A 57,671-nucleotide genomic window follows, 5' to 3' on the forward strand; every position below is an offset into this window, starting at 1 on the left:
TGCTCTTTCTCCTTTTTATTAATATCTATCTAATATAAATACTTTAATCCATATCCTTTTGCAAACATAGGATGACAGAAGTCTCAAAAATTTGTGAATTCGTGGCAACTATTCCCTCATCAAAAAATCCTTTAAATCTTGATAAGATGAAGCTTTCATAGCCACTTTTTTATTGTTGATAATTTTTTGAATCTGTGCTGGAACCTCCACTTTTACTGGCAGTGTTCCTTCCACAACATCTAAAAATTTTACAGGATGCGCAGTTTCTAAAAACACACCAAATTCGTTTTCTTTTAAACCGTATTTTTCCAATCCTAGATAACCAACAGCACCATGCGGATCTGTAATATAGCCAGAATTTTTATAAATTGCTTTCATTTTTTCACGAGTTTCATCATCAGAAAAACTATACGAAGAAAAATGCTTTTTTAGAGTTTCAAAATCGTTGTTAAACAGTTCTTGAATTCTTATAAAATTACTCGGATTTCCAACGTCCATCGCATTTGAAATGGTTGCTTTTGATGGTTTTGGAGTGTATTTTCCATCAATTAGATAATTAGGAACGGTGTCATTCACATTTGTAGATGCTATAAAATGTTTAACTGGTAAGCCTAATTTTTGGGTCATAATTCCTGCGCAAATATTCCCAAAATTTCCACTAGGAACAGAAAAAACGAGTTCTTTATTTAATTTTTGTAATTCTTTATACGCAAAGAAAAAATAGAACATTTGTGGCAACCAACGTGCCACGTTTATAGAGTTCGCAGAGGTTAAAGTTTTTGTGATCTCTTCATCTAAAAAAGCAGTTTTTACCATTTCTTGACAATCGTCAAAAACACCAGATACTTCAAGAGCGGTAATATTTTTCCCTAAAGTGGTCAATTGCTTTTCTTGAATATCACTCACTTTTCCTGAAGGATATAAAATAACTACATTCACACCTTTTGCATCTAAAAACCCATTAGCAACTGCGCCACCAGTATCACCAGAGGTTGCTACTAAGACAGTAATTTCATCATCATTATCGCGATTGAAATATTCTAAACATTTCGCCATAAACTTCGCACCAACATCTTTAAAAGCCATTGTTGGGCCGTGAAACAACTCTAAAGAAGCTATATTTTCATCAATTTTTACCAATGGAAAATCAAAAGAAACCGTTTCTTTAATAATCTCTTTTAATTTTTCAGTCGGAATTTCATCACCCACAAATTGTTTAATTACTTCATAAGCAATCTCTTGATTTGAATAATTGGTAATATTTTCTATGAATTCTTTCGAAAGTGGTGTAATTGTTTCTGGAAAATAAATTCCTCTATCTTTTGCAAGCCCTTGTATAACAGCGTTTTTAAAAGTTGTTTTTGGTGATTTATGGTGTAAACTGTAGTAGTTCATTGTTTTGGTTTTTGGTTGATAGTTTTTAGTTGATGGGTGGTTTTAGACTTCAGACCAATAACCGTCAACTAAAAACCAACAACTATTCTAAAATTTTCATTCCTTCTTGATTCACTTTCGAAATAAACATTTCAAAATTAATCTGTGTATTTTTATATGTTTCTTCAATAGCCTTATATACTTTTTCTGCACTTTTATCTCCTTGACACAAAGCAAAAATGGTGGGCCCAGAACCACTAATTCCTGCACCTAAAGCACCTGCTTGTATGGCACTGTTTTTTACGTCATCAAAAAACGGAATTAAAGATTTACGGGCAGGTTCTACAATAACATCTACCAAAGAATTACTAATTAATTGATAATTATTGGTGAACAATCCACTTACCAAACCGCCCACATTTGCCCATTGTGTAATCGCATCTTTTAATGGAATATTAGTGGGTAAAACTTCTCTTGCATCTTTTGTTTTTATTGCTATTTGTGGATGAATTGCCACTACCCTTAATTGTTCTGGAACAGGCAATTTTACAATTTCTAAGGGGTCGTAACTTCTAACGAGTACAAAACCTCCGTAAATAGCTGCAGCAACATTGTCTGCAATTTCAGAACCGCAAGCAACTTCTTCACCAAACATGGCAAATTTTGTCAATTCTAAATCAGAATATTTACTATCTAAAAATTTATTTACCCCAAAAGCTGCACCTGCTGCACTGGCAGCCGAACTTCCTAAGCCACTTCCTGGGGAAAAACCTTTATGAATGGTAAGTTCGATACCAAAATCTGCTTTTGCTGCTTGTAATATTTTTTGAACAACGGCACTTGCCGCATTTTTATCAACATCATAGGTTAAATCTGCACCGGTGATACTTATTATTTTTACCCCTTTCTCTACCGTTTTTGTAAATGTCATTTCATCACCAATGGCATCTACTGCAAAACCCATAGAATCGAATCCGCAGGAAACATTGGCAACAGTTGCAGGAGAAAATATTTTTAAATAATTCATTTTTTTTAGTTTGCAGTCTACAGTTCGCAGTTTGCAGTCTTTAGTTTGCAGTCATTTCATTACTGAATACTGCCTACTGAGGACTGCTAACTGAGAACTGCCAACTTATTTACTCGTTCTAATAATATCCGCAAAAATACCAGAAGCAGTTACATCTGCTCCAGCTCCAGCTCCTTTTATAATTAAAGGGTTTTGAGGATATCTATCGGTGAAAAATAACACAATATTATCACTTCCCTCTAAATTATAAAAGGGATGGTCTGAAGGAATGTGTTGCAAACCAACATGTGCTTTTCCGTCTGCAAATTCGGCCACATATTTTAGTCGGCAATTTTTATCATTTGCTTCTTTAAAGATGTCTTGAAAGTGATTTTCATGTTTTGTTAAAGAAGCATAAAAATCATCATTATTAGAAGTATTTAAACTTTCTTCTGGTAAAAAGGCCTTTTTTTGAATGTCTTCTAATTCCAAATCGTACCCACTTTCTCTCGCGAGAATTAAAATTTTTCTAGCAACATCAACACCACTCAAATCAATTTTTGGATTTGGTTCTGTATAGCCTTCTTTTTGAGCTTGTGCTACCACATCATGAAATGTTGAATTTTCATTGAAATTATTAAATACAAAGTTTAAACTTCCAGACAAAACAGCCTGAATTTTATGCACTCTATCTCCTGAATTGATCAAGTTTTTTAAGGTGTCTATAATTGGCAATCCGGCACCCACATTTGTTTCAAACAAAAATGGCGCGTTGTATTTTCTTGAAACTTCTTTTAATGTTTTGTAATTCTCTAACAAAGAAGCGCACGCAATTTTATTACATGTAACTACGCCGATACTTTGTCTTAAATACTTTTCATAGACTTCAGAAACAGCTTGGTTTGCAGTATTGTCTACAAAAACACTGTTTCTTAAATTGGCTTCTTTTGTTTTATTAAAAAACTGCTCTAAACTTGTTGGTTCTCCGTTTTCTAATGCTACTTTCCAATTATTTAAATCTAAACCATGTGCATCAAAAACCATTTTCCTTGAATTTGACAATCCAATGACTCTTATCTTTAATTTAAGATGTTTTTTTAGGTATTTTTTCTGTTGTTCTAATTGCGATAAAAAACGTTCACCAACATTCCCGACTCCGGTTACAAATAAGTTGAGCTGTTTTATTTTCTCTTCAAAAAATTGTTCATGCAAGGTGTTTAAGGCTTTTTTTGCATCACTTTTATGAATGACTGCAGAAATATTTTTCTCTGTAGAACCTTGTGCAATGGCTCTAATATTTACGTTATTTTTTCCTAAGGAACTAAACATTTGTCCGCTTAAACCTTGATGATTTTTCATATTGTCACCTACCAAAGCAATGATGCATAAGTCTTGCTCTAGAGCTACAGGATTTACTTTTTGTTTTTCAATTTCAAATTCGAAAGTTTCATCAATAACTGTTTTTGCTTTCTGCGCATCTTCATCAGAAATACCAATACAAATAGACAATTCAGAAGAAGCCTGTGTAATTAAAACAATATTAATATTATGAAAAGAAAGCGCTTCAAACAAACGTTTCGAAAAGCCTGGAATGCCAACCATTCCACTTCCTTCTAAGGTAATTAAAGTAATATTTTCTATATGACTAATTCCTTTTACAGGTTTATTATTGCTTGTTTCTTGTGCAATTAAAGTGCCTGAATCTTCTGGAGAAAATGTGTTTTTTATCCAAATAGGAATTTCCTTTTTCAATACTGGCTGAATTGTTGGTGGATAAATAACTTTTGCGCCAAAATGAGATAATTCCATCGCTTCATGATACGAAATATGAGGAATTGGAAAGGCTTGCTTTACCACACTCGGATTTGCAGTAAACATGCCACTAACATCTGTCCAAATTTGTAGTTCGGTAGCATTTACTGCAGCAGCAATAATAGCAGCGGTATAATCGGATCCGCCACGACCTAGAGTAGTCGATTTACCTTCCTTTGTCCTTGCCACAAAACCTGGTAATAATGTTACATTTTTCTGATTTCCATCAAAATAAGTTTCAATATTTTTATTTGTTTCTATGAAATTCACAGATGCACTTAGGTAATTGTCTGAGGCTATAATTAAATCTCTACTATCTTTGTAGTCAGTTTCAAAAGAAGAGATTGCAGCTTTTGCGATAATGTAAGAAGATAACAATTCACCAAAACTAGAAATGGTAGCCAACGTTTTTGTTGTGAGTTCTTGTAATAAAAAACAACCTTCGTAAATAGTTTCTAAATGGTTGAAAAGTTCTTTTACATAGCGAATAATTTCATTTTGATGCTCTACAGGAATTAAATCTTTAATGACACCAAAATGATGATGTTCTAATTTCTGTAAAACCTCTTTATAGGCTTCATCTTTATGAGAAGCTAAATTTGCACCTTCAATTAATGCGTTTGTTGTTTTTCCGAATGCAGAAACCACAACTGCAATTTTTTGGTCTTTAGCTGTTGTCTCGACAATAGCTAATACTTTTTTTATGTTTTCTGAACTCGAGACAGACGAACCGCCAAATTTTAATACTTTCATTGGTAATGAATAGTTTGTGTAATTTATTTTTTATTGAGTTGATTTCGATATTTTTCGAAACACTGTATGACCTAAGTTGATATAATTATAGAAAACCCCTAAAGGGTAATAATTGTAGAAGTGCGCGTACTATTTCCCATAGAAATACCCACTATAGAAATAGTTGTAAAGGTTTTTATGTTTAGATTAGAAATATTCACAAAGCAAAAGTATTATTAATATTCAATTTGAAGTTGCTTCTTGTTGATTATTTTTCTTTTCCATCTGATTAATATGATTTTGATAAAATAAGTAGCTAATAAATCAATATAAAAAATTATTTAACGGTTAAATTTGCTTTTTCTTTAATTATTAAAGCAATGGGTTTGTTTACGATTTTGCTCTCTAACCAAGATAAAATATCTAAGTATAAAAAAGCTCTTTTCTCATAAGGATGGTTTTCGAATTTCTTCAATTTTGCATGAATTTTCTTAAATTCGTTTTTAATTTCATGTGGAAAAACATCACTTAAATCTCTAATAGAGGTTAAGAAAACCTTTTGAACCTCTTGTAAATTTTCCATTTTTAATAGAAATTTATAGGTATCTAAAAATTGTCTTTCTAAATCATAATCTAGACCACATTCATAATGTGCAATTAAATTTAAAATTCTAGCAAAACATTGTAAATCTTCTGCGGAACTTAAGTTTTTAGAACGAATTATTTTTTGCAAATAAGCAATACACAATCTGTTTTTACCCATTCCGAAGTACAAACAAGCCATTTTATAATACAATAAAACTACATAATGAGTATCTAATCTATTTTTATATTTTTCGATTTTTGTATTGATAATTGCGACTAAATATTCACCTTCTTCAAAAGAGCCTTCCAAAAAATGTAAATGCAATTTGTTAGAATACAGATATAAAAAAATTAAGAGTTCTGTATTTGTGTTTAATGGAATTTCGTTGTTTTCTATTTCAACTTCAAAAGCTGTTAATTCTCTTTTAAAAGTAGATACTTTTTTCACTAAAAAAGAAGCTTCTAACAAGTAATTTTTCGATTTTAGGTAAAAAACAGGATGTGAGTTTATTAGTTTTTGATTAACGAATAAGTCTACACACTTTTTAGCGTATTTGTAACTCAATAAAAAATCTTGAATTAAAAAACTATGCCATAAATGTGCTTTAAACAACCATAATTTTTCTCTAAATCCTAAAGTTTGATACTCATATTTTGGCATTCGATCACTAAAATATTGATCCACAAATTTTAATTCTTCTCTATTTTTCACATATCCATTTTGCAATAGATGGCTGTACAATTGTAGCGATAAATTAGAGAGTTTACTGGCAATGACATTTTGCTGGCTCAATTCTTTCGCTTGAATAGAAAGTTGATTTGCTCTATTACTCAAGCTTCTTGTAATGTATTGTGTTTCGATTACTTTTTCAAGTTCTACAATTTCATAAGCAATGTTTTTTTCTTCATGATCTAAAGCCATATTTTTGGCTTTTTCCAAGAGTTTTAAGCTTTGCTTGTACAATCCTTTTTGGTATAAAACCGTTGCAAAATCTAATTGTTCTCTAATTTGAATTCGAACATTTTTATGTGCGGGATTTAGTCTAAGACTAATTAGAATTTGTTTGTACAGGTGCGCTTTTAAATTAGAAAGTTGTTGTTTAGAAACAATGCCGCTTCCAATAATTACTTTTTCATCATATATTTTTAGTTTTTCTAAAAACTTAAATAAAGAGAAAAATTTTGCATCAATATTTCCACCCAATCTTCCTACATAAAGATTAAACTGCCTCTTTTCTGACTTTGTTAAAGACTTAATAAGTACAAAAAGCGCATCATTTTGCTGATTGGCGGATGTAATGATTTTACTCATAATATATTAGTAATCAGTTTTTTAATTAGCGATGATATGTTTTAGAAATCATGGTTTGCTATAAGTTAATACACGAATTGGAAAGGCAATATATATATTTGATTTATAATAAAGACAATCTTTATAGAAATTATGCAAGACAATCAAGTACAAATTTTCGATACTACCCTTAGAGATGGCGAGCAAGTTCCTGGATGTAAGTTAGATACAAAGCAGAAACTGGTAATAGCAGAGAGATTAGATGTATTAGGTGTAAATGTTATTGAAGCTGGTTTTCCTGTTTCTAGCCCTGGAGATTTTAACTCGGTTTCTGAAATCGCAAAAATAGTAAAACATGCCACAGTTTGTGGTTTAACCAGAGCTGTAGAGAATGACATAAAAGTGGCTGCAGAAGCTTTAAAATATGCAAAATATCCAAGAATTCATACCGGAATTGGTACGAGTGATTCTCATATAAAATTCAAATTTAATTCTACAAGAGAAAAAGTTATTGAACGTGCTATTAAGGCCGTTACCTATTCAAAATCTTTTGTAGAAGATGTGGAGTTTTATGCAGAAGATGCAGGTAGAACAGACAATGAGTTTTTGGCAAGAGTTTGTGAAGAAGTGATTAAAGCAGGCGCAACAGTTTTAAATATTCCAGATACAACAGGGTATTGTTTGCCAGAAGAATATGGCGCAAAAATTAAGTATTTACGTGAAAATGTAAAAGGAATAGAAAATGTAATTCTTTCTTGTCACTGTCATAACGATCTTGGAATGGCAACCGCCAATTCAATTGCAGGAGTTATCAATGGTGCACGTCAAATTGAATGTACCATAAACGGAATTGGTGAACGTGCTGGTAACACTGCTTTAGAAGAAGTGGTAATGGTACTCAAACAGCATCCTTATTTAAATTTAGAAACTTCTATCAATACAAAACTATTGTACGATACAAGTATTATGGTTCGTGAAAGTATGGGAATGCCGGTGCAACCTAACAAAGCAATTGTTGGGGCAAATGCATTTGCACACAGTTCTGGAATTCATCAAGATGGCGTCATAAAAAACAGAGAAACTTACGAAATTATGAATCCTGAAGATGTTGGTGTTACAGAAAGCGCTATTGTTTTAACGGCAAGAAGTGGTAGAGCAGCATTGGCGTATAGAGCAAAGAAAGTGGGTTACGAATTAACAAAAAAACAATTAGATGTTGCTTATGATGCTTTTTTAGATACAGCAGATAGGCAAAAAGAAGTAAAAGATGAAGATATTCATGCAATTATGAATACAATCAATAAAATATCAAAAGTAGCAATCGCTTAAATAATTTGTCTTCATTGGTAGCTGTAATATTCTTGAAAAAGATGTACTAATTACAGCTACCTTTGTTAACAATATTTATGAGTAAAAGGAAGTAAGATGAAATATACAATTGCTGTAATCCCTGGAGACGGAATTGGACCAGAAGTAACCAATCAAGCAAAGAAAGCATTAGATGCCGTAGCTGAAGTTTATGACCATATTTTTTTGTATAAAGAAGCTCAAATGGGCGCTTGTGCCATTGATGCGGTTGGTACGCCTTTGCCAGATGAAACAATAGCCATTTGTAAAAAAGCAGATGCTATTCTATTTGGAGCTATTGGAGATCCAAAATATGACAATGATCCTTCTGCAAAAGTAAGACCAGAACAAGGTTTGCTAAAAATAAGAAAAGAGCTAGGTTTGTTTTGTAATATAAGACCTGTAAAAGCTTTTGATGCTTTGATTAAAAACTCTCCATTAAAAAGAGAAATTATTAAAGGAACAGATATTGTTATTTTTAGAGAATTAACTGGTGGTATTTACTTTGGTAAAAAAGAAACTAGTAAAGACGGGCAATCTGCTTTTGACGGTTGTTCTTATACCGTTGAAGAAATTTCTAGAATAACCCACTTAGCATTTAAAGCTGCCCAGAGTAGAAAGAAAAAAGTAACGTTGGTAGACAAAGCAAATGTTTTAGAAACTTCTCGTTTGTGGAGGAAAACAGTTACTGAGATTGCAAAAGAGTACAAAGATATCACCTTAGAGTATTTGTTTGTAGACAATGCAGCGATGCAATTAATTCTGAATCCTAAACAGTTTGATGTAATTCTTACCGACAACTTATTTGGAGATATTATTTCAGATGAAGCAAGTGTTATTGGAGGTTCTATTGGTTTATTGGCATCTTCTTCTATAGGTAAAACAAGTGCTTTGTTTGAGCCCATTCATGGTTCATTTCCGCAAGCAAAAGGAAAAGATATTGCAAATCCGTTAGCTTCTATTTTGTCTGCAGCGATGATGTTAGAGCATTTAGGTTTAGATGAAGAAGCAGATGCTATTGAAAGAGCTGTAGAAAAATCTTTAACTTTAGGTATTACAACAGAAGACATTAAAGGAAAAAATAAATATTCAGCATCAACTTCTAAAGTAGGCGATTTTATTTCAGATTATATTTTGAATCAACACGATAGCAATTTGAATTTTAAAAATATTCACATGGGGCAAAGCACAATTATTTAGAAGCTATTTCCAGCTTTCATTACTCGCTTTTTATCTCAAAAAAAAAGATAAAAGAGTTCAAACAAACCATTCAATCTGGGCTAAACTAGTCTATTAGCTTAAGGTTTTAACTAATAAATAAAAAAGCTTGTATATCTAAATAAAAATTTACAATATTTGTAATTCAAATGAAAAACAAGATATTAAATATTATTTCTATTAGTGTTGTCATCGTAATTATTATGATATGATAGGGAAGTGATATGTATATTTTTATAAACAAACCTTCCTTTAAAATGGAAGGTTTTTTTATGGAGTTTTTTCTATAGTTGAACATCATATTAAGATATGTTTAAAGTTCTGAAAATCATAATTTTAAGTATTTATTTGAATGCCTGAATTTAAAGATTTATAATGAAGAATATTCAACAAAAACTCAAAAACACAGTAATTTAGTCAACAAGATGAAGAAAACAATCAATGGAATTAAATAAACATAGCAAAAGATTAACACAAGATGAATCTCAGCCAGCATCACAAGCCATGTTGTACGCTGTAGGTCTAACTGATGAAGATATGAGCAAAGCGCAAGTGGGTATTGCGAGTACAGGTTATGATGGAAATCCATGTAATATGCACTTGAATAATTTGGCGGCAGAAGTTAAAGTGGAATCTAAAATTGCAGGTTTGGTAGGTTTGGGGTTTCATACGATTGGTGTTTCAGACGGAATTTCAATGGGAACTTCTGGTATGAATTATTCGTTGGCTTCAAGAGATATTATTGCAGATTCTATAGAAACAGTCATGAATGCACAAAGTTATGATGCATTGATTTCTGTGGTGGGTTGTGATAAGAACATGCCTGGTGCGGTTATTGCGATGTTACGTTTAAATCGTCCATCAATTATGATGTATGGTGGAACCATTGCATCTGGAAATTACAAGGGAAGAAAATTAAATATTGTTTCTGCATTTGAAGCTTTAGGGCAAAAAGTTGCGGGCGAAATTGAAGAGGAAGAATATAGAGAAATCATCAAAAGAGCCATTCCAGGAGCTGGCGCTTGTGGAGGAATGTACACCGCAAATACAATGGCTTCGGCAATTGAATGTATGGGTTTTGCATTGCCTTACAATTCATCAATTCCTGCAGAGAATCCAAATAAATTATCGGAAGCAGAAAGAACCGCTTTGGCAATCAAAAATTTATTAGAGTTAGATTTAAAACCCTTAGATATTATTTCTAAAAAATCATTAGAAAACGCGATTGCAATTGTGAATGCTTTGGGGGGGTCTACAAATGCAGTATTGCACTTTTTAGCGATTGCACACGCAGCAGATATTGAATTTACATTAGCAGATTTTCAAAGAGTTTCAGATAGAACTCCGTTAATTGCAGATTTAAAACCTTCAGGAAAATACTTAATGGAAGATGTGCATGGCGTTGGTGGAACACCAGCAATTATGAAATATTTGTTAGATAATGGTTATTTACATGGCGATTGTTTAACCGTTACAGGAAAAACATTAGCTGAAAATTTAGCCAATGTTGAAGCGATGGAATTTGATGAGCAAGATGTCATTTATCCGAAAGATAACCCATTAAAATCCTCAGGAAATATTCAAATTATCTATGGAAATTTAGCGGAAGAAGGAGCCGTGGCAAAAATTTCAGGAAACGAAGGGCTACTATTTGAAGGAAAAGCGGTGGTGTATGACGGAGAGCAAGCAGCAAATACAGGAATTTCAAATGGAGAAGTAGAAAGAGGAGATGTTGTTGTTATTAGATATGTAGGGCCAAAAGGAGGTCCAGGAATGCCAGAAATGTTAAAGCCAACATCATTAATTATGGGAGCAGGTTTAGGAAAATCTGTCGCATTAATTACAGACGGACGATTTTCTGGAGGAACACACGGTTTTGTAGTTGGTCATATTACACCAGAAGCACAATCTGGTGGAACTATTGGCGTATTAAAAACTGGAGATAAAGTTAGAATTAGCGCAGAAGATAACTCCATAAATGTGTTACTTTCTGATGAAGAGATCGCAGCACGGAAATCAAAATGGGTAGCACCTGCATTAAAACATACAAAAGGAATTTTATATAAATACGCAAAAACAGTGGCATCTGCTTCAAAAGGATGTATTACTGATGGTGAATAAATCATCCTGCAAGGTTTCAAAAACCTTGTAGGTATAAACACAAAGAGAAGAAGAAAATAATAAAGAGCCTAGAAACTAGATAAAAGAGACAAAAATATAGACAGAATAAATAATATGTATGTCAGTATTTTTCCTGTTATAACGAATTAAATTAATGGAGAAGATATTAGTCTAATCTCTATTTTCTAAACTCTATAATCTCATAAAAAAATATGGAAACACAAACCATACAAAAGAAAGAAATAGCAACAAAAGTTACCGAGAGAATTTCTGGTAGCGAAGCAATTGTGAGGTGTTTAATCGCAGAAGATATACAAATAATTTACGGGTATCCTGGTGGTGCAATTATGCCAGTTTATGACGAATTGTATAAATATCAGGATAAAATTCATCATGTTTTAACACGTCACGAACAAGGAGCAACACATGCTGCACAGGGTTTTGCAAGAATTTCTGGTCAAGTAGGTGTCGCAATTGCAACTTCTGGTCCAGGAGCAACCAATTTAATTACGGGTATTGCAGACGCGCAAATAGACTCTACGCCAATGGTGTGTATTACGGGGCAAGTTGCATCTCATTTATTAGGAAGCGATGCGTTTCAAGAGACGGATATTGTTGGGATTTCTACACCAGTCACCAAGTGGAATTGTCAAATTACCAAGGCATCAGAAATTCCTGAAGCGTTGGCAAAAGCATTTTACATCGCAAAAAGTGGTAGACCAGGTCCTGTTTTAGTAGATATTACAAAAGACGCACAGTTTGAGGAGTTTGACTTTTCTTATGAAAAATGTATCAAGGTAAGAAGTTATGTGCCCGTTCCAAAAACAGTAGCAGGTACTTTGGAAGCTGCAGCTAAAATGATCAATGCCGCTAAAAAACCATTAATTATTTGGGGACAAGGTGTTATTTTAAGTGAAGCTGAAGAAGCCTTTAAAGCATTTGTGGAAAAGGCGGGAATTCCTGCAGCTTGGACAATTTTAGGAGCTTCTGCTTTAAAAACTTCTCATCCTTTGAACGTTGGAATGTTAGGAATGCATGGTAATTATGCGCCCAATAAATTAACAAACGAATGTGATGTCTTAATTGCCATTGGAATGCGTTTTGATGACCGAGTTACGGGAGATTTAAGTAATTATGCAAAGCAAGCCAAAGTAATTCATTTTGAGATTGACCCTGCAGAAGTAGATAAAAATGTAAAGACAGATGTAGCTGTTTTAGGTGACGCAAAAGCAAGTTTAAAGGCTATTTTACCACTAATTAATGCGAATTCTCATACAGAATGGCATCAGCAATTTAAAGATTTATATGCTATTGAGTATGAAAAAGTAATCAAGGGCGATCTTCATCCAACCAAAGAAGGATTAACAATGGGTGAAGTAATCAAAGAAATTAATATTCAAAGTAAAGGTGACGCAGCAATTGTTACAGATGTTGGTCAACATCAAATGATTGCTTGCAGATATGCAGATTTCAATAAAACAAAAAGTAACATTACTTCTGGTGGTTTAGGAACCATGGGCTTTGGCTTACCAGCAGCAATTGGCGCAAAAATGGCCGCACCAGAGCGCGAAGTAGTTTCCATTTCTGGTGATGGAGGTTACCAAATGACCATTCAAGAATTAGGAACCATTTTTCAGCAAAAAGCAGCGGTAAAAGTGGTGGTTTTAAATAACGATTTTTTAGGAATGGTGCGTCAATGGCAACAATTATTTTTTGACAAACGCTATGCATCTACAGAAATGGTAAATCCAAATTTTGTAAAAATAGCAGAAGGCTATTATATAAAAGCAAAAAAAGTAACCAAAAGAGAAGAATTAGCAGATGCTGTTAAAGAAATGATGGAGAGCAAAGAAGCCTACTTTTTAGAAGTTTGTGTAGAAAAAGAAGGAAATGTATTTCCAATGGTTCCTTCAGGAGCGAGTGTTTCTGATATTCGATTGGAGTAAAATTTATATTACGTTGTCTCCTCGAGCGAAGTCGAGAGGTTTATTAGGTCTCTTCCGAAGTTTAGGAACGATCGAGCTGACAAAGTTAAAAGTAGAAAAATGAGTCAAGAAAAACAACTATTTACCATATCAGTTTATACTGAAAATAATATAGGATTGTTGAATAGAATTTCGGCAATCTTCCAAAGAAGACACATTAATGTAGAGAGTTTAAATATTTCTCCGTCAGAAATTGAAGGTGTTGCTAAATTTACAATCGCTGTAAATATGTCCGAAGAAAATGTAAAGAAAATCATTGGTCAGATAGAAAAGCAAGTCGAGGTAATTAAAGCGTATTATCACGATGAAGAAAATACTATTTATCAAATCTCAGGTTTGTTTAAAATAAAATCTAAATTATTGTTTGAAGAACCTCAAATTCAGAATATTATTAAAGAAAGCAATGCAAGAATTGTTACTGTAAACAAAGCTTTTTTTGTGCTTGAAAAGTCTGGAAAAAAAGAAGAAGTAGTCGCATTATACAATAAGTTAAGTGTTTTCGAAATTATGCAATACACACGTTCAGGACGTGTGGCTGTTACCAAAGACGAAATGAAAATATCAACATTGTTAGAAACATACAACAACTAAAAATAAATAAAGAATAGAGAAACTAGAGCAAAGAATAAAGAGCAAAAAAGTTAAATGAATTTCTAAAATCTCTTTTCTATTTTCTTTTTTCTGATTTACATCAACAAACAAAAATAAAAAAATGTCAAATTATTTTAACACATTAACATTAAGAGAGAAATTAGAACAATTAGGAAAATGTCGTTTTATGGACGCTTCAGAATTTGAAGATGGTGTAAACGCATTAAAAGGGAAAAAAATTGTTATTGTGGGCTGTGGAGCACAAGGTTTAAATCAAGGTTTAAACATGAGAGATGCTGGTTTAGACATTTCTTATGCATTAAGGCAAGCAGCAATAGATCAAAAAAGAGATTCATTTAAAAATGCAACTTCCAACAATTTTACAGTGGGAACTTATGAAGAATTAATTCCGAATGCAGATTTAGTGTTGAACTTAACACCAGACAAACAACACACAAACGTGGTAAATACAGTAATGCCTTTAATGAAAAAAGGAGCAACATTAAGTTATTCTCACGGTTTTAATATTGTGGAAGAAGGTACTCAGATTCGTAAAGATTTAACGGTAATTATGGTGGCACCAAAATGTCCAGGTTCTGAAGTTCGTGAAGAATATAAAAGAGGATTTGGTGTACCCACTTTAATTGCAGTGCATCCAGAAAACGATCCAGAAGGAAAAGGTTGGGCGCAAGCAAAAGCGTATGCAGTTGCCACTGGCGGTCATAGAGCAGGCGTTCTAGAGTCTTCTTTTGTAGCAGAAGTAAAGAGTGATTTAATGGGAGAACAAACTATTTTATGTGGTTTGTTACAAACAGGTGCAATTTTATCTTTTGATAAAATGGTGGCAGAAGGAATTGATGCGGGTTATGCCGCAAAATTAATTCAATATGGTTGGGAAACAGTAACGGAAGCCTTAAAGCATGGCGGAATTACAAACATGATGGATCGTTTGTCGAATCCTGCAAAAGTGGAAGCTTTTAGAATTTCTGAAGAATTGAAAGAGATTATGCGTCCGTTATTCCAAAAACATATGGATGATATTATGACGGGTCATTTCTCTAAAACGATGATGGAAGACTGGGCAAATGATGACAAAAACTTATTAACGTGGAGAGCTGCCACAGGAGATACCGCTTTCGAAAAACAAAAAGTTACAGACCAAGAAATCTCTGAACAAGAATATTTTGATCATGGAACGTTATTAGTTGCTTTTGTAAGAGCTGGCGTAGAATTGGCATTTGAAGCAATGACAGAATCTGGAATCATAGAAGCTTCTGCATACTATGAATCGTTACATGAAACACCATTAATTGCAAACACCATAGCACGTAAAAAATTATACGAAATGAACCGTGTAATTTCTGATACTGCAGAATATGGTTGTTATTTATTTGACCACGCCTGTAAACCTTTATTAACTGACTTTATGAAAACAGTTTCTACAAATGTTATTGGGAAGAAATTTACAGATTCAAATGCTGTTGATAATCAAGAATTGATCCGAATTAATAGTATTATTAGAAATCATCCAGTAGAAATTGTAGGAGAAAAATTAAGAGCTTCTATGACTGCAATGAAAGTAATAAAATCTGAGGTTTAAGATATTTAATTATAACTAGTTACCTAGACCCTTCAGGTTTCAAAAACCTGAAGGGTCTTTTATATTTAAGAGAATGTACACAAAGACAGTTTATTTTCCGAGTTTAGAAAATATAAAGGCAGCTTCTAAAAATTTAGAAGGTGTTGCTTATAAAACTCCATTGAATCAAAACACTAATCTTTCCAAAGAATTTGATGCAACTATTTTATTTAAAAGGGAAGATCTACAAGTAGTTCGTTCCTATAAAATTAGAGGTGCTTACAATAAAATGTCTTCTTTAACTGATGATGAAAAACAACGTGGAATTGTTTGTGCAAGTGCAGGAAATCATGCGCAAGGTGTTGCGTTATCTTGCAAGTTGTTACAGATAAAAGGAACCATTTTTATGCCTTCACCAACTCCAAATCAGAAAATTAATCAAGTAAAAATGTTTGGGGAAGATTTTATTGAAGTGGTAATTGAAGGAGATACTTTTGATGATGCTTCTAACGCTGCAAAAATAGAATGTGATGCAAAAAATAAAACCTTTATTCATCCTTTTAATGATGAAAAAGTAATTGAAGGTCAGGCAACAGTTGGTTTAGAAATTTTAGAGCAAACTTCAGAAAAAATAGATTATGTTTTTGTCGCTATTGGTGGTGGAGGTTTATCATCTGGCTTGTCATCTGTTTTTAAATATTTATCTCCAAAGACTAAAATTATTGGCGTAGAGCCAGAAGGCGCGCCTTCTATGTGTATTTCACTCAAAAACAAAAAAAATACAACACTAGAAAAAATTGATTCTTTTGTAGATGGCGCAGCGGTTAAAAGAGTCGGCGATTTAAATTTTGCTATTTGCCAGCAAAATTTGTATGATGTAATTACAGTTCCTGAAGGAAAAATCTGTCAGACCATTTTAGATTTGTACAACAAAGACGCCATTGTCGTAGAACCTGCAGGTGCTTTAAGTATTGCAGCTTTAGATTTTTTTGCTGATGAAATTAAAGGTAAAAATGTAGTTTGTATTGTTAGTGGAAGTAATAATGATATTACAAGAACTGCAGAAATTAAAGAACGCGCATTGTTATATGCCAACTTAAAACATTATTTTATTGTAAAATTTCCACAAAGAGCAGGAGCTTTAAAAGAATTTGTGGCAGAAGTTCTAGGACCAAATGATGATATTACTCATTTTGAATATACGAAAAAGAGCAACAGAGCAAACGGTTCCGCAGTGGTGGGTTTAGAACTAAAATCAGCAGCAGATTTAGCACCGTTAATCAAAAGAATGAAAGAAGGAAATTTCTATGGAGACTACCTAAATGACAAGCCAGATTTGTTTCAGTTTTTGGTGTAAACAAAACAAGGGGTTTAAACCCCTTGTTGTCAAATGATAAAATGAATAAAAAAGTCTACCATATAACAACAGCAATCCACGATAGCCGAACTTCCTCTAGAATGATAAAATATCAAGTTAGAGAAAGAAGAGAAATGGGTACAAATCCGTATCCTAATATCTTTTATTTTACAGAGGATGAAGAGTTGTTAGTTACACAAATAATTTCGAAAATTGTAAAAGAAGATAATTTACAACTGCTTGCTTATAATATTTGTTCTGATCATATTCACTTATTGTTGTCTTGCGATATTGATGAGGTTTCTAAAATAATGCAGAAGATAAAAGGACGAACTTCATTTCTTTTAAACAAAGAAAAGGAAAATCAAAAACACAAGGGGTTTAAACCCCTTGTTGAAGATAAAAAGAAACAAAAGCAAAAACCAATTTGGCAACAAAAATATAGTGCTCCAAAAGAAATAACTTCGGTAAAACAATTAGAGAATACTATAAAATATATTCAAACAAATAGAAGTAAACATCAACTTCCCCCACATAAAGATAATTTACAAAATATTATTGACGGGATGTGTTGTTCAATAGATGGTATTTTCTGACAAGGGGTTTAAACCCCTTGTTTTAGTTTCCAGCACACTTAAATGCGAAATCCTTTTCGTCTTTTAGAATAGAAATAAGAAGTTTTACCGTTATTTTTTATTAATTTTGATAAGCGAGAATACTATGATAATTTACTAACTTTTAAGCAATGGAGCATGCTCTATTGTAAAATTCAATTTATGAAGAATACTTTTAAAGAAATTCCGAACGAATACAAGATTACTTCACTTTTAAACCAAAACACCTATTTGGTAGGGGGGGAGTTGAAAGAGTGGAAAGGTGAAAATGCGGAAGTTCATTCTACTATTTCATCTACAGAAAAATACAAACCAACTTTATTAGGAACGGTTCCAAATTTAACAGCAGATGAAGCTTTAGAAGCTTTAAATGCTGCTTCTAAAGCCTATAATAGAGGTCAAGGTTTATGGCCAACAATGAAAGTAGAAGGAAGAATTGCAGCTATGGAAAAGTTTGTAGTTCAAATGAAAACAAAAAGAGCAGCAATTGTAAAATTACTGATGTGGGAAATTGGTAAATCTTTACCAGATTCAGAAAAAGAATTCGATAGAACGGTAGAATACATTTACGATACTATTGAAGATTATAAACAAATGGACAGAGATTCTGCAAAGTTCGAAAAACATAGCGGAGTTCATGCACATATTAGAAGAGGGCCTTTAGGAGTAGTTTTATGTTTAGGACCTTATAATTATCCATTAAATGAAACTTTTGCCTTGTTGATTCCTGCTTTAATTATGGGGAATACAGCCATTTTTAAGCCCGCAAAACATGGGGTTTTATTATTATCACCATTATTAGAAGCATTTCAAAATAGTTTTCCTGCAGGAGTTGTAAATATCATTTATGGAAGAGGTAGAGTTTTAGCAACACCAATTATGAAAACAGGTAATGTAGATGTGTTGGCTTTAATAGGAAATAGTAAATCTGCGAATGCAATTCAGGCAAATCATCCACAGAAAAATAGACTGCGTTTGGTGTTAGGTTTAGAAGCTAAAAATCCAGCAATTGTATTGCCAGATGCAGATTTAGATTTGGCTATTAGCGAGTGTATTGCAGGTACAACTTCTTTTAACGGACAACGTTGTACTGCGTTAAAGATACTATACGTTCATGAGCATATTGTAGATGAATTTAACAAGCGTTTTGCTGCAAAAGTAGATGCACTTAAATTTGGCAATCCTTGGGAGAGTGGTGTGAAATTAACACCTTTACCAGAACCAGGGAAACCAGCATATATTCAAGAATTAATTGACGATGCTACAGAAAAGGGTGCAAAGGTAATTAACAAAAAAGGAGGAGAAACAACTGAAAATTATATTTTTCCAGCAGTTTTATACCCTGTTTCTAAAGATTCTAGAGTTTTTGATGAAGAACAATTTGGACCAGTTACACCAGTTGTTTCTTTTAAAAATATTCAGGAACCCTTAGATGATATGGCAGCTTCTAATTACGGACAACAAGTAAGTGTTTTTGGCAGCGAAGTAAAAACCTTAGCGCCATTAATTGATACTTTGGTTAACTTGGTTTGTAGAGTAAACCTAAACAGTTCTTGCCAACGTGGGCCAGATGTGTATCCATTTACTGGAAGAAAAGATTCTGCAGTTGCAACTTTAAGCGTGCACGATGCTTTGCGTTCTTTTTCTATAAGAACTTTTGTGGCTTCTAAAGACACAGCATATAACAATGCTATTTTGCAAGAATTATTAGACAAAAAAGTATCTAATTTTATAAGTACAGATTATATTTTATAAGCTTTTAATCGAATAGAATTTCTCGAGGCTCTGCCTCCTTTAGATTTCAAAATTTGATTTATTTAGACGTATTTAGATTTTTATGTAGCATCTAAATAAGTCTATTTTGTGAAGTATAATTTTTTTCACTGAAAAATACTGAACTATTCGTATTGCATATATGTGTATGTTTGATGAACCTAGTATATTTTGATTAGGGTTTTAGATTAAATACAATAGATTTTAAATTAAATTGATAGCAATGAGAATATTACATTATGCACTAGGAATCGTTTTTTCTTTTTTAATGTTGATTGGATGCGCAGGAAAAGCAGAAAAAAAGAAAGAAAATTTCACCTATAAAAAACAAACTAATACGCCACCAAAAGCGGAGGTAGATAAAAATAATGTTGTTATTACATCTAACGATGCCATGCAATTCAGCAAAAAAGAAATCAAAGTAAATGCAGGAAAAAAAGTAAAAATTACTTTAAAACATATTGGTAAAATGGATAAAAAGGTGATGGGGCATAATTTTGTTTTACTAAAGCAAGGTGTAAATCTAACTGCCTTTGGAAATAAAGCAGTTATAGCAAGTGCAAACGAATATATTCCAGAAGGAACACAAGATGTTATTGCACACACCAAACTAATTGGTGGTGGTGAAACTACTGTTATTGAATTTGATGCCCCTGAAGTTGGAATTTATGAATTTTTATGTAGTTTTCCAGGACATTATGCAATTATGAAAGGGAAGTTTATTGTAGAATAAATATTAATCTAAGTTAAGTATTTCGATATTTTTAAACTCAACAGGATGACTTTCGCTTTGCAATGAAATGAATCCACTTTTTAAAGGAAGACCTTCTTTCGATTTCCATACCTCTTGATTGTAATCTATTTTCCCTCCAATATGAGGTTTTGTATAACGTAGTACTTCTTCGCCATTTATAAAATGTTTTATAATAGAATCATTTCTAACTTCTATTTCAATATGAACCCACTGTTCGCCATGATAGGTTTTCGACGACGATTTTACAATATGCTGTGTTGTTAATGTATCATTATATTTTACATGAGTTCCTGGGGTGCATAAATTTCCGGTTGAACGTTCATCAATACCATTTCCTCCTAAAAGCTGTACTTCAATAGATACTGGAAAGCTTTGCGATATCCCCATATTTTTTGGATCTTCACAGTGAATCATAATGCCACTATTTCGGTTTGCCCATGTTGATCCGTCAGCAAGCTGTTTTCCAATAAATCTATAATCCATTCTAAATTTATAATTGCTAAATGGATTTTTATAAAAAACATGACCAAAAGCATTGTTAAATGTATCCTCATATTTATCATAATTCACCTTTAGTATCCCATCTTCAACCTGAAAAGTGTTCCTATAGTTTTCACCGACTTTTTGACCTTTAATCTTAACAATCCAATCTTTTAAATCGTTTCTAGTTAATAAATTTTTCCATTGTTCTTTTTTTTTACAATTGAATAGAAAAGAAATACAAAAAACAAGCGTACATATTTTGAATACTTTTATCATGATTTCCTAGTTTTACAAAGACCAAGCTCTTCCGTTAGGGACATCATCAATAGGTATACAGCCCATATAAACCCCAGGAATTGGGTCGTAGTTTAGAATTTCTTCACCAACTTTTTCTGAAGTAAAATAACCAAATAATGTATATCTTTTTACAGCTAATAAAAACTTGTATAATAAATAATTATCCATTTGTAATGTGGGTATTGTAGTGATAGGAAGTTTTTGTGATTTTAAAATTGCTTTCGTCTCATTTTTAGGAATTTTAAAATAAGAGGCTAATAATAATTCAAATTGTTTTGTATTCCCTTTTGTTACTTCAGAACCAAACTTAGATTTAAATTTTTCAGCAAATACCAAAGCACCTCTCTTAAAGAAATCTTGATTCGCTTTTTTTTCTATATCATGATACATTAAATCTAAAAATTGGGGTACATTAACATCCAATGCGCCAGGTGTGTCTGAAATAGGGATAATGATATCTGCTAAATGTGTTACGATGTATTTTTCATCTGAAGATAAAAACAGAGGCGACCAAGTATTGGCTTCAGCAGTGCATGAAGATAGCATGCTGAAAATAGTTGGAGCAGCTAAAGTATAGCCCAACCCGATACTTAAATTCTTTAAAGCAGTTCTTCTATTCATAACTTTAAGTGTTTTTATTTTTTTTAAATTCAGTAGCAGCGTAATTCGCCGCTCTTGCCGTTATTGCCATATAAGTTAATGAAGGGTTTTGGCAAGCAGATGAGGTCATACAAGCGCCATCTGTAACGTATACGTTTGGTACGGCATGTATTTGGTTGTATTTATTTAAAACTGAAGTTTTTGCATCATGTCCCATTCGTGCGGCACCCATTTCATGAATGGCAATCCCTGGTGTGCTCTTGCCATTAAAACCTTTCACATTTTTAAATCCAGCTGCCTTCAGCATGGCGATTGCTTGTTGTTCCATATCAGCCTTCATTTTTATTTCATTTTCTCTAAAAGTTACATGAAAATCTACAGTTGGCAATCCCCAATCATCTAATTTATCATAATTTAATGAGATTTTATTATCATGATACGGCAAACATTCTCCAAATCCTCCCATACCTATTCGCCAATGTCCAGGCTTCATTAATTCTTCTTTTAAGTCTTCGCCAAAACTAAGTTCACCGATTCCTCGTTTCCAATTTGTTCTGCTTGCGCCACCTTGATACCCATAGCCACGTATAAAGTCTTTGTGCTCAGTTTTTTTGTCTAAATTTCTGAAACGAGGAATATAAAAGCCATTGGGGCGTCGTCCTTTGTAATAAAAATTTTCAAAACCAGTTACATCTGCAGAAGCGCCAGATTTGGAAGTGTGGTCCATAATGTTATGTCCTAATTCTCCGCTATCATTTCCTAATCCATCTGGAAATCGCTTCGATTTAGACTGCATTAAAATACTTGCGCTACCTATTGTAGAGGCGCAACTAAAAATGATTGCTGCTTTAAAAAATATTTTTTCTTTAGTTTCTGCATCAATAACACGCACTCCAGAAGCAATTCCTTTTTTATCGTCATATACTATTTCGTAGGCAATAGAATTGTGCCGAAGATGCATATTTCCTGTACGTTCGGCTGCTGGTAAAGTTGATGAATTACTGCTAAAATATCCGCCAAATGGGCAGCCTCTAACACATCTGTTTCTAAATTGGCAATTAGAACGTCCTTCGTGCATGGCGTTTCCTGTTTTGTGAGCAGTTCTTCCAATGGTTAGTAAACGATCCTTAAAATTAGTCTTTATTTTTTCTTGTAGTTCTAATTCCACGCAATTCAATTCCATGGGTTCAGATAGTTTTCCGTCTGGTAATTGCGGTAGCCCTAAATTTTGCCCAGAAACACCAATAAATTCCTCTACTTTATCATACCAAGGCGATATATCTTTATATCGTATGGGCCAATCGATACCATGCCCATCTTTTTTATTAGCTTCAAAATCAATATCACTCCACCGGTAAGACTGTCTTGCCCACATGAGTGATCGTCCGCCAACATGATAACCTCTAATCCAGTCGAAAGGTTGTATTTCGTTGTAAGGATGTTTTAAATCATTTACAAACCAATGTTTGCTATATGGGCCTAATATATACGATTTGTTTTGTTTTTTTTGATTGGCCACATCTTCTGGGTTTTTACTTCCTCGGTGTTTTAAATCCCAAGGATCTAAATGCATTGTTGGATAATCTTCGATATGTTTTACCAAACGACCTCGATCTAGCACCAACGTTTTTAATCCGTTTTCACATAGCTCTTTAACTGCCCAACCGCCACTTATTCCTGTCCCAATAACAATAGCATCATAAGTAGTGGGGTATTCAGTTATTATGTCTTCACTCATTTATTCGTTTTTTTGTTTTTCGAATTATATTCTAAATAGGATATTGGGTTTTCTGTAAATTAATAATTAAAATGATAATCATCAAGAAATTAACAATTTAACTCTTAGTTATTCTAAAATTAACTAATTTGCATGGTATTAATGTTCAAATTATTTCAGTGAAAATAAACACACAAAAAATTCAACCCTATCAAGCAGATGGTGTTGTGTATCATGCAGACACATGTTTGCCTTTGATGGATGCATATAATAGGAAGAAATTGAAATTTAAGGCACTTGCGCGACACACCTATCCTGGAGATCGGTTAGATGAAAATACTATAGGGCTAAATAGTATTGGGTATTGGGATGCTAATGAACCACAAGATTGGGGGTTAGATTGGCATAGGAATGAAGGCATTGAATTTCATTTTTTAGAATCTGGTTCTATGCCTTATGCACAAGAGAATAAGGAAGTAGTGTTATTGCCAAATCATTTAACAATTACGCGTCCTTGGGAAGCTCATAAAGTAGGGAATCCACATATTGGGATGGGGAAGTTTTATTGGGTGATTATAGATTTAGGAGTCAGAAGGCCACATCAAGATTGGGTTTGGCCAGATTGGATTACATTAACGCCGAAAGATTTGGTTAGACTTACAACAATTTTAAGGCAAAATGAAAAGTCTATTTGGAAAACCGATCAGCGTGTTAGAGATTGTTTTCTTCGTATCGGTAAAGCAATAAATACAGATGAAAAAGGAAGTAATGCTTCTAGAATTCGTTTGTTAATCAATTACTTGCTGATTTTACTGCTAGATCTGATGAATACCAGAGACATTGTATTAAATGAATCACTAACAGACAGTTCAAGAAGTGTACAATACTTTTTAAATGAATTAGAAAAAAGTCTTTCTGAAAATTGGAGCATTGAACTTATGGCAAAATCTGCAGGTGTTGGGGTAACCCGATTTACACATTATTGCAAAAGATTAACAAACTTAACTCCAATGCGTTATTTAACTTTAAAGCGTTTGGAGTTGTCAAAAAATATGCTTCGAGAAAATAAAAATTTAACCATTACAGAAATAGCATATTCATGTGGATTTGCAACAAGTCAATATTTTGCAACTGTTTTTAAAAAGCATGAAAAATGTTCGCCAAACGAATATCGAAGAAAGTATTAGGTTGAAATTATTTCTACTGTTTAGTGGGCTATCTTTTGGTGTCTAGTTTGTGTAAATTCTTTCACTGAATAAAAATACACATCAATTTAGATTCAATTATATAATTTCACAAGATGGTAGTTTGGTGCTTCTAATACTTAATTATAGTTTTTATGAAAAGAAGACAATTTGTAAAAAAGACCGTTCAAGCAAGCGCAGCAGTATCATTGCTGGGATTTGTGGCTTGTAAAAGTGAAAATAAAAAAGAGAAATTACAGGCAAAGGAAATCGCGAATCCAAATCTCTTTTTTAAAATGTCTTTAGCGCAATGGTCACTTCATAGAACACTTTTTGATAAAAAAATAGATCCTTTGGATTTTGCTGCAAAATCTAGAAGTTTTGGATTTGAAGGGATAGAATACGTAAACGCATTTTTTAAAGATAAAGCGCAAGATCTTTCTTATCTGAAAGAGATGAAATCTAGAGCCAATTCTGAAGGACAAGAAAATGTTCTAATCATGATTGATGAAGAAGGTGAACTAGCAGATGCGAATGTAAAAAAAAGAAATAAAGCTATTGAAAATCACTATAAGTGGATTGAAGCGGCGCATTTTTTAGGATGTCATGCCATACGAGTAAATCTTGCAGGTGGTATAGATAAAGATGATGCTACAAAAGCGAGTATCGATTCTTTAACCCAACTTTCTAATTTTGCAAAAGCATCTAAGGTTAATATTTTGGTTGAAAATCATGGTGGATTTTCTTCTAACGGTGCATGGATGCATAAGGTATTTTCAGAAGTAAGCAATAAAAATTGTGGAACACTTCCAGATTTTGGAAATTTCTGTATAAAAAAAGATAGCGATAGTAATTGTATCGACCAGTATAATAGATACAAAGGAATGAAAGAATTATTACCACACGCAAAAGCTGTAAGTGCAAAAGCTTACGACTTTGATGCGCATGGAAATGAAACTACTATCGATTTTTATAAAGTGATGAAAATGGTAAAAGAATCTGGTTATAACGGTTTCGTTGGAGTTGAATATGAAGGTAAGACGCTGTCTGAAGAAAAAGGAATTCAATTTACCAGAGATTTACTCATACGTGTCGGAAAACAACTTTCGTAGCAATGTAATTTACTAATATGGAAAATATAAATAAAAACAGACTGTTTTTAGCAAGTTGTTTAGCGCTAATTACAACAGCAATGACATTTGCCATTAGAGCAAGATTAGAAACTGTTTTTGGATCAGAAGGAGTTGGTTTGTCACTAGAACAAATTGGGTATGCATTTGCACCCGCTTTTTTTGGTTTTACCATTGCAATGATTATTGGTGGGCCTTTGGTAGATTTTTTAGGAATTAAAAAAATTACATGGATTGCTTTTATCACACATGCCGTAGGAATTATCCTCACTATTTTAGCAGATTCTATGACTTCATTATTCATTGCAACCTTATTTGTTGGTATTGGAAATGGGTTTGTAGAAGCCGCCTTAAATCCGTTAGTAACTTCAATGTATTCCAAAGAAAAAACAAAAATGTTGAATCGTTTTCATGTCTGGTTTCCTGGAGGAATTGTAATTGGTTCTATTGTTGGCTGGTTGGTGATGGATGTTTTAGGTTTGAATTGGCAAATTATGGTGGCTACCTTATTTATTCCTGCTATTAGCTATGCAATACTATTTTTTGGTCAAAAATTTCCTGTTACAGAACGAGTGCAAATGGGTATTAGCAATAAAAAAATGTTTTCAAGTGTCACAAAACCATTATTTCTTTTTATGGTTTTTTGTATGTTTTTAACCGCAGCATCAGAATTAGGAACCACACAAAGAATAGAATCATTGTTAAAAGAAACGGTAGCTGTCCCTTTATTGGTATTGGCTTTTATAAACGGAATTATGGCGTTAGGAAGATTGTTTGCAGGAGGCGCAATTCATAAATTAAAACCAGCAGGTATGTTGCTATTTTCAGCAATTTTTACCTTTATCGGTTTGTGGTTATTAACCATTACTTCAGGAGGAATGACGTTCGTATCTGCAGCAATTTTTGCAGTTGGTATTACTTTTTTCTGGCCAACTATGTTGGGTTTTGTGGCAGAATATCTGCCAGAAACAGGGGCATTAGGATTGTCTATAATGGGCGGAGCAGGGATGTTTTCTGTTTCTTTAGTATTGCCCGTTATGGGAAATTTAATGGATAATGAAGGTGTAAATGAAGCACTAAGAACCATGTCTATTTTACCCGCCATACTTATCATAGCATTTTTAGGGTTAAATATCTATATGAAAAAAATAAAAAAAATAAATTCCTAAAGAAAGCATGGCAAGAAAATTAAGAATGGGAATGATTGGTGGTGGAATTGGCTCTTTTATTGGCGATGTGCATAGAAAAGCAGCAGCCATAGACGGAATGATCAATTTGGTTTGCGGGGCTTTTAGTAGCAATGCAGAAAAATCTAAAAAATCGGGTCAAAAGTTATTTCTTTCTGATGACAGATGTTATGGAAGTTTTGAGGAAATGATTACTGCGGAAAAAAACCTTCCAAAAGGAGAAAGAATGGATTTTGTATCGATTGTAACTCCAAATTACATGCATTTTGAGCCCGCAAAATTGGCGTTAGAAAACGGTTTTCATGTAGTTTGTGACAAACCAATGACGCTAACAATGGAGGAAGCAATTGAGCTCGAAAAAATAGTAGAAAAAACAGGGAAGTTATTTGCGCTAACGCATAATTATACAGGGCATCCTATGGTAAAACAAGCCAAAGCGATGGTTGCTAATGGAGATTTAGGAAAAATTCGAAAAATTCAAGTTCAGTATTTACAAGGTTGGTTGTCTACTGCTGTAGAAAAAACAGGTCAAAAACAAGCTTCTTGGAGAACAAATCCAAAAAAATCTGGAATTGGTGGTGCTTTGGGTGATATTGGAACCCACGCAGAAAATTTGGTCGAATATATAACAGGATTAAGAATCAAGGAAATTGCTGCAGATTTAGGCGTTTTTGGTGAGGATAGAGTTTTAGACGATGATGGTAACATACTGTTAAGAATGGAGAACGGTGCAAAAGGTACCATGTCTATTTCTCAAATTGCTTTGGGCGAAGAAAATAATTTAGCGATTAAAGTCTACGGAGAAAAAGCAAGTTTAGAGTGGCAGCAAGAAAATCCGAATCAATTAATTACACGTTGGTTAGCGCAACCTGTAAAAGTATTTACGCCTAACGGAAATGATTTGTATGAGGAAGCACTGAATGTTTCTCGTATTCCGGCAGGTCATCCCGAAGGATACTTAGAGGCATTTGCCACCATTTATAAGAATTTTGCCACACATCTAATGGCTGTTCGAGATGGAAGAGATATCGAAAATCCAGATTATCCAACAGTAAAAGATGGTGTAAGAGGAATGCAATTTATTTATGCCGCTGTAAAAAGTGATAAAAACAATTCAACTTGGACAAAGTTTAATTAGAAAAATAATTCCTTCCCTCGGGGAAGGTTCGGATAGAATATGAAAAAAATAAAAGGACCTGCCGTTTTTTTAGCGCAGTTTGCTGGAGATAATGCGCCATTTAACACGTTAGATAACTTGTGCAAATGGTTTGCAAATCTAGGATATAAAGGAGTACAGTTGCCTACTTGGGACAAAAGAATTATTGATATTGCCAAAGCTACAGAAAGTAAAAATTATTGCGATGAAATTAAAGGAATCGTAAATGCTTATGGATTAGAAATTACTGAGCTTGCATCGCATTTACAAGGGCAATTGGTTGCAGTAAACCCTGCTTACAATACTATGTTTGATGGTTTTGCACCAGAAAACTGTAGAAATAACCCAAAGAAAAGAACAGCATGGGCAGTGCAACAATTAAAAAATTGTGCAATTGCGAGCAAAAATTTCGGATTAACTGTTCATGGAACCTTTTCGGGTTCTTTAATGTGGCACACGATGTATCCTTGGCCGCAAGCACCAAAAGATTTGGTAAAAATGGGTTTTGAAGAATTGGCAAAACGTTGGTTACCCATTTTAAATACGTTTGATGAAAATGGCGTAGCTGTTTGTTACGAAATTCATCCAGGAGAAGATTTGCACGACGGCATCACTTTTGAGCGTTTTTTAAAAGCAACAGGAAATCATAAAAGCGTAAATATTTTGTATGACCCAAGTCATTTTGTGTTGCAACAACTAGATTATTTAAAATACATTGATTATTACCATGAACATATCAAAATGTTTCATGTAAAAGATGCCGAATTTAATACTTCAGGAAAAAGTGGCGTGTATGGTGGTTATCAAGATTGGAAAGACAGAGCTGGTAGATTTAGGTCTCTAGGCGACGGACAAATAGATTTTAAAAGTATTTTTTCTAAATTAACCCAATACGATTGTGATGTTTGGGCAGTTTTAGAATGGGAGTGTTGTATTAAGTCTCCAGAACAAGGCGCAAAGGAAGGTGCACCATTCATTCAAAATCATATTATCGATGTAACTGAAAAAAGTTTTGATGATTTTGCAGGTGGTTCAGTAGACAAGCAACAATTAAAAAATATTTTAGGAATTTAAAAAAATAAAAAATCCTTCTTAAAAATAGAAATCGAAACTAACATTTTCAAACCTTAACCGTAAACATCGGTTTTAAGGCTTTTTTAGACAAGTTTTTGGCAACGCTTCCTCTAAATAAGTGAGAAATTCCGCTTCTACCATGAGTACTTAAGGCAATTAAATCTGCGTTTTTTTCTCTAGAAAAGTTAATGATTCCTTTTTCAACAGAAGTATCGTTGTAAATATTTATAGAATATTTTGGTAATTTGTGCCCTTTTATAAACTCTTTTACGTTTTGCTCAGCATTGTGAGTAATTTCAAAATGTGAAGGTGTATTTACTTTTAACAAATGTATTTTACTTTCAAACGCATTTGCAAAATTTAAGAACTTAGCAAACACTTCTTTGTTGTCTTTTTTAAAGTTAGAAGCAAAAACCAAATTCTTTAATTTAAAGTTCTTACTATCTCTTTTTACTACAATAACAGGTCTTTTCGAGCTTCTAACAATTTTTTCTGTATTAGAACCAATCACTATTTCTTCGAATTCAGAGTGACCTTTTGAACCCATAATAATTAAATCTGCATCAATTTTATCTGCATATTTTTTAATCCCGTTATACGGAGTGTTTAATTTTATAAAATATTCAACAGCAATATCTTCAGAAAAAAACTTGGCTTTAAAATATAAAACTTTTTCTCTTGTTTTTCTTAAATACAGCATGCTTTCAGGGATGCTAAACTTGCTGCTTGCACCCATATCTACAACGCCAGAAGGGAGCTCTATCATGTGTATCAAATACACTGTGGCATTGGTTTTTTTAGCAATTTTAGATGCTATTTTAGTAGCATATTCAGACGGTTTAGAAAAATCGATGGGAACTAGAATTTTTTTCATAAGTCAGAATTTTAAGAGATGAATTTGGTGATATCTAAAGTTACAAAAAAATAATGAATTAGAGTTGGTTTGGTAAATCATAAACAATTCGTATATTTGCACCGAAATTTATGGCAAATGGAGAAATGAAGGGGACTTAAAGTCCCCTCTTTTTATACTTCATTTTAAGGATTAAGATGGATCAAAATAAAATAAAAGACTTAGTAGACGAAGCATTGGCACTTAATGAGTCTTTGTTCTTAATAGATTTATCAATCTCTCTAAACAATAAGATTCAAGTTACTGTAGACGGAGATAATGGTGTTCCTTTAAGTGAATGCATGCGTATTAGTAGAACTATAAACAATAATTTAGATAGAGAAGAAGAAGATTTCTCACTAGAAGTTTCTACACCAGATATTTCTCACGCATTAACAAAAAAGAGACAGTATATTAAAAATATCGGCAGAATATTAAAAGTAAAAACTGCAGCAGAAGAATTAGAAGGCACTTTGGTAGTAGCAGATGAAGATAAAATAGTGCTACAATGGAAAGCCAGAGAACCAAAACCAGTTGGTAAAGGTAAAGTTACTGTAGAAAAAACAGCAACGCTAGCATATAAGGAGATTAAAGAAGCAAAAGTGAAAATTGTATATTAAGCAAAAAATGTAATGGAGAATATAGCATTAATTGATTCGTTTTCAGAATTTAAAGATAACAAAAGCATAGACAGAGTAACATTAATGTCTATTTTAGAAGAAGTATTTAGAGCTGCTTTAAAGCGTAAGTTTGGTTCTGATGATAATTTTGATATTATTATCAACCCAGATAAAGGAGATTTAGAAATTTGGAGAAATAGAGTTGTTGTTGCCGATGGTTTTTCTGAAGATGATAATGAAGAGATAGAGCTTGCAGAAGCAAGATTGATTGAGCCAGATTTTGAAATTGGAGAAGATGTTTCTGAAGAAGTAAAATTAATAGATTTAGGAAGAAGAGCCATTTTAGCATTACGTCAAAACTTAATTTCTAAAATATATGAACATGATAGTACAAATATCTTTAAGCAATTTAAAGAATTAGAAGGCGAGTTATACAGTGCAGAAGTACACCACATTCGTCACAATGCTATTATTTTGTTAGATGATGATGGAAACGAAATCGTATTGCCAAAAAGTGAGCAAATTCGTTCAGACTTTTTTAGAAAAGGAGATTCTGTAAGAGGTGTTATAAAAACAGTAGAATTAAGAGGAAACAAACCAGCAATTATATTGTCTAGAACCTCTCCGTTATTTCTAAATAAATTATTCGAGCAAGAAATTCCAGAAGTTTTTGATGGTTTAATTACTGTAGAAGGAGTTGCAAGAATACCAGGAGAAAAGGCAAAAGTAGCGGTAGATTCTTATGATGATAGAATAGATCCTGTAGGAGCTTGTGTAGGTGTAAAAGGTTCAAGAATTCATGGCATAGTTCGTGAATTGGGTAATGAAAATATTGACGTGATTAATTATACCAAAAACGAACAACTGTTTATTTCAAGAGCATTAAGTCCTGCAAAAGTGACTTCAATGGAAATTGAAATGTATGAAGAAGAAAAGAATGGTAAAAAAGGACGTGTAAGTGTACTTTTAAAACCAGAAGAAGTTTCTAAAGCAATTGGTAGAGGTGGTGTTAATATTCGTTTAGCGAGCGAATTAACAGGTTACGAAATAGATGTTAAGAGAGAAGGTCTTGAAGAAGAAGATGTAGAATTAACAGAATTCGGAGATGAAATCGAAGATTGGGTAATTGTAGAATTCAAAAAGATTGGTTTAGATACGGCAAGAAGCGTATTAGAAACTAGTGTAGAAGAATTGGTAAAAAGAACAGATTTAGAAGAAGAAACAATTCTAGATGTTCAGAGAATTTTGAAAGAAGAATTCGAAGACTAGTTTAAAATTATAGAGTAATCGTAAAAAAGTATATTTTTACAAATTAAAAGGCTAAAAAATAATATATGTCTGAAGGCAAAACAACGAGGCTTAATAAGGTTTTAAGAGAATTAAATATTTCTCTAGATAGAGCAGTAGAATATTTAGCAGATAAAGGTCATGAAATAGAATCTAGACCTACTACTAAAATTTCTGGTGATGTCTATCAAGTCCTGCTAGATGGTTTCCAAACAGATGCTAGTAAAAAAGCAGCTTCTAAAGAGGTTGGTGAAGAAAAGCGAAAAGAAAAGGAAGCAATTCGTGCAGAACTAGAAGCGAAGCAAGAGCAGAAAAGAGCAGAAGACGCTAAGAAAGAAGAAGTTTTAAAAGCCAAAGCTAAAAAAGTAGAGGTTAAAACTGTAGGTAAAATAGACATCGATAACATTGGTAAAAAGCCAGATGATAAAAAAGATGTTGTAGCAGAAAAACCAAAAGAGGAAGCTCCAAAAGCGGTTGAGCCAGAGAAAGAGGTTGTTGTAGAAAAACCAAAAGAAGAGGTAATTAAAGCACAAGTGCCAAAATTAAAAGGACTTAAGGTTGTTAATGTTGAAACACCTGCTTCTAAAATAGAAAAAGAGGCCTCTAAAGTAGAGAAAAAAATAGAAGGAAAAACGGACGCTTCGAAAGAAGACGAGAAAGTCGAAGAAGTTACTGCAGAAAACGCAGAAGCTATTAAGACACAGTATAAGAAGCTAGACGGGCCAAACTTTACAGGTAAGAAAATTGATTTAAAACAATTTGAAAAGCCTAAAAAGAAGAAGCCAGATCCTAAAAAGGATACAGCCTCAGATCCTAGAAAAAAACGTAAACGTATCAGCAAACCTGGTACACCAGCCCCAAATGCACCAAGACCAAGAGGAACGGGCCCTAGAGGTGCAAACAGTGCTGCAGGTAATAACAGACCTGGTTTTAGAGGAGGAGCAAGAGGAGGTCAAAGATCACCTGCCGTTAAGAAAGAAGAACCAACAGAAGCAGATATTCAAAAGCAAGTAAGAGAAACGCTAGAAAAACTTCAAGGGAAATCTTCTAGAGGAAAAGGAGCAAAATATCGTAGAAATAAAAGAGAAGCGCACAGAGAGCATACAGAAGCAGAATTAGAAGCACAAGCTTTAGATAATAAGATCTTAAAAGTAACAGAATTTGTTACGGTAAGTGAAGTTGCCACAATGATGGAAGTTCCTGTAACAAACATTATTTCAGCATGTATGTCTTTAGGAATGATGGTGACAATGAATCAGCGTTTAGATGCTGAAACATTGGTAATTGTTGCAGAAGAATTTAACCACAAAGTAGAATTTGTAGGTGCAGAAGTAGAAGAATCTATAGAAGAAATAGAAGACAAACCAGAAGATTTAGAAACACGTGCGCCAATTATTACGGTAATGGGTCACGTAGATCATGGTAAAACTTCTTTATTAGATTATATTAGAAAAGCAAATGTAATTGAAGGTGAAAGTGGAGGAATTACGCAACATATTGGAGCATACTCTGTAAAAGTTGGAGATCAAAAAATTGCATTTTTAGATACACCAGGTCACGAAGCCTTTACGGCAATGAGAGCGCGTGGTGCACAAGTTACAGATTTAGTAATTATTGTAGTTGCGGCAGATGATGATGTTATGCCACAAACCAAAGAGGCAATTTCTCATGCACAAGCTGCAGGAGTTCCAATCATATTTGCAATCAATAAGATCGATAAGCCAAACGCAAATCCAGATAATGTAAAAACACAATTATCTTCAATGAATTTATTAATTGAAGAATGGGGTGGAAGCATTCAATCACAAGATATTTCTGCAAAAACAGGAGAAGGTATTCCAGAATTGTTAGAAAAAGTTTTATTAGAAGCAGAGGTTTTAGAATTGAAAGCAAACCCTAATAAAAATGCAGTTGGTGCAGTTGTTGAAGCCTTATTAGATAAAGGTAGAGGATATGTTTCTACCATATTAGTACAAGCAGGAACTTTAAAAATTGGAGATTACTTATTAGCTGGTAAGCACAGTGGTAAGGTAAGAGCAATGTTTGATGATAAAGGGAATAACTTGCAAAAAGCAGGACCTTCTACACCAGTATCAATTCTAGGATTAGATGGCGCGCCACAAGCAGGAGATAAGTTTGTTGTTTTTGATGATGAAAGAGAAGCGAAACAAATCGCTTCGAAACGTTCTCAATTACAACGCGAGCAATCTGTTAGAACTCAGAAAACATTAACCTTAGATGAAATCGGACGTAGAATTGCCTTAGGAGACTTTAAAGAATTAAACATCATCTTAAAAGGAGATGTAGATGGTTCTGTAGAGGCCTTAACAGATTCTTTCCAGAAATTGTCTACAGAAGAAATTCAAGTAAATATTTTACACAAAGGTGTTGGTGCCATTACAGAAAGCGATGTTTTATTAGCAACAGCTTCCGATGCAATTATTGTAGGATTTAATGTACGTCCGCAAGGAAACGCAAGAATGATTGCAGACAAAGAAGAAGTAGATATTAGAACCTATTCTATTATTTACGATGCAATTGGCGACTTAAAAGATGCCATGGAAGGAATGTTATCTCCAGAAATGAAAGAAGAAGTTTCTGGTACAGTAGAAATTAGAGAAGTCTATAAAATTTCTAAAGTAGGTAATATTGCAGGTTGTATGGTAATATCTGGTAAAATATTTAGAGATTCTAAAGTTAGAATTATTAGAGAAGGAATTGTAGTTCACGACGGAGTTTTATCATCATTAAAACGATTTAAAGACGATGTTAAAGAAGTTGCAAAAGGATATGATTGTGGACTTCAATTGAAGAACTACAATGACATACAAGAAGGCGACGTGATTGAAGCTTATAAAGAAGTAGCAGTTAAAAAGAAATTAAAATAAAGTAGTTTCTTAGATAAATTAAAAGCCGAAATTCTATAGAATTTCGGCTTTTTATATATATGTTCAGTCGCTATCAAAAGGAAGACATTTACAAACTAAATTATTTTCCTACAGGAACAACAATCGTCCCAGAGAACTCATTTCTAAAAAGTAAGTTCGCTCTGTCAGCCTCCAATTTTGTTTTGTAATTCCCCACTTGTACTTTCCATTCAGGTGAATTGTAAATTAGTTTAGAAGCTACACGAGGATATAAAATTCTAAATCTAGAGCGTTTGCTTTTGGCGTTTCGTTCCGCTCCGTTATAAATTTGAATGACATAACCAAAACCAACAGTTTTGTTGTAATTTCTCTTTTTTTCTAGGAGCTTTTTTATAGATTCACTACTATTTGTTACATTTTGAGAGCATAAAACCCCAGCATTTGATATAAAAATGAATAAAAATATCTTTAAAAAAAGTGTGTTTTTCATAATTTAAAATGTTTCTACAAAAATAACGACTTGCTAGCGAATAAATTGAATATGCTGCTTATTTAGAACTGTTATAAATTGATATTTAAGATTCTATTCCTTTTCCACAATTTAGTAATATGTAGTATTTTTGTAGAACTGTTCAGAAACGGTTTTTTTTGAACGAATTTGTACTCGATACTAAAATTATAGTTTGTAAATATGAAAAGTGTAGCATTGCACAGTAGACTAACTTCAGTACTCCTAAAAAGTTTTACATTACTTTTATTTTTTGCGTTCAGCGTATCTTCTTATTCGCAAGATGTAGATGAAGCTCGTCAAAAAGAAGGGAAAAAATTATTCAAATCTTTATGTGCTTCTTGTCATAAATTAGATAAGAAATTAGTAGGGCCAGCATTAGGTGGTGTTGAAGAACGTAGAGAAAATTCATGGTTAAAATCTTGGATAAAAAATAACGCAGCGTTTCAAAAAGTAAATGCGGATGCGGCAGAAGCAGCTTTGTATAGCGCAACAGCTATGAATGCTTTTCCTCAGTTGTCAGATAAAAATATAGATGATGTTTTATATTATACAACCGTAGGTGAAATCTTAAAGAAACCAGTTGCAGGTGAAGCGGGTGTAACTACACAGGTGCTTGCGCCAAGTGGTGCTCCTGAATGGTTGATTTATTTTTTAGCAGCTGCAATTGTGGTCGCGTTTTTAATGATTGCTAGTTTATTAAAACAGGTAAGTGAATTAAAAGGAAATAAGAAACCAGAAATTCAGTCTAATTTAAGAAGAGATCTTCAAGAACTTTGGATTGGTGTTAAAAAGAATACATTTATAAAAGTTTTAGCAACTATTTTTGTATTGTTGGTTGGGGCTTATTTTGTTTTTGGAACTTTGTACAGCGTTGGTATAGATCAAGGGTATCAGCCCATTCAACCCATTGCATTTTCACATAAAATTCACTCAGGAGAAAATAAAATAGATTGTCAGTATTGTCACTCATCTGCAAAGCATAGTAAGCATTCTGGGATCCCTTCGGTAAACGTTTGTATGAACTGTCATAAAGCAATTGCAGAAGTAGCAGAAGGAACAGAAATTCAGTGGAACGGAATGACTTATGGTAAAGAACAGTTAGACCAAGAGATTGCCAAAGTTTATGAAGCTGCAGGTTGGGATGCTGAGAATTTAGCATATACTGGTGATGAAAAACCTATCAAATGGGTTCGCATTCATAACCTTCCAGATTTTGCTTATTACAACCATGCACAACACGTAACTGTGGGTGGTGTAAAATGTCAGAAATGTCATGGACCTGTAGAAGAGATGGATGAGATGTACCAATATTCTCCATTAACAATGGGTTGGTGTATCAACTGTCATAGAGAAACAAATGTAGATTTAAAAGGAAACGATTATTACGCTAAAATTCATGAGCAATTAGCAGACAAATACGGAGTAGAAAAAGTTACGATTGCTCAGTTAGGTGGATTAGAGTGTGGTAAATGTCATTATTAATCAAAAATTAAAATGAAAAGAATTATGAAGTTTCTAACTTCTAAATCTTTGAATCAATAAATAAAAAAGTTTAAATGGCTTCAAGCAAAAAATACTGGAAAAGTGTTGAAGAACTAAAAGGTAGTTCTGTTGTTGAAACGCTGAATAAAAATGAATTTGTAGAGAATATTGCTACAGACGATTTTTTAGGTGATAAAGAAACGCTTGAGAATTCTTCTACAACACGTAGAGATTTCTTAAAATATGTTGGCTTTACAACAGCTGCAGCTTCATTAGCAGCTTGTGAAGGACCGGTTGTGAAATCGATCCCTTACGTTGTAAAACCGAACGATATTATTGCCGGTGTTCCAGATTGGTACGCTACTTCGATGGCAGATGGGTATGATTTCGCAAATATTTTAGTAAAAACACGCGAAGGTCGTCCAATTCAAATCATGCCTAATAAAGAGGCAAACGGAACTACAAGTGCTAGGGTTCAAGCAGCTGTACTTTCTTTATATGATGAAAAATTACGTTTAAAAGAGCCAACTAAAAATGGTACCGCTATTTCTTGGGGTGCTGCTGATAAAGAAATTACACAAAAATTAAACGATTTAAAAGAAGCTGGTAAGCAAGTTGTTCTATTAACAGGGACAATGGCGAGCCCATCAACAGATAAAGTTGTTAATGAATTTCTTATCACATATCCGAATGCAAAGCATGTAATTTACGATGCAATTTCAGAAGCTGGTGCACTAGACGCTTTTCAAGCAACTTATGGCAAAAGAGCTTTACCAAATTATAAATTAGAGAATGCAGAAACAATTGTTTCTTTCGGTGCAGATTTCTTAGGAGATTTTCATGGAGGTTTCGAAAAAGCCTATGTGAATGGTAGAAAGCCAGAAACAGGCAAAATGTCTTACCATGTTCAACTAGAGAGTAACATGTCTCTTACAGGAGCAAATGCAGACAAACGTATCACTGCGAAACCATCTGATCTTGTTTTCGGATTGATCAATTTATACAATGCAATAACTAAAGAAGGTGTGGCTTCAAAAGCAACTCCTTTAGATGTTGAAATTCAAAAAATTGCAAAAACCTTAAGAAAAGCAGGTTCTAAAGGTGTTGTAATGACGGGTATTAATGATGTGAATGCACAGTTGATATCTTTAGCAATAAACAAGGCTTTAAATAGTGAAATTTTAGACCCTAAGAATTCATTAAATATTCGCCAAGGTAATTTCAACCAAGTACAAGAACTCGTTTCAGATATGAAGTCTGGGAAAGTTGGCGGTATCTTAGCAATAAACGTAGATCCATCATATTCTTTGCCAAATGCTACTGAATTTTCAGAAGCATTAAAAAATGTGGATTTAAAAGTAGCTTTATCTGTAGAAAACAACGCAACTGTAGATGCAATGGATTATGCACTGCCTGCACCTCATTTCTTAGAATCTTGGGGTGATACTCATTTTTCTGAAGGAAATTATGGTTTAATACAGCCTACAATACAGCCATTATTTAAAACGCGTCAAATTCAAGATACATTATTAAAATGGTCAGGGAATACAACTTTTTATTATGATTATTTAAAATTTTTCTGGGGAACAGATGTTTTAGAGGGTTCATCTTGGAACAAAGCGTTGCACAATGGTTTTTACCAAAAAACAATTGCTGTTACTGAGGCTAGTGTAGAAAGTCCTGCAACTGTTTCAATTGCAGACGCTGCAAGAATTTTAAAAACAATTACAACTCCTTCAGCAATGGAGCTGAGCTTATATACAAAGACTGGTTTAGGAGATGGGAAACAAGCAAACAATCCTTGGTTGCAAGAATTTCCAGATCCAATTACAAGAGCTTCTTGGGACAATTATTTAACAATGTCTATTCCAGATGCTAGAGCATTAGGTTTTTCAAACCCTGTAAAAGACAACGGTGCTATCAATGGCGATTATGCGAAAGTATCGGTGAACGGTAAAGAAGTTGTAGTTCCTGTAATGATTCAGCCAGGTCAGGCAAATGGTTCTGTAGGTTTGGCATTAGGTTTTGGAAAAACATTTGGTTTAAAAGAAGAAATGCAGGTGGGTGTGAATGCATATCCTTTATACAAAGGTGGCAATAGCATTCAATACAATGTAGCGATAGAAAAAGTAGTGGGAACTCACAAGTTTGCTTGTACACAAGTACAGAAAACAATTGCGGGTCGTCATGATATTTTAAAAGTAGCTTCATTAAAAGAATATAAAAATGTAGATCCTAAAGATCATCACCATGGATGGAACAAGCCAGCGTATGTTTCTTATGATCACAAAGAAGTAGAAGCAAATACAATAGACCTTTGGGATGAACACAATAGAGATATTGGGCATCACTTTAATTTATCTATAGATTTAACTTCTTGTACAGGGTGTGGTGCTTGTGTGGTTGCTTGTCATGCAGAAAACAATGTACCTGTGGTAGGTAAAAATGAAGTTAGAATTGGTAGAGATATGCACTGGTTGCGTATTGATAGATATTATTCTTCTAAAGTTGAAACAAGAGCAGAAGCAAAAGAATTAGGTTTAGGGATTGCAGAAACGTATCAAGTTTTAGAAACGGAGGCAGAAAATCCTGAAGTTACTTTTCAACCAATGATGTGTCAGCACTGTAACCATGCTCCTTGTGAGACGGTTTGTCCTGTTGCTGCAACAACACATGGTCGTCAAGGTCAAAATCAAATGACCTATAATAGATGTGTTGGTACAAGATATTGTGCAAATAACTGCCCTTATAGAGTTCGTAGATTTAACTGGTTTAGTTATGCAAATAATAACGAGTTCGATTTCAACATGAATAACGAATATGGTAAAATGGTGTTAAACCCAGATGTTGTAGTTCGTTCTAGAGGAGTTATGGAGAAATGTTCTATGTGTATTCAAATGACACAAGCAACAATTTTAAAAGCGAAGAAAGAAGGTAGAAAAGTAAATACAGATGAATTTGAAACAGCTTGTTCTTCTGCATGTACTACTGGAGCTTTGGTTTTTGGAGATGTGAATAACAAAGAAGACGAAGTAGCCGCATTAGCAGAAGATAAAAGAGCATACAATGTATTAGATTACCTTCAAACGAAGCCTAATGTAGTATATCAAGTAAAAGTAAGAAACACAAACGAAGCGTAATTAAATTTTAAGTTTTAAAAATATGTCTCATTACGAAGCACCCATAAGGGAACCTTTAGTATTAGGTGATAAAAGTTACCACGATATTACCGAAGACATTGCAAGACCTATAGAAGGGGCTGCAAATAAGAATTGGTACATAGCATTCTATATTTCTTTAGCAGCAATGCTTTGGGGATTCGGGTGTATCTTCTATACAGTAGGAACTGGTATTGGAGTTTGGGGATTAAATAAAAACATTGGTTGGGCTTGGGATATTACCAACTTTGTATGGTGGGTAGGTATTGGTCATGCAGGAACCTTAATTTCTGCAGTACTTTTGTTATTCCGTCAGAAATGGAGAATGGCCATAAACCGTTCTGCAGAAGCAATGACAATTTTTGCAGTATTTCAAGCAGGGTTGTTTCCAATCATTCACATGGGAAGACCATGGAACGCCTATTGGGTGTTACCGCTTCCAAATCAATTTGGTTCCTTGTGGGTAAATTTTAACTCACCATTACTTTGGGATGTATTTGCAATATCAACCTATTTATCTGTATCGTTAGTTTTCTGGTGGACAGGTTTATTGCCAGATTTTGCAATGATTCGTGATAGAGCTGTAAAGCCTTTTCAAAAGAAAATATATGCTTTATTATCATTTGGTTGGTCTGGTAGAGCAAAAGATTGGCAACGTTTCGAAGAGGTATCTTTGGTTCTTGCAGGTTTAGCAACACCATTAGTACTTTCTGTACACACAATTGTATCTATGGATTTTGCTACCTCAATCAATCCAGGTTGGCACTCAACAATTTTCCCTCCCTACTTTGTAGCTGGAGCGATCTTTTCAGGATTTGCAATGGTACAAACCTTGTTAGGAATTATGAGAAAGGTAACTAATATGGAAGATTATATTACCCGTATGCATATTGAGTATATGAATATTGTAATTATTTTAACTGGTGGAATTGTAGCTGTAGCTTATGCAACAGAGTTTTTTATCGCATGGTATACGGGTTCACCTTATGAAAATTACACCTATTTATCAGTAGGAGCAGCAACAGGTCCTTATGCTTGGGCATTCTGGTCTCTGATTATATTTAACATCATTACACCTCAGTTGCTTTGGATAAAGAAATTTAGAAGAAGTTTTATAATCACTTTTATCATCTCTATTGCTATCAATATAGGTATGTGGTTTGAACGTTTTGACATTATTGCAATTGTATTAAGTAAAGGGCATTTACCATCAACCTGGTGGCGTTTTGAGCCAACGTTTGTAGATGTAGGTATCTTTATTGGTACCATAGGATTTTTCTTTGTATTATTCTTATTATATGCAAGAACATTCCCTGTAATTGCACAAGCAGAAGTGAAAACAATTTTAAAATCTTCGGGTGAATTTTACAAGAAGAGAAGAGCACAAGGAGTTCCTACAAAACCTGCAATTGTTGTTGCAGTAGTTAAAAAGGAAGATGCTAATAACAATTTAAACGAATAATTATGGAATCATCAAAAGTTATTCACGCGTTTTATACTGATGACGAAATTTTGTTAGACGCTGTAAAAATTATAAAAGGAAAACATCATCATATCGAGGAAGTGTTTTGTCCATTTCCGGTACACGGACTAGACAAAGCAATGGGCTTAGCTCCAACAAGATTAGCAATTACAGCTTTCTTTTATGGAATTACAGGTTTGGCTTTTGCTATTTGGATGACAAATTATATGATGATAGAAGATTGGCCACAAGATATTGGTGGGAAACCAAGTTTTTCTTGGATGGAAAACATGCCAGCATTTGTACCAATTATGTTCGAATTAACCGTGTTTTTTGCAGCTCATTTAATGGTGATTACTTTTTATATGAGAAGTAGAATTTGGCCATTTAAAGATGCAGAAAATCCAGATCCAAGAACTACAGATGATCATTTTTTAATGGAAATTCCAGTGCATAATAACGAAGAAGAATTAACTTCTTTATTAGCAAGTACAGGAGCTGTAGAAATTAATGTAGTAGACAAGCACTAATATATAGATAATGAAGAATTTTAAGTTAATTATCGCTTTAGTAGTTTTTGCAAGTATCGTTTCTTGTAATGACAAAAAGACAAGACAAGCCCAATACATGCCAGACATGTATGAATCTATACCTTATGATGTAGATGCGGAAAATGGTTTGAAAGGAGAGCCTGTAAATAGTAAACCTGTGGTTGGTACCATACCACGTGGAGGAACACCTGCTTATGATATTCCTGATACGATAGACGGTTATGAGAAAGCTAAAACTGAATTGATTTCTCCTTTAGATAAGACTGAAAAGAATTTAGACAATGGTAAGAAGATGTACACCATTTATTGTGTTTCTTGTCATGGTAAGAAAGGTGATGGAAACGGATACCTATCAACATCAGAAAAATTTGCAGGAATACCAAACTATAAAGATAGAGATATTACAGAAGGTAGTATTTACCACGTATTAATACATGGTAAAAACTTAATGGGATCTCATTCAGGTCAGTTAACGTATAAAGAACGCTGGCAAATTGTACAATATGTAGAAGTATTGCGTGAAGATTTGTTAAAAACAGAATAAAAAAGATAGAATACGAAAGATATGTATCAATTCTCAGGTAAATTAAAAACATTCTCATTAGCACTAATTATTATTGGTGTTGTAGGAATTGCATTCAGTTTTTATAGTGGTTCTCAAAAGACCATAGAAGATGCTAGACATGCAATTGAAACATCTCATAGTGATGGCCATGGAAACACGCATGCAGAAACTGATAATGCTGAGCACAGCACAAAGACTGTTGAAAGCGATCATAACAGCGCTTCAGGAGTTCATGTTAGTGAAGAAAATATAGACAAAACAATGAGTGGGCACGGTGCTCATGATGACGATTCTCATGCAGAACATGTTTTACATCAAATGCAAAATAGACCTTGGTCTGCTTTTTATGTTGCTTTATTTTTCTCTTTAGGATTAACACTATTAATTTTAGCTTTCTATGCAATACAAAGAGTTGCACAAGTGGGTTGGTCTGTAGTTATTTTAAGAGTGATGGAAGCAATTACGGCAAATTTACTACCAGTATCTATCATTATGATTGTGGTGCTTGTGGCGTCTGTAATGCATTTAAATCATCTTTTTCCATGGATGGCTGAAGGAACTTTCGATCCTACAAGCCCTAATTACGATCCGATTGTAGATGGTAAATCTTGGTGGATGAATACGACAGGGTTTTTAGTAAGAAGTATCGCATACCTAGTAATTTGGAATGCCTACAGATTTATCATTAGAAAAGGTTCTATTAAAGAAGATACTGCAAACGATGGCAATAAAACGTATAAAAAAAATTACAACACATCAGTAGTATTTTTATTCTTGTTTATGATCTCAGAATCTATGATGTCTTGGGATTGGATCATGGGGTTAGATCCTCACTGGTTCTCTACATTATTTGGTTGGTATGTTTTAGCTACCTTATTGGTAAGTGCCTTAACTGTAATTGCTTTTGTAACTATTTATTTACGTTCTAAAGGTGCAATACCTGGTATTAACGACAGTCATATTCATGATTTAGCAAAATTTATGTTTGGTTTCTCTGTATTCTGGACGTATTTATGGTTTGCACAATTTATGTTAATCTGGTATGCAAACATTCCAGAAGAAACAACCTACTTTGTGGCAAGATTTACAGAATATAAAGTACCATTTTTAGCAATGGTTGTAATGAATTTTGTTTTTCCAATCTTGTTATTAATTAACAGTGATTTTAAAAGCAAACCTTGGTTTGTATTTATTGGAGGAACGGTAATCTTAATTGGTCATTATGTAGACGTATTCATCATGGTGATGCCATCTACAGTAGGCGCACAATGGTCATTTGGGATTCCAGAAATTAGTTCATTATTGTTTTTTATAGGATTGTTAATTTATACAACATTTAGTGCATTTGCAAAAGCAAATCCTATAGCAAAAGGAAATCCATTTTTAGAAGAAAGTGAACATTTCCATTATTACAATATTGAACACACAGGAGAAGGATCAGCTGATCATCATTAATAAATAATTGAATTAAAAAATTAAGACAAGATAAATATGCTAGCTCTATTTTATATTTTTATAGGTGTTGCGATTGGTGTAAGTGTTTGGCAGATTACTAGAATCATGAACTTTAGAAGTTCTATTGCTGATGATAAAGACAATGCTGCTCAAGGTAAATATGCACTCGGCTTTATGGCTTTTTTATATGCAATGATGATTTATTGTTTGATCTTCATGAATGTAATAATGCTGCCAGAATCTGCTTCTATTGAAGGAGAACATGACGATAATTTATTTGACATTACATTTTGGTTGATTGGAGTTGTTCAGTTTATCATGCAATTTTTAATTTTCTACTTTACTTTTAAATATAGAGGAAGCAAAGATAGAAAAGCAAAATTCTACGCAGACAGTCATAAACTAGAATTTATTTGGACGGTTACTCCAGCAGTTGTTTTGGTTGTACTAATTGGTTATGGTTTGTGGCAATGGAATAACGTAATGGATTTGTCTGATGAAAAAGATGCTATTGTTATAGAAGTATACTCTCAACAATTTAATTGGAAAGCACGTTATGCGGGTGCAGACAATACATTAGGTTTAGGAAATGTAAACTTTATCAAAGGTATCAATACCATGGGTGTTGATATGACAGATAAAAATGCAGCAGATGACAAACAAGTAACAGAATTGTATCTGCCTAAAGGAAGAAAAATACATTTTAAGTTTCGTTCTCAAGATGTGCTACACTCGGCCTATATGCCTCATTTTAGAGCGCAAATGAATTGTGTTCCAGGAATGGTTACAGAATTTGGTTTTACGCCAAAATATACTACTTTAGAAATGAGAGACCAACCTGAAGTGATTGAAAAAGTTATCGGAATCAATAAAATAAGAAAAGCAAAAGGAGAAGACCTTTACACCTTTGATTATTTGTTGCTATGTAACAAAATTTGTGGAGCATCTCATTACAACATGCAAATGAAAATTACGGTTGTAGAGCAAGACAAATACGATAAATGGTTGTCAGAGCAACCAACATTAGCAGAAGTTATTAAATAATTTATAATAAAAAATACTACAAATAAGTAAGATTATGTCAGATCATCATCATAAAGAAACTTTTGTAACAAAATATATTTTTAGTCAAGATCATAAAATGATCTCGAAACAGTTTTTAGTAACTGGTATGTTTATGGGAATCATTGCTGTTTTAATGTCAATGTTATTCCGTTTGCAACTTGCATGGCCAGATACTTCATTTTCTGTCGTAGAAGCTTTTCTAGGATCTCATCAAACAGATGGAATCATGGATCCAGATATCTACTTAGCTTTGGTTACCATACATGGTACCATTATGGTGTTTTTTGTATTAACAGCAGGTTTAAGTGGTACCTTTTCGAATCTATTAATTCCATTGCAAATTGGTGCAAGAGATATGGCTTCAGGTTTTTTAAACATGATTTCTTATTGGTTGTTCTTTATATCGAGTATCGTAATGGTTATCTCTTTATTTGTTGAAGCGGGACCAGCATCTGCCGGTTGGACAATTTATCCTCCATTAAGTGCATTGCCACAAGCAATTCCTGGTTCTGGAACTGGTATGACTTTATGGTTGGTGTCTATGGCAATATTTATCGCCTCTTCTTTAATTGGTGCATTAAATTATATTGTAACGGTATTAAATTTACGTACAAAAGGAATGAAAATGACAAGATTGCCATTAACAATTTGGGCATTCTTTATCACGGCAATTATTGGGGTAGTTTCTTTTCCAGTATTACTGTCTGCAGCATTATTATTAATTTTTGATAGAAGTTTTGGCACTTCCTTTTACTTATCAGATATCTTTATTTCTGGAGAAGTTTTACATTATCAAGGTGGGTCACCAGTATTATTTGAACACTTGTTTTGGTTCCTAGGACATCCAGAAGTATATATTGTATTATTACCCGCTTTAGGAATCACTTCAGAAATTATTTCAACAAACTCTAGAAAACCTATTTTTGGTTATAGAGCAATGATTGGTTCTATTATGGCAATTGCATTTTTATCTACAATTGTTTGGGGGCATCATATGTTTATTTCAGGAATGAATCCTTTCTTAGGTTCTGTATTTACATTTACAACATTACTAATTGCCATTCCATCTGCAGTAAAAGCATTTAATTATGTAACTACTTTATGGAAAGGGAATTTACAATTAAATCCTTCTATGCTATTTTCAATTGGTTTGGTGTCAACTTTTGTAACAGGAGGTCTAACAGGATTGGTTTTAGGAGATTCAGCCTTAGATATTAATATTCATGATACTTATTTTGTGGTAGCGCATTTCCATTTGGTAATGGGTGTTTCTGCAATATTTGGGATGTATGCTGGTATTTATCACTGGTTCCCGAAAATGTATGGTAGAATGATGAATAAAACATTAGGCTATTGGCACTTTTGGATCACCATTATCTGTGCTTACGGAGTTTTCTGGCCAATGCATTTTATCGGTTTAGCAGGTTTACCTAGAAGGTATTATACAAACACAAACTTTCCAATGTTTGATGATTTGACAGATATAAATGTGGTGATTACAATCTTTGCCTTGGTTGGTGGAGTAGCACAATTATTTTTTATAGCAAACTTCTTCATCTCGATGTATCGTGGAGAAAAAGCAACACAAAATCCTTGGAAATCTAATACGTTAGAATGGACTACGCCTGTAGAACATGTTCATGGTAACTGGCCAGGGAAATTACCAGAAGTTCATAGATGGGCTTATGATTATAGCAAACGTGTAGATGCGAATGATGACGATAGTGATTATTTACATGGTAAAGATTTTGTGTTACAAACAACACCTTTATTAGAAGGTGAAGAGCCAACATAATATATAGACTTGTCATTCCTGCGCCTGTGCTCAACTTGATTGGGTAAAGGCAGGAATCTCAAAATTACATATCAAAAAAACCTTTCCATTTCGGAGAGGTTTTTTTGGTATGTAACAAGAAGTTTTAATGGCCTATGTGTTTTGCTGGTTTTGAAAATCTATTATCTTTGTAATAAATGAAGGTCTAAAAGAATCTAAAAGAAATATGATTAGGCATTTCACCAATTTTTATTCATTATCAAAATAAAAAAGCAGTTATTTCGTATTCCTAAAACTAATACTTTTTGTGTTATTTTAAAATAAATTAATATGTTTCAATTAGTAAAACAAACTATAATCAATATTCAAGAAAATAAATTTTTATCTCTGGATGAAATTGAAAAAGCAAAATGCTGTTTTAGTGAATATAATCATATTATACTATCGCAAGGAAATGAGAAAATCACAACTTTAATTGAAAATGAAGAAGAGTTTACTGTAGAGATTGTTTCGGAAGATGCTACTAATTTATTTGCAAGAATAAATGGACAAATTGTAGAATGGGATTTTACTAGTTTGATTGCTTTATACTTAATCGATAGCATAAAGGATAAAGAAATACTTTCTGAAGGAGTAATATACCAGAGAAGGTATGCGAAAGAGAGTGCTGCAAGAGCGCTTAGATAGAGCGAAAAAAGCAAATTACAAAGTAAAATTAGCAAATAATTTATTTGGTGAGCATACGTTGATTAATGAAAAAGGAAAAACCTACAGCATAACACTTCGTGATTTTGAAAACAAAACAGGATACATCAATAATATAGATTGGAGAACCAATAAATTAGGAACCACAAAGCATATTCTTTACTTATTTAATTATTTAGAAGAGAATTTAAGTAAGAAAAAAAGGCTAACAAAAAAATATCCTTTTATAGAAATTTATACAGATCCTTTAAACGATTATAAAATATCTTGGTATTTTCCAGATTTTCTAGAGGTTGAAGAACAAGAATTATTGAGTTCTTATTTTGGAAATAACAAGTATATTGAGAATTCTAAAATAGCTTCATTTTTTTCTTTTATACATGCATCAAGAGATTTTCATCGTATAAAAATAAGAAAAGAAGTATTCGAAAAAATTGAAACCTTTTTTGAAAATAATGAGCTTCAACAAATAGAACAACAAAGTACATTAGATTATTCGGCAATTAATGCAACATTATATCCATATCAAAAAGAAGGTGTTGCATTTTCAGTATTTAAAAAAGGAGTTATTATAGCTGATGAAATGGGTCTAGGAAAAACAATACAAGCAATTACATCAGCAATCCTAAAAAAAGACATATTCAATTTCAAAAAAGTATTGGTTATTTGTCCTGCATCTGTAAAACACCAGTGGAAAAATGAAGTTATAAAGTTTACAAACGAAAAAGCAATAGTAATAGAGGGAACTCCAGAGGAACGAACCAAGCTTTATTTGAATGATACAAGTTTTTTTCATATTATTAATTACGAAACCGTTCTGCGAGATTTATCTATAAATCTAAATATGATTTTGTAATACTAGATGAAGCTCAAAAAATTAAAAATTACGAAACACAAACTGCAAATGCTGTAAAGGCAATTAAAAAGAAGCATGCACTTGTAATTACAGGAACTCCGTTAGAAAATAAGCTGTTAGATTTGTATTCTATTGTGCAGTTTCTAGATGAAACATTTTTAACACCACAATGGGAGTTTTCTTACCAACATTGCATCTTTGATACAAAATATAAAAATAAAATCCGTGGATATTACAACTTACAGCAGCTAAAAAAACGCTTAGAAACCATACTTATTAGAAGAGAAAAAAAAGATGTTTTTGAGCAGTTACCTAATGTTATTCAAAAAAATATCTATGTTCATTTATCTGAAGAACAAGTTGGAATGCACGGTAGTTTTGCAAGAGGAATTGCTTCTATCTTAGGAAAAAAATTTAAAACCACTTATGACTGGCAAAAGTTAATGCATTTACTTACCAACATGCGTATGGTTTGTGATTCTAGTTATTTGATAGATAAGGAAAGCAATCACTCGCCAAAATTAACAGAATTAAAAGATATTTTAATAGAAAAATTAGCAATAAAAACCACCAAAAGAAAAATTATTATATTTTCTGAGTGGGTAACGATGCTAAAGCTAATTGGCGAAATGCTTACAAAAGAAGGAATTTCTTTCACAACATTAACAGGAAAAGTACCAGTAAAAAAACGTGGAGAAATTATTAAAGAATTTGAAAACAATACTGATTGTAGTGTTTTTTTATCTAGCGAATCTGGTGGAACAGGTCTTAATCTTCAAGTAGCAGATACTGTAATAAATTTTGAGCTACCTTGGAATCCTGCCAAAAAAAATCAACGAATAGGGAGAATAGATAGGATTGGGCAACTAAAACAAAAATTATATGTTTTTAATTTACTGTCTTATGATTCTATTGAAATGAAAATAGCAACAGGTTTATTGCTGAAACAAAATTTATTTGACGGGATTTTAAACTCTGAAAATTTAACTGATGAGGTTGATTTTTCTGAAAAAGGAAAATCGTAATTTATAAAACAACTCGAAGAAGTAATTAAAGAAGATACAGTAAATGTTGATGCAAAAGAAGATGTAATCTTGCAAGAAGAATTGCAAGAAGAGTTATCAGAAATAAATGAAAAAGTAACTGAAACTAACAGCATCATTGAAAAGGATAAAGGTAAAGAGTCTATTTCATCAATTAATGAATTGAAAGAAAAGGACGAAAATTTAATCCAAATGGAAGAAGTAATGACCAAAGGAATGGAGTTTTTAACTGGAATTTATGCAATGAGTTCAGGAAAACAAGTAGAAAATACAGCAAAACCAAAAGTAAATGTTAATAAACAAACAGGTGAGGTTTCCATAATTTTTAAAATGGATTTTTAAAAGATTTTGTATGTATTACAAACCATACCTTTATTAGATGGTGAAGAACCAACATAATATATAGACTTGTCATTCTTGCGCCTGTGCTCAACTTGATTGGGTAAAGGCAGGAATCTCAAAATAACATATCAAAAAACCTTTCCATTTCGGAGAGGTTTTTTGCTTTAGAAGAACATTATTTTATCCTCTTAAATTCTATTATCTTTGTTTTATGAATGAAAACTTAAATCCTGAAAACGACAATTTATCAAATGAAGATTTAGATGTAGAAAGAAAACTACGTCCGCTTTCTTTTGATGATTTTACAGGACAAGATCAAGCAATTGATAATTTAAAGATTTTTGTTGAAGCCGCCAATCAAAGAGAGGAAGCTTTAGATCATACACTTTTTCATGGCCCTCCAGGTTTAGGGAAAACTACGCTGGCTCATATTTTGGCAAATGAATTACAAGTGGGTATCAAAGTAACTTCAGGGCCTGTTTTAGACAAACCTGGAGATTTAGCAGGCTTGCTTACAAACCTCGATGAGCGTGATGTTTTGTTTATTGATGAAATTCATAGATTAAGTCCTATTGTAGAAGAATATTTGTATTCTGCGATGGAAGATTATAAGATTGATATTATGATTGAATCTGGTCCAAATGCGAGAACAGTTCAAATTAATTTAGAGCCCTTTACATTAATTGGTGCAACAACACGTTCAGGATTGTTAACCGCGCCCATGAGAGCACGTTTTGGAATTAGTAGTAGGCTACATTATTATAAAACAGAATTGTTAACCACAATTATTCAAAGAAGTGCCTATATTTTAAGAGTTCCTATTTCTATGGAATCTGCTATTGAAATTGCGGGTAGAAGCAGGGGAACACCAAGAATTGCCAATGCATTGCTGCGTAGAGTACGAGATTTTGCACAAATTAAAGGAGATGGAAGTATTACCATAGAAATTGCTAAATACGCTTTAAAAGCTTTAAATGTAGATGCACATGGTTTAGATGAAATGGACAATAAAATTTTAATTACAATTATAGATAAGTTCAAAGGAGGTCCTGTAGGTCTTAGCACAATTGCAACTGCAGTTAGCGAAAATACAGAAACTATAGAAGAAGTGTACGAGCCTTTTTTAATTCAGCAAGGTTTTATCATGAGAACTCCAAGAGGAAGAGAAGTTACAGAATTAGCTTACAAACATTTAGGAAGAAAAAAAGGAAGGGCACCAGGAGAACTTTTTTAAATAGCAAGGGATTTTAATTCCTTGTTAAAATTTATCAAAACACAAGAGTAAGAATCCCTTCCCTTTGGGAAGGTTAGGATGGGCTAATGAATATAAAAAAAGTAATACCAATTTTAGAATGGTTGCCTAATTACAACAGATCCTTATTCAAAGGAGATTTAGTTGCAGGTATTACTGTGGGTATCATTTTAATTCCGCAGGGAATTGCATATGCATTAATTGCAGGTTTGCCGCCAATTTACGGTTTGTATTGTGCTTTAGTACCTCAAGTAATGTATGCTATTTTTGGTTCTTCTAGACAAGTGGCTATTGGACCCGTTGCTATGGATTCTTTAATTGTTGCAACAGGAGTTTCCACATTGGCCTTAGCGGGTTCAGAAAGTTATATTTCCATTGCCATTTTATTGGCTTTAATGGTGGGTTCTATTCAATTTATTATGGGAATTTTCAGCTTAGGCTTTATTGTAAATTTCCTTTCAAAGCCTGTAATTACTGGTTTTACTTCAGCAGTAGCATTAATTATTGGCTTCAATCAGTTTCGAAACTTATTAGGGGTAGATTTTATTCAAAGTGATCAAATACAAATCATTTTAAAAGATATTTGGTTTCAAATGGACAGTTATAATTACCACACCAGTATTATAGGTTTGATTTCTGTGGTTGTAATCATTGTTTTTAGAAAGATCAATAAGAAAATTCCCAATGCGTTAATCGTAGTTATTTTAGGTATTTTAATCATGAAGTTTTTTGGCGAAAGTTTTGCTGATGTTTCTATAGTAAAAGATATTCCTTCAGGATTGCCAAAATTCGGAATTCCAGAGTTCGATTTAGATCAAATTAGAGAATTACTACCCATTGCATTGACCTTAGTTATGGTTGGGTATTTAGAAACTATTTCGATAGGAAAATCTTTAGAAGCCAAACAAGACGAATATAGAATTCGACCAAATCAAGAATTAATCGCTTTAGGTTTGAGTAATATGGTAGGCTCTTTCTTTAAGGCATATCCGAGTACTTCAAGCTTTTCGCGTTCTGCAATCAATCAAGAAAGTGGGGCAAAAACAGGAATGGCTGCATTAATTTCAGTAGTAATGGTAATTATTACGCTATTGTTTTTAACGCCGTTATTTTATCATTTACCAAAAACCGTTTTAGCAGCAATTATTATTGTTGCAGTTTTCGGTTTGATAAATTTTAAAGAAGCTACTTTTTTATGGAAAGCAAATCATTTAGACTTTTGGCTCATGTTAGCAACATTTTTAGCAACGTTATTGCTAGGAATAGAATATGGTATTATTGTTGGAGTAGGTTTGTCATTAACCATCTTGATTTTTAGAACTTCGAGACCGTATGTTGTTGAATTAGGGAAGGTGCCAAATTCTAATTTTTATAAAAATAAAAATAGATTTGAAGAAGTTATTATAGAAGATGATATTTTAGTTTTTAGGTTCGATGCGCAATTGTTTTATGCAAATGCTAGTTATTTTAGAGAAAAACTAGATGAAATGATGTACAAAAAAGGAAATGTTTTAAAATTAATTGTGTTAGATGCAGAAAGCATTAATAGGGTAGATAGTACAGGGGTTGAAATGCTAAAAGAACGCATAAAGTATTGTAAGAAAAAAGGAATCACTTTTTACCTTGCAGGCGTAAAAGGCCCAGTAAGAGATGACTTGTTTAGAAGCGGAATTTTAGAAATCATAGAGCTCAATCACTTTTTTATGCGTGCCAATCAAGCAGTTAAGTTTTATAAAACAGGAGATAGAACACATCAAGAAAAATACGCGAAATATATACATCAAGCTTACGACTAATTTAAAAAAAGATAATAAAAAGCCTCGGAAAGAGATAGGTTATAAGTCAGATAAAAAATAAAATAGTTGATAAAATTTCATAGGAACAAATTATGATTATAGAACAAATTTATACAGGTTGTTTAGCACAAGGTGCTTATTATATAGAAAGTAACGGCGAAGTTGCCATTATAGATCCACTAAGAGAAGTACAAGATTATATTGATAGAGCAGCCACAAAAAACGCAAAAATTAAATATATTTTTGAAACGCATTTTCATGCAGATTTTGTAAGCGGGCATGTAACCTTAGCTGAAAAGACAGGTGCGAAAATTGTATTTGGACCTACAGCAAAAACTGATTTTGAAGCTGTTATTGCAGAAGATAATCAGGTATTTAAAGTTGGTGATATTACAATTACCGTATTGCATACGCCAGGACACACCATGGAAAGTTCTTGTTATTTATTGAAAGATAAAAACGGAAAAAACCATGCGCTTTTTAGTGGAGATACACTTTTTTTAGGTGATGTTGGTAGACCCGATTTGGCACAAAAAGGTGACGTAACGGAAGAAGATTTGGCTGGTTTTTTGTTTGACAGTCTGCGAAACAAAGTAATGGTTTTAGAAGATGAAGTTATTGTATATCCAGCTCATGGAGCAGGTTCTGCTTGTGGTAAAAATTTAAGTAAAGAAACCGTTGGTACAATTGGCAATCAAAAAGAAACCAATTATGCCTTAAGAGCAGATATGACAAAAGAAGAGTTTATAAAAGAAGTTACAGAGGGTTTATTACCCCCACCCGCCTATTTTCCATTAAATGTAAAATTAAATAAAGAAGGATATACATCTGTAGACGAAGTTATAGAAAGGAGTGCAAAACCATTATCTGTTCAAGATTTTGAAATGATTGCAAATGAAACAGATGCTTTAATTTTAGATGTTCGTCATCAAGACGTCTTTATTAAAGGATTTATACCCCAATCTATCTTTATAGGAATTGATGGTGGTTTTGCGCCTTGGGTGGGTGCTTTGATAAAAGATATCACACAACCATTATTATTGGTAACACCTGAGGGTAAAGAAGAAGATACAATTACAAGATTGTCTAGAGTTGGTTTTGATAATGTCTTAGGATATTTAGAGGGTAGTTTTACGTCATGGGAAAATGCAGGTAAAGAAATAGATACATTAACATCTATCTCAGCTGAAGTCTTAGAGGAAAAAATGAAAGAAACTATTCCTGTCTTTGATGTAAGAAAGCCAGGTGAATTTTCTAGTGGACACATAAAAGTAGCAGAAAGTACACCTTTAGATTTCCTAAATACACATATAGCAGAATTTCCAAAGAAAGAAAAGTTCTATGTGCATTGTGCAGGTGGTTACAGATCTGTTATTGCAGCATCCATTTTAAAAGCCAGAGGATTTCATAATGTTGTTGATGTTGCTGGAGGTTATGCAGCAATTAAAAATACAGGAATAGAAAAGACGGCAGAAGTTTGTCCTTCAACCTTAAAATAAGTATATGAAAAAGTTTATTTTTTTGTTTTTAGTCGGTATTTTGTTTTCAAGTTGTGAAGCACAAGAGGAAATAAAAACAATTTCTACACAAGAATTAAAAACCTTATTGGTCGAAAAAAATATTCAATTAATGGATGTAAGATCTCCAGAAGAAATTAAAGAAGGATTTATACAAACATCTATGTTTGCAAATTATTTTGATGCTGATTTTGCTGAAAAAGCAGCTGAACAATTAGATAAAACAAAACCTGTTTATGTAGTTTGTAGAAGTGGAAATAGAAGTAAAAAAGCTTCTAAAATTCTCAAAGAAAAAGGATACCAAGTTATAAACGTTTTAGGAGGCTACAACCAATGGAAAAAAGAAAATTAGAAATGTATGCTTGTATTGCAATTATTTAAGCAGGATTTCCTGAAATAGATGATAAAAACACCATTGTTCACAAAGCAAAATCATTTGTCAGTTGTGCATTTGGTAGCATAGATTCATAAAAAAGGGAGCTTTAAGCTCCCTTTTTTATTTTTATCCTAAATAGGTTCTTAACATGTGTGTTTTAGATTTAGATTGCAATCTTGAAATTGCTCTTTGTTTTACCTGTCGAACTCTTTCTCTAGACAAATCGAACTTTTCGCCAATCTCAGTCAAGCTAGAAGCAACTTCGTTACCAATTCCATAATACATTTTTATGACTTTGGCTTCTTTTAAAGATAAGGTATCTAAAGCTCTGTCTATTTCAATTCTTAAAGATTGCTTCATTAATTGGCTGTCTGGTTTCGGTGAATCTCCAGATTGTAAAATATTGTATAAATTAGAATCTTCACCTTCTTTAAACGGAGCATCCATAGAAACGTGTTTTCCAGAGTTTCTCAAAGATTGCTCAACTTCATCTTCACTCATATCTAATTGCTTTGCAATTTCTTTATGCGTTGGTATTCTTTGCTCATCTTGTTCTAGTCTCGCATAAATTTTCTTTATTTTACTAATGCTTCCAATTTTATTTAATGGCAAACGTACAATTCTAGACTGTTCTGCCAAAGCAGACATGATCGATTGACGAATCCACCAAACGGCGTAAGAAATAAACTTAAAACCTCTTGTTTCGTCAAAACGTTTTGCTGCTTTTACCAATCCTAAGTTTCCTTCATTAATCAAATCAGACAATTTTAAACCTTGTCCTTGATATTGTTTCGCTACAGAAACAACAAATCTTAAATTTGCGCTCACAAGTGCATCTAGCGCTTTACCATCTCCTTTTTTTATTTTCAAAGCCAATTCTACTTCTTCATCAGCAGTAATAAGCCCAATTTTACTGATTTCTTGAAAATATTTTTCTAGAGATTTTGCATCGCGATTGGTTACTTGTTTTACAATTTTAAGTTGTCTCATATATAGGTTTTGTTTTTTTTAAAATTATTTTAAAAATTAAGAATGGTGTTTTTTTGAAAGAAAAAGATCCTTCAAAATAATATTCGCTAAAAAGCGATGAACAAAAATTTACTAGAAAACGGAGGAGATACCTGTATAAGACTGATTTTTTAAAGTTGTAAAATCAAAACTATACGTATGAATGTTTCTTTTGTTGTAAATGGAAGTGTTTTGCATGAAACTACAATATAAGCAAAAACGAGTCATTTTCACTAGAAATGACTCGTTTTCTTTTGTTTTTAACCAATTTTAACTAAAAAATGGTATTTTTTTAAAACTTTAAAGTTACACCAACTAAGAAATTTCTTGTTGCTTGCGGATAATAATAAATATAACCTCCACCATAATCGATGGCATTGGCAACATATTCTTTGTTGAATATATTATTTATCAACCCAGAAAATACGATGGATTTAAATATTTTAGCTGTTTCTAATTGATAGACAATATTTAAATCGCTCACAGAATAGCTATCCAATTTTGAGTTATTATCATCAATATTATTTAAAAATTGTGCTCCAACATATTTTGATAAAAATGAAATTTGAAGGTTTTCTTTAGGACTATATTGCAACATGTTTCCAATAACAACATCTGGCGAATACGATAAATTTGTATTCCCTAAACTTTTTGGACTTCCGTTTTCTTCAATAAAAAAATCTCTATTTCTATTTTTACTAAAAGCAGCATTTGGTTTTATCGTAAATTGATCATTCAAGCGGATGTCTGCATCAATTTCTACACCTAGACGGTAACTACTCCCAGAAGTGGCTCTAATAGGCGCACCAACATCATCTACAGCACCTGTTAACACCAATTGATCTTTATAATTCATATAATAGATATTTGTATTTAGTTTGATGTTTTCCTTTTTTAAACGCCAGCCTAATTCTAAATCATTTAAATTTTCTGGTGTAGAAACGCCGTTTTCAAAGTCGTTTCTATTGGGTTCTCTGTTGGCAACAGCAAAAGAGGTGTATAAATTATTATTTTGATTGATTTTATACGTAAAACCAAACTTCGGATTAAAGAAATTAAAGTTGGTATCTACATCAATAGGTACAATATCATTCGTAATTCCTTCGGTTTGGTAGCCAACAAATCTTCCTTGAAGATCTGCATACATTGATAACTTCTCAGAAAGATTAAATGTAGCTTTTGCAAAAATTGAAAAGTCAGTTTTTTTAGCATCAGAAAAATAATAACGATCTCTAATATTTGCATTTGGTGCTAAATCCTCGCCCCAAATTACTTCACCAAAATGATCTCCTGTATAATGAGAATAAGAGATTCCTGTAATAAAATTAATTTTGTCTGTCTTATAGTTTGTGTTGAAGTTGAACACATAAAAGTCGTTGTCTAACCAACGTCTTACAATTGCATCCGTAATAGGAATAATAGCTGTAATTCCACTATCATATGTTACAGTTTTAATGTCAGAACCCTCTAAAATTCCGTTATAATTGTCAAAATCTGGAATTCCATCCTTATCAGAGTCGCTAATAACTTCTGTTCCAAATTTAGATTGCTCAAAATATCCTGAACCTTTTGTATAGTTTAAAGCAAGGTTTGTAGACCAATTATCATTTAATTTTTCGTTCCAATGTAATTGGTAATGATTTTGTTCATAATTGTCTGTCTCGTTATCGTAAGTGTACGGATTCTGTCTTCTATCTTCTAATAATTCATCTGCAGTTAAGCCAAACCAAGCTTGGTAGGTTTGTTCTTTTCCACCGAAAGTAATGGCTTTGATCAGCGTATTTTTGTCCGTATAACTTCCTTGTAAATAATACGATTTTAAATCTGCAAAAGCACGATCTACATACCCATCGGAATAAATATTAGACAAACGCCCAGCAATTTCGATATGTTCATTAATTTTTCCTGTACTAAATTTTACCGTATGTTTTCTAGTTCCGAAAGAACCAAAAGAATTCGAGATTTCGGCAGAAGGATCTTCTGAAACAGCGTCTGTTAAAATATTTAAACTCGCACCAAAAGCTCCTGAACCATTTGTTGATGTTCCCACTCCACGTTGTAATTGTAAATTTTCAGTTGAGGAAGCAAAATCGCCTAAATTCACCCAAAAAGTTCCATGA

Annotated in this window: 45 protein-coding genes (1 of these 45 running past the window's edge); 34 read left to right on the forward strand and 11 right to left on the reverse strand. The window is 33.0% G+C overall.

The annotated features are described in order from the left end of the window. Nucleotides 1-108: 108 nt before the first annotated feature. The 4 genes from thrC to Q0998_RS09755 form a co-directional block, all read right to left on the reverse strand. Complete coding sequence (gene thrC / locus Q0998_RS09740) at nucleotides 109-1,395, reverse strand: threonine synthase (protein ID WP_299669479.1); 1,287 nt, start codon at nucleotides 1,393-1,395, stop codon at nucleotides 109-111. A gap of 82 nt (nucleotides 1,396-1,477) precedes the next feature. Further along, on the reverse strand, nucleotides 1,478-2,401 hold the full coding sequence (locus Q0998_RS09745; protein ID WP_299669492.1) for a homoserine kinase: 924 nt from the start codon (nucleotides 2,399-2,401) through the stop codon (nucleotides 1,478-1,480). A 105-nt stretch (nucleotides 2,402-2,506) separates the two neighbouring features. Continuing rightward, nucleotides 2,507-4,945, reverse strand: a complete 2,439-nt coding sequence (gene thrA / locus Q0998_RS09750; protein ID WP_299669494.1) for a bifunctional aspartate kinase/homoserine dehydrogenase I — start codon at nucleotides 4,943-4,945, stop codon at nucleotides 2,507-2,509. Between the two features lie 316 nt (nucleotides 4,946-5,261). Then, nucleotides 5,262-6,821, reverse strand: a complete 1,560-nt coding sequence (locus Q0998_RS09755; RefSeq protein WP_299669496.1) for a hypothetical protein — start codon at nucleotides 6,819-6,821, stop codon at nucleotides 5,262-5,264. A gap of 132 nt (nucleotides 6,822-6,953) precedes the next feature. Here Q0998_RS09755 and Q0998_RS09760 point away from each other — a divergent pair, with 132 nt between their 5' ends. From Q0998_RS09760 to azu, 10 genes are all read left to right on the forward strand, one after another. After that, nucleotides 6,954-8,129 carry a 2-isopropylmalate synthase gene (locus Q0998_RS09760; protein WP_299669498.1) on the forward strand — a complete coding sequence of 392 codons (1,176 nt, stop codon included), beginning with the start codon at nucleotides 6,954-6,956 and terminating at the stop codon, nucleotides 8,127-8,129. A gap of 96 nt (nucleotides 8,130-8,225) precedes the next feature. Next, nucleotides 8,226-9,347, forward strand: a complete 1,122-nt coding sequence (gene leuB, locus Q0998_RS09765; protein WP_299669500.1) for a 3-isopropylmalate dehydrogenase — start codon at nucleotides 8,226-8,228, stop codon at nucleotides 9,345-9,347. 459 nt (nucleotides 9,348-9,806) lie between these two features. Beyond that, nucleotides 9,807-11,486: a dihydroxy-acid dehydratase gene (ilvD, locus tag Q0998_RS09770; protein WP_299669502.1), complete on the forward strand. Its 1,680-nt coding sequence runs from the start codon at nucleotides 9,807-9,809 to the stop codon at nucleotides 11,484-11,486. A 212-nt stretch (nucleotides 11,487-11,698) separates the two neighbouring features. Next, nucleotides 11,699-13,432: a biosynthetic-type acetolactate synthase large subunit gene (gene ilvB / locus Q0998_RS09775; protein WP_299669504.1), complete on the forward strand. Its 1,734-nt coding sequence runs from the start codon at nucleotides 11,699-11,701 to the stop codon at nucleotides 13,430-13,432. A 99-nt stretch (nucleotides 13,433-13,531) separates the two neighbouring features. After that, complete coding sequence (ilvN, locus tag Q0998_RS09780) at nucleotides 13,532-14,062, forward strand: acetolactate synthase small subunit (RefSeq protein WP_299669506.1); 531 nt, start codon at nucleotides 13,532-13,534, stop codon at nucleotides 14,060-14,062. Between the two features lie 121 nt (nucleotides 14,063-14,183). Beyond that, nucleotides 14,184-15,662, forward strand: a complete 1,479-nt coding sequence (gene ilvC / locus Q0998_RS09785; RefSeq protein ID WP_299669508.1) for a ketol-acid reductoisomerase — start codon at nucleotides 14,184-14,186, stop codon at nucleotides 15,660-15,662. Between the two features lie 73 nt (nucleotides 15,663-15,735). Next, nucleotides 15,736-16,998 (forward strand): threonine ammonia-lyase IlvA, encoded by a 1,263-nt coding sequence (ilvA, locus tag Q0998_RS09790; RefSeq protein WP_299669510.1) that lies wholly within the window; start codon nucleotides 15,736-15,738, stop codon nucleotides 16,996-16,998. A gap of 41 nt (nucleotides 16,999-17,039) precedes the next feature. Then, nucleotides 17,040-17,594: a transposase gene (locus Q0998_RS09795; RefSeq protein ID WP_299669512.1), complete on the forward strand. Its 555-nt coding sequence runs from the start codon at nucleotides 17,040-17,042 to the stop codon at nucleotides 17,592-17,594. Nucleotides 17,595-17,774: 180 nt separating this feature from the next. Further along, entirely contained in the window at nucleotides 17,775-19,367 is a 1,593-nt protein-coding gene (locus tag Q0998_RS09800; protein WP_299669514.1) for an NADP-dependent glyceraldehyde-3-phosphate dehydrogenase, read from the forward strand. A 241-nt stretch (nucleotides 19,368-19,608) separates the two neighbouring features. Beyond that, on the forward strand, nucleotides 19,609-20,118 hold the full coding sequence (gene azu / locus Q0998_RS09805; protein ID WP_299669516.1) for an azurin: 510 nt from the start codon (nucleotides 19,609-19,611) through the stop codon (nucleotides 20,116-20,118). Nucleotides 20,119-20,121: 3 nt separating this feature from the next. On the opposite strand, the gene Q0998_RS09810 is transcribed toward azu, so the two are convergent. The 3 genes from Q0998_RS09810 to Q0998_RS09820 are packed head-to-tail and all read right to left on the reverse strand — an operon-like array spanning nucleotide 20,122 to nucleotide 23,257. Further along, nucleotides 20,122-20,898 (reverse strand): DUF1080 domain-containing protein, encoded by a 777-nt coding sequence (locus tag Q0998_RS09810; protein ID WP_299669518.1) that lies wholly within the window; start codon nucleotides 20,896-20,898, stop codon nucleotides 20,122-20,124. 12 nt (nucleotides 20,899-20,910) lie between these two features. Further along, nucleotides 20,911-21,540, reverse strand: coding sequence for a gluconate 2-dehydrogenase subunit 3 family protein (locus Q0998_RS09815; RefSeq protein ID WP_299669520.1), 630 nt, complete (start codon nucleotides 21,538-21,540; stop codon nucleotides 20,911-20,913). A gap of 4 nt (nucleotides 21,541-21,544) precedes the next feature. Continuing rightward, nucleotides 21,545-23,257: a GMC family oxidoreductase gene (locus Q0998_RS09820; RefSeq protein WP_299669522.1), complete on the reverse strand. Its 1,713-nt coding sequence runs from the start codon at nucleotides 23,255-23,257 to the stop codon at nucleotides 21,545-21,547. Between the two features lie 158 nt (nucleotides 23,258-23,415). On the opposite strand from Q0998_RS09820, the gene Q0998_RS09825 reads away from it, so the two are divergent. The 5 genes from Q0998_RS09825 to Q0998_RS09845 all read left to right on the forward strand — a co-directional run bounded on the left by Q0998_RS09825 (nucleotide 23,416) and on the right by Q0998_RS09845 (nucleotide 28,967). Next, entirely contained in the window at nucleotides 23,416-24,423 is a 1,008-nt protein-coding gene (locus Q0998_RS09825) for an AraC family transcriptional regulator (RefSeq protein ID WP_299669524.1), read from the forward strand. 152 nt (nucleotides 24,424-24,575) lie between these two features. Next, the gene (locus Q0998_RS09830) at nucleotides 24,576-25,532 is read left to right on the forward strand and encodes a sugar phosphate isomerase/epimerase (protein WP_299669526.1); all 957 of its coding nucleotides are present in this window, start codon (nucleotides 24,576-24,578) and stop codon (nucleotides 25,530-25,532) included. 17 nt (nucleotides 25,533-25,549) lie between these two features. Continuing rightward, nucleotides 25,550-26,719 (forward strand): sugar MFS transporter, encoded by a 1,170-nt coding sequence (locus Q0998_RS09835; RefSeq protein ID WP_299669528.1) that lies wholly within the window; start codon nucleotides 25,550-25,552, stop codon nucleotides 26,717-26,719. A 7-nt stretch (nucleotides 26,720-26,726) separates the two neighbouring features. Continuing rightward, nucleotides 26,727-27,875, forward strand: a complete 1,149-nt coding sequence (locus Q0998_RS09840) for a Gfo/Idh/MocA family oxidoreductase (protein WP_299669530.1) — start codon at nucleotides 26,727-26,729, stop codon at nucleotides 27,873-27,875. Between the two features lie 39 nt (nucleotides 27,876-27,914). After that, the gene (locus tag Q0998_RS09845; protein WP_299669532.1) at nucleotides 27,915-28,967 is read left to right on the forward strand and encodes a sugar phosphate isomerase/epimerase; all 1,053 of its coding nucleotides are present in this window, start codon (nucleotides 27,915-27,917) and stop codon (nucleotides 28,965-28,967) included. A 46-nt stretch (nucleotides 28,968-29,013) separates the two neighbouring features. Here the strand turns inward: Q0998_RS09845 and Q0998_RS09850 are convergent, their stop codons facing one another. Next, the gene (locus tag Q0998_RS09850) at nucleotides 29,014-29,841 is read right to left on the reverse strand and encodes a universal stress protein (RefSeq protein ID WP_299669534.1); all 828 of its coding nucleotides are present in this window, start codon (nucleotides 29,839-29,841) and stop codon (nucleotides 29,014-29,016) included. 176 nt (nucleotides 29,842-30,017) lie between these two features. On the opposite strand from Q0998_RS09850, the gene rimP reads away from it, so the two are divergent. From rimP to infB, 3 genes are all read left to right on the forward strand, one after another. Beyond that, nucleotides 30,018-30,479 (forward strand): ribosome assembly cofactor RimP, encoded by a 462-nt coding sequence (gene rimP / locus Q0998_RS09855; RefSeq protein WP_299669536.1) that lies wholly within the window; start codon nucleotides 30,018-30,020, stop codon nucleotides 30,477-30,479. A 12-nt stretch (nucleotides 30,480-30,491) separates the two neighbouring features. After that, nucleotides 30,492-31,748 carry a transcription termination factor NusA gene (nusA, locus tag Q0998_RS09860; protein ID WP_299669538.1) on the forward strand — a complete coding sequence of 419 codons (1,257 nt, stop codon included), beginning with the start codon at nucleotides 30,492-30,494 and terminating at the stop codon, nucleotides 31,746-31,748. A gap of 65 nt (nucleotides 31,749-31,813) precedes the next feature. Continuing rightward, entirely contained in the window at nucleotides 31,814-34,654 is a 2,841-nt protein-coding gene (infB, locus tag Q0998_RS09865) for a translation initiation factor IF-2 (RefSeq protein WP_299669540.1), read from the forward strand. 100 nt (nucleotides 34,655-34,754) lie between these two features. Here infB and Q0998_RS09870 read toward each other — a convergent pair whose 3' ends face one another. Then, on the reverse strand, nucleotides 34,755-35,123 hold the full coding sequence (locus Q0998_RS09870) for an SPOR domain-containing protein (RefSeq protein ID WP_299669542.1): 369 nt from the start codon (nucleotides 35,121-35,123) through the stop codon (nucleotides 34,755-34,757). Between the two features lie 201 nt (nucleotides 35,124-35,324). Between Q0998_RS09870 and Q0998_RS09875 the strand changes: the two genes are divergently transcribed. The 16 genes from Q0998_RS09875 to Q0998_RS09950 all read left to right on the forward strand — a co-directional run bounded on the left by Q0998_RS09875 (nucleotide 35,325) and on the right by Q0998_RS09950 (nucleotide 54,519). Beyond that, nucleotides 35,325-36,626 (forward strand): c-type cytochrome, encoded by a 1,302-nt coding sequence (locus Q0998_RS09875; RefSeq protein WP_299669544.1) that lies wholly within the window; start codon nucleotides 35,325-35,327, stop codon nucleotides 36,624-36,626. Between the two features lie 74 nt (nucleotides 36,627-36,700). Further along, on the forward strand, nucleotides 36,701-39,766 hold the full coding sequence (locus Q0998_RS09880; RefSeq protein WP_299669546.1) for a TAT-variant-translocated molybdopterin oxidoreductase: 3,066 nt from the start codon (nucleotides 36,701-36,703) through the stop codon (nucleotides 39,764-39,766). A 22-nt stretch (nucleotides 39,767-39,788) separates the two neighbouring features. Further along, complete coding sequence (gene nrfD, locus Q0998_RS09885) at nucleotides 39,789-41,246, forward strand: NrfD/PsrC family molybdoenzyme membrane anchor subunit (RefSeq protein WP_299669548.1); 1,458 nt, start codon at nucleotides 39,789-39,791, stop codon at nucleotides 41,244-41,246. 2 nt (nucleotides 41,247-41,248) lie between these two features. Next, entirely contained in the window at nucleotides 41,249-41,776 is a 528-nt protein-coding gene (locus tag Q0998_RS09890) for a DUF3341 domain-containing protein (RefSeq protein WP_299669549.1), read from the forward strand. A 10-nt stretch (nucleotides 41,777-41,786) separates the two neighbouring features. Continuing rightward, entirely contained in the window at nucleotides 41,787-42,341 is a 555-nt protein-coding gene (locus tag Q0998_RS09895) for a cytochrome c (protein WP_299669551.1), read from the forward strand. Nucleotides 42,342-42,362: 21 nt separating this feature from the next. Beyond that, nucleotides 42,363-43,817 (forward strand): quinol:cytochrome C oxidoreductase, encoded by a 1,455-nt coding sequence (locus Q0998_RS09900; protein ID WP_299669553.1) that lies wholly within the window; start codon nucleotides 42,363-42,365, stop codon nucleotides 43,815-43,817. Between the two features lie 36 nt (nucleotides 43,818-43,853). Further along, complete coding sequence (locus Q0998_RS09905; RefSeq protein WP_299669555.1) at nucleotides 43,854-44,861, forward strand: cytochrome c oxidase subunit II; 1,008 nt, start codon at nucleotides 43,854-43,856, stop codon at nucleotides 44,859-44,861. A gap of 34 nt (nucleotides 44,862-44,895) precedes the next feature. Further along, nucleotides 44,896-46,677 carry a cbb3-type cytochrome c oxidase subunit I gene (locus tag Q0998_RS09910; protein ID WP_299669557.1) on the forward strand — a complete coding sequence of 594 codons (1,782 nt, stop codon included), beginning with the start codon at nucleotides 44,896-44,898 and terminating at the stop codon, nucleotides 46,675-46,677. Between the two features lie 309 nt (nucleotides 46,678-46,986). After that, the gene (locus tag Q0998_RS09915) at nucleotides 46,987-47,343 is read left to right on the forward strand and encodes a hypothetical protein (protein ID WP_299669559.1); all 357 of its coding nucleotides are present in this window, start codon (nucleotides 46,987-46,989) and stop codon (nucleotides 47,341-47,343) included. After that, complete coding sequence (locus Q0998_RS09920) at nucleotides 47,309-48,217, forward strand: DEAD/DEAH box helicase (protein WP_299669561.1); 909 nt, start codon at nucleotides 47,309-47,311, stop codon at nucleotides 48,215-48,217. Before Q0998_RS09915 ends, Q0998_RS09920 begins: the two co-directional genes overlap by 35 nt. A 20-nt stretch (nucleotides 48,218-48,237) precedes the next feature. Continuing rightward, the gene (locus tag Q0998_RS09925) at nucleotides 48,238-49,242 is read left to right on the forward strand and encodes a DEAD/DEAH box helicase (RefSeq protein ID WP_299669695.1); all 1,005 of its coding nucleotides are present in this window, start codon (nucleotides 48,238-48,240) and stop codon (nucleotides 49,240-49,242) included. Between the two features lie 69 nt (nucleotides 49,243-49,311). Next, nucleotides 49,312-49,602, forward strand: a complete 291-nt coding sequence (locus tag Q0998_RS09930; protein WP_299669563.1) for a hypothetical protein — start codon at nucleotides 49,312-49,314, stop codon at nucleotides 49,600-49,602. Between the two features lie 211 nt (nucleotides 49,603-49,813). After that, complete coding sequence (gene ruvB, locus Q0998_RS09935) at nucleotides 49,814-50,836, forward strand: Holliday junction branch migration DNA helicase RuvB (RefSeq protein ID WP_299669565.1); 1,023 nt, start codon at nucleotides 49,814-49,816, stop codon at nucleotides 50,834-50,836. An 86-nt stretch (nucleotides 50,837-50,922) separates the two neighbouring features. Continuing rightward, a complete protein-coding gene (locus Q0998_RS09940; RefSeq protein ID WP_299669567.1) occupies nucleotides 50,923-52,650 on the forward strand; it encodes a SulP family inorganic anion transporter in 1,728 nt (575 codons plus the stop codon). A gap of 92 nt (nucleotides 52,651-52,742) precedes the next feature. Beyond that, on the forward strand, nucleotides 52,743-54,149 hold the full coding sequence (locus Q0998_RS09945) for an MBL fold metallo-hydrolase (protein WP_299669568.1): 1,407 nt from the start codon (nucleotides 52,743-52,745) through the stop codon (nucleotides 54,147-54,149). Between the two features lie 4 nt (nucleotides 54,150-54,153). Next, entirely contained in the window at nucleotides 54,154-54,519 is a 366-nt protein-coding gene (locus tag Q0998_RS09950; RefSeq protein ID WP_299669570.1) for a rhodanese-like domain-containing protein, read from the forward strand. Nucleotides 54,520-54,669: 150 nt separating this feature from the next. On the opposite strand, the gene Q0998_RS09955 is transcribed toward Q0998_RS09950, so the two are convergent. Next, nucleotides 54,670-55,533, reverse strand: coding sequence for an RNA polymerase sigma factor RpoD/SigA (locus Q0998_RS09955; protein ID WP_299669572.1), 864 nt, complete (start codon nucleotides 55,531-55,533; stop codon nucleotides 54,670-54,672). A 310-nt stretch (nucleotides 55,534-55,843) separates the two neighbouring features. Beyond that, on the reverse strand, nucleotides 55,844-57,671 hold the 3' portion of the coding sequence (locus Q0998_RS09960; protein WP_299669574.1) for a TonB-dependent receptor. It continues 554 nt past the right edge of the window; the window shows 1,828 of its 2,382 coding nt (coding positions 555-2,382); the start codon falls outside the window, past its right edge; the stop codon is at nucleotides 55,844-55,846.

The organism is uncultured Polaribacter sp. (assembly GCF_947501385.1).
In the GTDB taxonomy this organism is placed as follows: domain Bacteria; phylum Bacteroidota; class Bacteroidia; order Flavobacteriales; family Flavobacteriaceae; genus Polaribacter.

What these genes read in the sequence shown, in the direction of transcription:
- thrC (WP_299669479.1), bottom strand. Translation starts at nt 1,395, where the DNA reads ATGAACTACTACAGTTTACACCATAAATCACCAAAAACAACTTTTAAA.
- Q0998_RS09745 (WP_299669492.1), bottom strand. Translation starts at nt 2,401, where the DNA reads ATGAATTATTTAAAAATATTTTCTCCTGCAACTGTTGCCAATGTTTCC.
- thrA (WP_299669494.1), bottom strand. Translation starts at nt 4,945, where the DNA reads ATGAAAGTATTAAAATTTGGCGGTTCGTCTGTCTCGAGTTCAGAAAAC.
- Q0998_RS09755 (WP_299669496.1), bottom strand. Translation starts at nt 6,821, where the DNA reads ATGAGTAAAATCATTACATCCGCCAATCAGCAAAATGATGCGCTTTTT.
- Q0998_RS09760 (WP_299669498.1), top strand. Translation starts at nt 6,954, where the DNA reads ATGCAAGACAATCAAGTACAAATTTTCGATACTACCCTTAGAGATGGC.
- leuB (WP_299669500.1), top strand. Translation starts at nt 8,226, where the DNA reads ATGAAATATACAATTGCTGTAATCCCTGGAGACGGAATTGGACCAGAA.
- ilvD (WP_299669502.1), top strand. Translation starts at nt 9,807, where the DNA reads ATGGAATTAAATAAACATAGCAAAAGATTAACACAAGATGAATCTCAG.
- ilvB (WP_299669504.1), top strand. Translation starts at nt 11,699, where the DNA reads ATGGAAACACAAACCATACAAAAGAAAGAAATAGCAACAAAAGTTACC.
- ilvN (WP_299669506.1), top strand. Translation starts at nt 13,532, where the DNA reads ATGAGTCAAGAAAAACAACTATTTACCATATCAGTTTATACTGAAAAT.
- ilvC (WP_299669508.1), top strand. Translation starts at nt 14,184, where the DNA reads ATGTCAAATTATTTTAACACATTAACATTAAGAGAGAAATTAGAACAA.
- ilvA (WP_299669510.1), top strand. Translation starts at nt 15,736, where the DNA reads ATGTACACAAAGACAGTTTATTTTCCGAGTTTAGAAAATATAAAGGCA.
- Q0998_RS09795 (WP_299669512.1), top strand. Translation starts at nt 17,040, where the DNA reads ATGAATAAAAAAGTCTACCATATAACAACAGCAATCCACGATAGCCGA.
- Q0998_RS09800 (WP_299669514.1), top strand. Translation starts at nt 17,775, where the DNA reads ATGAAGAATACTTTTAAAGAAATTCCGAACGAATACAAGATTACTTCA.
- azu (WP_299669516.1), top strand. Translation starts at nt 19,609, where the DNA reads ATGAGAATATTACATTATGCACTAGGAATCGTTTTTTCTTTTTTAATG.
- Q0998_RS09810 (WP_299669518.1), bottom strand. Translation starts at nt 20,898, where the DNA reads ATGATAAAAGTATTCAAAATATGTACGCTTGTTTTTTGTATTTCTTTT.
- Q0998_RS09815 (WP_299669520.1), bottom strand. Translation starts at nt 21,540, where the DNA reads ATGAATAGAAGAACTGCTTTAAAGAATTTAAGTATCGGGTTGGGCTAT.
- Q0998_RS09820 (WP_299669522.1), bottom strand. Translation starts at nt 23,257, where the DNA reads ATGAGTGAAGACATAATAACTGAATACCCCACTACTTATGATGCTATT.
- Q0998_RS09830 (WP_299669526.1), top strand. Translation starts at nt 24,576, where the DNA reads ATGAAAAGAAGACAATTTGTAAAAAAGACCGTTCAAGCAAGCGCAGCA.
- Q0998_RS09835 (WP_299669528.1), top strand. Translation starts at nt 25,550, where the DNA reads ATGGAAAATATAAATAAAAACAGACTGTTTTTAGCAAGTTGTTTAGCG.
- Q0998_RS09840 (WP_299669530.1), top strand. Translation starts at nt 26,727, where the DNA reads ATGGCAAGAAAATTAAGAATGGGAATGATTGGTGGTGGAATTGGCTCT.
- Q0998_RS09845 (WP_299669532.1), top strand. Translation starts at nt 27,915, where the DNA reads ATGAAAAAAATAAAAGGACCTGCCGTTTTTTTAGCGCAGTTTGCTGGA.
- Q0998_RS09850 (WP_299669534.1), bottom strand. Translation starts at nt 29,841, where the DNA reads ATGAAAAAAATTCTAGTTCCCATCGATTTTTCTAAACCGTCTGAATAT.
- rimP (WP_299669536.1), top strand. Translation starts at nt 30,018, where the DNA reads ATGGATCAAAATAAAATAAAAGACTTAGTAGACGAAGCATTGGCACTT.
- nusA (WP_299669538.1), top strand. Translation starts at nt 30,492, where the DNA reads ATGGAGAATATAGCATTAATTGATTCGTTTTCAGAATTTAAAGATAAC.
- infB (WP_299669540.1), top strand. Translation starts at nt 31,814, where the DNA reads ATGTCTGAAGGCAAAACAACGAGGCTTAATAAGGTTTTAAGAGAATTA.
- Q0998_RS09870 (WP_299669542.1), bottom strand. Translation starts at nt 35,123, where the DNA reads ATGAAAAACACACTTTTTTTAAAGATATTTTTATTCATTTTTATATCA.
- Q0998_RS09875 (WP_299669544.1), top strand. Translation starts at nt 35,325, where the DNA reads ATGAAAAGTGTAGCATTGCACAGTAGACTAACTTCAGTACTCCTAAAA.
- Q0998_RS09880 (WP_299669546.1), top strand. Translation starts at nt 36,701, where the DNA reads ATGGCTTCAAGCAAAAAATACTGGAAAAGTGTTGAAGAACTAAAAGGT.
- nrfD (WP_299669548.1), top strand. Translation starts at nt 39,789, where the DNA reads ATGTCTCATTACGAAGCACCCATAAGGGAACCTTTAGTATTAGGTGAT.
- Q0998_RS09890 (WP_299669549.1), top strand. Translation starts at nt 41,249, where the DNA reads ATGGAATCATCAAAAGTTATTCACGCGTTTTATACTGATGACGAAATT.
- Q0998_RS09895 (WP_299669551.1), top strand. Translation starts at nt 41,787, where the DNA reads ATGAAGAATTTTAAGTTAATTATCGCTTTAGTAGTTTTTGCAAGTATC.
- Q0998_RS09900 (WP_299669553.1), top strand. Translation starts at nt 42,363, where the DNA reads ATGTATCAATTCTCAGGTAAATTAAAAACATTCTCATTAGCACTAATT.
- Q0998_RS09905 (WP_299669555.1), top strand. Translation starts at nt 43,854, where the DNA reads ATGCTAGCTCTATTTTATATTTTTATAGGTGTTGCGATTGGTGTAAGT.
- Q0998_RS09910 (WP_299669557.1), top strand. Translation starts at nt 44,896, where the DNA reads ATGTCAGATCATCATCATAAAGAAACTTTTGTAACAAAATATATTTTT.
- Q0998_RS09915 (WP_299669559.1), top strand. Translation starts at nt 46,987, where the DNA reads ATGTTTCAATTAGTAAAACAAACTATAATCAATATTCAAGAAAATAAA.
- Q0998_RS09920 (WP_299669561.1), top strand. Translation starts at nt 47,309, where the DNA reads ATGCGAAAGAGAGTGCTGCAAGAGCGCTTAGATAGAGCGAAAAAAGCA.
- ruvB (WP_299669565.1), top strand. Translation starts at nt 49,814, where the DNA reads ATGAATGAAAACTTAAATCCTGAAAACGACAATTTATCAAATGAAGAT.
- Q0998_RS09940 (WP_299669567.1), top strand. Translation starts at nt 50,923, where the DNA reads ATGAATATAAAAAAAGTAATACCAATTTTAGAATGGTTGCCTAATTAC.
- Q0998_RS09945 (WP_299669568.1), top strand. Translation starts at nt 52,743, where the DNA reads ATGATTATAGAACAAATTTATACAGGTTGTTTAGCACAAGGTGCTTAT.
- Q0998_RS09950 (WP_299669570.1), top strand. Translation starts at nt 54,154, where the DNA reads ATGAAAAAGTTTATTTTTTTGTTTTTAGTCGGTATTTTGTTTTCAAGT.
- Q0998_RS09955 (WP_299669572.1), bottom strand. Translation starts at nt 55,533, where the DNA reads ATGAGACAACTTAAAATTGTAAAACAAGTAACCAATCGCGATGCAAAA.